Annotated in this window: 54 protein-coding genes and 1 pseudogene (1 of these 55 only partly in view); 39 read left to right on the forward strand and 16 right to left on the reverse strand. The window is 71.7% G+C overall.

The annotated features are described in order from the left end of the window. Positions 1-355 (forward strand): chorismate-binding protein (locus G472_RS34795; protein WP_035693362.1); only part of this gene is annotated, 355 nt, incomplete at its 5' end. Here the strand turns inward: G472_RS34795 and modC are convergent. From modC to modA, 3 genes are read right to left on the reverse strand one after another with little or no spacing between them, the layout of a single operon-like run. Next, positions 312-1,457: a molybdenum ABC transporter ATP-binding protein gene (modC, locus tag G472_RS0121575; RefSeq protein ID WP_029010037.1), complete on the reverse strand. Its 1,146-nt coding sequence runs from the start codon at positions 1,455-1,457 to the stop codon at positions 312-314. The genes G472_RS34795 and modC overlap by 44 nt on opposite strands. Positions 1,458-1,469: 12 nt before the next feature. After that, positions 1,470-2,162: a molybdate ABC transporter permease subunit gene (modB, locus tag G472_RS0121580; protein ID WP_029010038.1), complete on the reverse strand. Its 693-nt coding sequence runs from the start codon at positions 2,160-2,162 to the stop codon at positions 1,470-1,472. 34 nt (positions 2,163-2,196) lie between these two features. Beyond that, positions 2,197-2,994, reverse strand: coding sequence for a molybdate ABC transporter substrate-binding protein (modA, locus tag G472_RS0121585; protein WP_029010039.1), 798 nt, complete (start codon positions 2,992-2,994; stop codon positions 2,197-2,199). 150 nt (positions 2,995-3,144) lie between these two features. Between modA and G472_RS0121590 the strand changes: the two genes are divergently transcribed. Beyond that, a complete protein-coding gene (locus G472_RS0121590; protein ID WP_029010040.1) occupies positions 3,145-3,936 on the forward strand; it encodes a TOBE domain-containing protein in 792 nt (263 codons plus the stop codon). Positions 3,937-4,031: 95 nt separating this feature from the next. On the opposite strand, the gene G472_RS0121595 is transcribed toward G472_RS0121590, so the two are convergent. Further along, positions 4,032-5,261: an ABC transporter substrate-binding protein gene (locus tag G472_RS0121595; protein ID WP_211100226.1), complete on the reverse strand. Its 1,230-nt coding sequence runs from the start codon at positions 5,259-5,261 to the stop codon at positions 4,032-4,034. Positions 5,262-5,391: 130 nt separating this feature from the next. On the opposite strand from G472_RS0121595, the gene G472_RS37475 reads away from it, so the two are divergent. Next, the gene (locus G472_RS37475) at positions 5,392-6,051 is read left to right on the forward strand and encodes a phosphoenolpyruvate hydrolase family protein (protein WP_051341123.1); all 660 of its coding nucleotides are present in this window, start codon (positions 5,392-5,394) and stop codon (positions 6,049-6,051) included. Between the two features lie 10 nt (positions 6,052-6,061). Here the strand turns inward: G472_RS37475 and G472_RS34805 are convergent, their stop codons facing one another. After that, positions 6,062-7,846, reverse strand: a complete 1,785-nt coding sequence (locus G472_RS34805; protein WP_051341124.1) for a sigma-54-dependent Fis family transcriptional regulator — start codon at positions 7,844-7,846, stop codon at positions 6,062-6,064. A 104-nt stretch (positions 7,847-7,950) separates the two neighbouring features. Between G472_RS34805 and G472_RS0121610 the strand changes: the two genes are divergently transcribed. From G472_RS0121610 to G472_RS0121620, 3 genes are read left to right on the forward strand one after another with little or no spacing between them, the layout of a single operon-like run. Continuing rightward, positions 7,951-9,207, forward strand: a complete 1,257-nt coding sequence (locus tag G472_RS0121610; protein ID WP_029010042.1) for a Tm-1-like ATP-binding domain-containing protein — start codon at positions 7,951-7,953, stop codon at positions 9,205-9,207. A 1-nt stretch (position 9,208) separates the two neighbouring features. After that, the gene (locus G472_RS0121615) at positions 9,209-10,045 is read left to right on the forward strand and encodes a phosphoenolpyruvate hydrolase family protein (protein ID WP_029010043.1); all 837 of its coding nucleotides are present in this window, start codon (positions 9,209-9,211) and stop codon (positions 10,043-10,045) included. Positions 10,046-10,056: 11 nt separating this feature from the next. After that, positions 10,057-10,488 carry an SRPBCC family protein gene (locus tag G472_RS0121620; protein WP_029010044.1) on the forward strand — a complete coding sequence of 144 codons (432 nt, stop codon included), beginning with the start codon at positions 10,057-10,059 and terminating at the stop codon, positions 10,486-10,488. Between the two features lie 139 nt (positions 10,489-10,627). Here G472_RS0121620 and G472_RS34810 read toward each other — a convergent pair whose 3' ends face one another. Then, on the reverse strand, positions 10,628-11,374 hold the full coding sequence (locus G472_RS34810) for an FCD domain-containing protein (protein WP_035693365.1): 747 nt from the start codon (positions 11,372-11,374) through the stop codon (positions 10,628-10,630). A 204-nt stretch (positions 11,375-11,578) separates the two neighbouring features. On the opposite strand from G472_RS34810, the gene G472_RS0121630 reads away from it, so the two are divergent. Continuing rightward, positions 11,579-12,406: an alpha/beta fold hydrolase gene (locus G472_RS0121630; protein WP_029010045.1), complete on the forward strand. Its 828-nt coding sequence runs from the start codon at positions 11,579-11,581 to the stop codon at positions 12,404-12,406. Positions 12,407-12,563: 157 nt separating this feature from the next. Here the strand turns inward: G472_RS0121630 and G472_RS0121635 are convergent, their stop codons facing one another. Beyond that, entirely contained in the window at positions 12,564-14,426 is a 1,863-nt protein-coding gene (locus G472_RS0121635) for a sigma-54-dependent Fis family transcriptional regulator (protein ID WP_211100227.1), read from the reverse strand. A 369-nt stretch (positions 14,427-14,795) separates the two neighbouring features. Between G472_RS0121635 and G472_RS37480 the strand changes: the two genes are divergently transcribed. The 16 genes from G472_RS37480 to hutU all read left to right on the forward strand — a co-directional run bounded on the left by G472_RS37480 (position 14,796) and on the right by hutU (position 28,497). After that, entirely contained in the window at positions 14,796-15,065 is a 270-nt protein-coding gene (locus G472_RS37480; protein WP_156927205.1) for a phenol hydroxylase subunit, read from the forward strand. 69 nt (positions 15,066-15,134) lie between these two features. Continuing rightward, positions 15,135-16,136 carry an aromatic/alkene monooxygenase hydroxylase subunit beta gene (locus G472_RS0121645; protein ID WP_029010047.1) on the forward strand — a complete coding sequence of 334 codons (1,002 nt, stop codon included), beginning with the start codon at positions 15,135-15,137 and terminating at the stop codon, positions 16,134-16,136. A 23-nt stretch (positions 16,137-16,159) separates the two neighbouring features. Beyond that, positions 16,160-16,432, forward strand: a complete 273-nt coding sequence (locus G472_RS0121650) for an MmoB/DmpM family protein (RefSeq protein WP_029010048.1) — start codon at positions 16,160-16,162, stop codon at positions 16,430-16,432. Positions 16,433-16,451: 19 nt separating this feature from the next. Next, entirely contained in the window at positions 16,452-17,969 is a 1,518-nt protein-coding gene (locus G472_RS0121655) for an aromatic/alkene/methane monooxygenase hydroxylase/oxygenase subunit alpha (RefSeq protein WP_029010049.1), read from the forward strand. 34 nt (positions 17,970-18,003) lie between these two features. Next, positions 18,004-18,372 carry a phenol hydroxylase subunit P4 gene (locus G472_RS0121660; RefSeq protein WP_029010050.1) on the forward strand — a complete coding sequence of 123 codons (369 nt, stop codon included), beginning with the start codon at positions 18,004-18,006 and terminating at the stop codon, positions 18,370-18,372. A 149-nt stretch (positions 18,373-18,521) separates the two neighbouring features. Then, positions 18,522-19,586: an NADH:ubiquinone reductase (Na(+)-transporting) subunit F gene (locus G472_RS0121665; RefSeq protein ID WP_029010051.1), complete on the forward strand. Its 1,065-nt coding sequence runs from the start codon at positions 18,522-18,524 to the stop codon at positions 19,584-19,586. A gap of 4 nt (positions 19,587-19,590) precedes the next feature. Next, a complete protein-coding gene (locus G472_RS0121670) occupies positions 19,591-19,941 on the forward strand; it encodes a 2Fe-2S iron-sulfur cluster-binding protein (RefSeq protein WP_029010052.1) in 351 nt (116 codons plus the stop codon). Between the two features lie 17 nt (positions 19,942-19,958). After that, positions 19,959-20,882 carry a catechol 2,3-dioxygenase gene (locus tag G472_RS0121675; protein ID WP_029010053.1) on the forward strand — a complete coding sequence of 308 codons (924 nt, stop codon included), beginning with the start codon at positions 19,959-19,961 and terminating at the stop codon, positions 20,880-20,882. A gap of 10 nt (positions 20,883-20,892) precedes the next feature. Continuing rightward, the gene (locus G472_RS0121680; protein ID WP_029010054.1) at positions 20,893-21,324 is read left to right on the forward strand and encodes a GlcG/HbpS family heme-binding protein; all 432 of its coding nucleotides are present in this window, start codon (positions 20,893-20,895) and stop codon (positions 21,322-21,324) included. Between the two features lie 19 nt (positions 21,325-21,343). Then, positions 21,344-22,864: a 2-hydroxymuconic semialdehyde dehydrogenase gene (locus G472_RS0121685; RefSeq protein ID WP_084536828.1), complete on the forward strand. Its 1,521-nt coding sequence runs from the start codon at positions 21,344-21,346 to the stop codon at positions 22,862-22,864. Positions 22,865-22,875: 11 nt separating this feature from the next. Continuing rightward, positions 22,876-23,670, forward strand: coding sequence for a 2-keto-4-pentenoate hydratase (locus G472_RS0121690; protein ID WP_029010056.1), 795 nt, complete (start codon positions 22,876-22,878; stop codon positions 23,668-23,670). An 8-nt stretch (positions 23,671-23,678) separates the two neighbouring features. Continuing rightward, positions 23,679-24,611, forward strand: a complete 933-nt coding sequence (locus G472_RS0121695) for an acetaldehyde dehydrogenase (acetylating) (RefSeq protein WP_156927206.1) — start codon at positions 23,679-23,681, stop codon at positions 24,609-24,611. Positions 24,612-24,629: 18 nt separating this feature from the next. Continuing rightward, complete coding sequence (dmpG, locus tag G472_RS0121700; RefSeq protein WP_029010058.1) at positions 24,630-25,658, forward strand: 4-hydroxy-2-oxovalerate aldolase; 1,029 nt, start codon at positions 24,630-24,632, stop codon at positions 25,656-25,658. Continuing rightward, positions 25,651-26,421, forward strand: a complete 771-nt coding sequence (locus G472_RS0121705; protein WP_029010059.1) for a 2-keto-4-pentenoate hydratase — start codon at positions 25,651-25,653, stop codon at positions 26,419-26,421. The genes dmpG and G472_RS0121705 overlap by 8 nt, the downstream gene beginning before the upstream one ends. Before the next feature lie 4 nt (positions 26,422-26,425). After that, positions 26,426-26,620, forward strand: coding sequence for a tautomerase family protein (locus tag G472_RS0121710; RefSeq protein ID WP_029010060.1), 195 nt, complete (start codon positions 26,426-26,428; stop codon positions 26,618-26,620). Between the two features lie 191 nt (positions 26,621-26,811). Continuing rightward, entirely contained in the window at positions 26,812-28,497 is a 1,686-nt protein-coding gene (hutU, locus tag G472_RS0121715; RefSeq protein ID WP_029010061.1) for a urocanate hydratase, read from the forward strand. Here the strand turns inward: hutU and G472_RS0121720 are convergent. After that, positions 28,494-29,870 (reverse strand): formimidoylglutamate deiminase, encoded by a 1,377-nt coding sequence (locus G472_RS0121720; RefSeq protein WP_029010062.1) that lies wholly within the window; start codon positions 29,868-29,870, stop codon positions 28,494-28,496. The genes hutU and G472_RS0121720 overlap by 4 nt on opposite strands. A gap of 96 nt (positions 29,871-29,966) precedes the next feature. Here G472_RS0121720 and hutI point away from each other — a divergent pair, with 96 nt between their 5' ends. Both hutI and hutC read left to right on the forward strand, forming a co-directional pair. Next, positions 29,967-31,208 carry an imidazolonepropionase gene (hutI, locus tag G472_RS0121725; RefSeq protein WP_029010063.1) on the forward strand — a complete coding sequence of 414 codons (1,242 nt, stop codon included), beginning with the start codon at positions 29,967-29,969 and terminating at the stop codon, positions 31,206-31,208. Next, the gene (hutC, locus tag G472_RS0121730) at positions 31,205-31,948 is read left to right on the forward strand and encodes a histidine utilization transcriptional repressor HutC (RefSeq protein WP_035693367.1); all 744 of its coding nucleotides are present in this window, start codon (positions 31,205-31,207) and stop codon (positions 31,946-31,948) included. The genes hutI and hutC overlap by 4 nt, the downstream gene beginning before the upstream one ends. Before the next feature lie 135 nt (positions 31,949-32,083). On the opposite strand, the gene G472_RS0121735 is transcribed toward hutC, so the two are convergent. Continuing rightward, on the reverse strand, positions 32,084-33,031 hold the full coding sequence (locus tag G472_RS0121735; protein ID WP_245593553.1) for a LysR family transcriptional regulator: 948 nt from the start codon (positions 33,029-33,031) through the stop codon (positions 32,084-32,086). 68 nt (positions 33,032-33,099) lie between these two features. Between G472_RS0121735 and G472_RS0121740 the strand changes: the two genes are divergently transcribed. Then, positions 33,100-34,032, forward strand: coding sequence for an MBL fold metallo-hydrolase (locus G472_RS0121740; protein WP_029010066.1), 933 nt, complete (start codon positions 33,100-33,102; stop codon positions 34,030-34,032). Between the two features lie 17 nt (positions 34,033-34,049). Continuing rightward, a complete protein-coding gene (locus G472_RS0121745; protein WP_029010067.1) occupies positions 34,050-35,045 on the forward strand; it encodes an alpha/beta hydrolase in 996 nt (331 codons plus the stop codon). Positions 35,046-35,186: 141 nt separating this feature from the next. On the opposite strand, the pseudogene G472_RS34820 reads toward G472_RS0121745, so the two are convergent. After that, a pseudogene (locus G472_RS34820) lies at positions 35,187-37,043 on the reverse strand (cache domain-containing protein); the annotation flags it as partial. Positions 37,044-37,558: 515 nt separating this feature from the next. On the opposite strand from G472_RS34820, the gene G472_RS0121755 reads away from it, so the two are divergent. From G472_RS0121755 to arsB, 4 genes are read left to right on the forward strand one after another with little or no spacing between them, the layout of a single operon-like run. Next, positions 37,559-37,930: an ArsR/SmtB family transcription factor gene (locus tag G472_RS0121755; protein WP_029010068.1), complete on the forward strand. Its 372-nt coding sequence runs from the start codon at positions 37,559-37,561 to the stop codon at positions 37,928-37,930. Beyond that, positions 37,927-38,937 (forward strand): ArsJ-associated glyceraldehyde-3-phosphate dehydrogenase, encoded by a 1,011-nt coding sequence (locus G472_RS0121760; RefSeq protein WP_029010069.1) that lies wholly within the window; start codon positions 37,927-37,929, stop codon positions 38,935-38,937. The genes G472_RS0121755 and G472_RS0121760 overlap by 4 nt, the downstream gene beginning before the upstream one ends. Next, positions 38,934-40,190 carry an organoarsenical effux MFS transporter ArsJ gene (gene arsJ, locus G472_RS34825; protein ID WP_051341127.1) on the forward strand — a complete coding sequence of 419 codons (1,257 nt, stop codon included), beginning with the start codon at positions 38,934-38,936 and terminating at the stop codon, positions 40,188-40,190. The genes G472_RS0121760 and arsJ overlap by 4 nt, the downstream gene beginning before the upstream one ends. Positions 40,191-40,214: 24 nt before the next feature. Continuing rightward, the gene (arsB, locus tag G472_RS0121770) at positions 40,215-41,297 is read left to right on the forward strand and encodes an ACR3 family arsenite efflux transporter (protein WP_029010070.1); all 1,083 of its coding nucleotides are present in this window, start codon (positions 40,215-40,217) and stop codon (positions 41,295-41,297) included. A gap of 181 nt (positions 41,298-41,478) precedes the next feature. Here the strand turns inward: arsB and G472_RS40675 are convergent, their stop codons facing one another. Together G472_RS40675 and G472_RS0121780 are read right to left on the reverse strand one after the other, a co-directional pair. Further along, entirely contained in the window at positions 41,479-41,709 is a 231-nt protein-coding gene (locus G472_RS40675) for an addiction module antidote protein (RefSeq protein WP_084536829.1), read from the reverse strand. Between the two features lie 38 nt (positions 41,710-41,747). Continuing rightward, complete coding sequence (locus G472_RS0121780; protein WP_029010071.1) at positions 41,748-42,731, reverse strand: NAD-dependent epimerase/dehydratase family protein; 984 nt, start codon at positions 42,729-42,731, stop codon at positions 41,748-41,750. Between the two features lie 98 nt (positions 42,732-42,829). On the opposite strand from G472_RS0121780, the gene G472_RS0121785 reads away from it, so the two are divergent. Further along, positions 42,830-43,441, forward strand: coding sequence for a TetR family transcriptional regulator (locus G472_RS0121785; RefSeq protein WP_051341128.1), 612 nt, complete (start codon positions 42,830-42,832; stop codon positions 43,439-43,441). 16 nt (positions 43,442-43,457) lie between these two features. Here the strand turns inward: G472_RS0121785 and G472_RS0121790 are convergent, their stop codons facing one another. The 3 genes from G472_RS0121790 to G472_RS34835 all read right to left on the reverse strand — a co-directional run bounded on the left by G472_RS0121790 (position 43,458) and on the right by G472_RS34835 (position 46,652). Beyond that, positions 43,458-44,735 carry an MFS transporter gene (locus tag G472_RS0121790; RefSeq protein ID WP_051341132.1) on the reverse strand — a complete coding sequence of 426 codons (1,278 nt, stop codon included), beginning with the start codon at positions 44,733-44,735 and terminating at the stop codon, positions 43,458-43,460. Beyond that, positions 44,732-46,180, reverse strand: a complete 1,449-nt coding sequence (locus G472_RS0121795; RefSeq protein WP_029010074.1) for an FAD-dependent oxidoreductase — start codon at positions 46,178-46,180, stop codon at positions 44,732-44,734. The genes G472_RS0121790 and G472_RS0121795 overlap by 4 nt, the downstream gene beginning before the upstream one ends. Before the next feature lie 64 nt (positions 46,181-46,244). Continuing rightward, positions 46,245-46,652: a PadR family transcriptional regulator gene (locus G472_RS34835; RefSeq protein ID WP_245593555.1), complete on the reverse strand. Its 408-nt coding sequence runs from the start codon at positions 46,650-46,652 to the stop codon at positions 46,245-46,247. Between the two features lie 146 nt (positions 46,653-46,798). Between G472_RS34835 and G472_RS34840 the strand changes: the two genes are divergently transcribed. The 7 genes from G472_RS34840 (at position 46,799) to G472_RS0121835 (ending at position 55,389) form a co-directional block, all read left to right on the forward strand. Beyond that, positions 46,799-47,656, forward strand: a complete 858-nt coding sequence (locus G472_RS34840) for a substrate-binding domain-containing protein (protein ID WP_035693370.1) — start codon at positions 46,799-46,801, stop codon at positions 47,654-47,656. Then, positions 47,653-49,125, forward strand: coding sequence for a sensor histidine kinase (locus G472_RS34845; RefSeq protein WP_051341129.1), 1,473 nt, complete (start codon positions 47,653-47,655; stop codon positions 49,123-49,125). The genes G472_RS34840 and G472_RS34845 overlap by 4 nt, the downstream gene beginning before the upstream one ends. After that, positions 49,106-50,488 (forward strand): sigma-54-dependent transcriptional regulator, encoded by a 1,383-nt coding sequence (locus tag G472_RS0121815; protein WP_029010075.1) that lies wholly within the window; start codon positions 49,106-49,108, stop codon positions 50,486-50,488. The genes G472_RS34845 and G472_RS0121815 overlap by 20 nt, the downstream gene beginning before the upstream one ends. Before the next feature lie 520 nt (positions 50,489-51,008). After that, positions 51,009-51,536 (forward strand): arsenate reductase (azurin) small subunit, encoded by a 528-nt coding sequence (locus G472_RS0121820; protein WP_029010076.1) that lies wholly within the window; start codon positions 51,009-51,011, stop codon positions 51,534-51,536. A 17-nt stretch (positions 51,537-51,553) separates the two neighbouring features. Further along, entirely contained in the window at positions 51,554-54,022 is a 2,469-nt protein-coding gene (locus tag G472_RS0121825) for an arsenate reductase (azurin) large subunit (protein WP_029010077.1), read from the forward strand. A gap of 71 nt (positions 54,023-54,093) precedes the next feature. Continuing rightward, positions 54,094-54,615 (forward strand): arsenate reductase ArsC, encoded by a 522-nt coding sequence (locus G472_RS0121830; RefSeq protein WP_029010078.1) that lies wholly within the window; start codon positions 54,094-54,096, stop codon positions 54,613-54,615. Between the two features lie 144 nt (positions 54,616-54,759). Beyond that, positions 54,760-55,389, forward strand: a complete 630-nt coding sequence (locus G472_RS0121835; RefSeq protein ID WP_156927207.1) for a hypothetical protein — start codon at positions 54,760-54,762, stop codon at positions 55,387-55,389. Between the two features lie 19 nt (positions 55,390-55,408). Here the strand turns inward: G472_RS0121835 and G472_RS0121840 are convergent, their stop codons facing one another. After that, positions 55,409-55,602 carry the 3' portion of a DUF6064 family protein gene (locus G472_RS0121840; protein WP_029010080.1) on the reverse strand. It continues 466 nt past the right edge of the window, so 194 of the gene's 660 nt are visible here — the last part of the coding sequence; its start codon lies off the right edge, out of view — the gene reads right to left on this strand; its stop codon occupies positions 55,409-55,411.

Here is a 55,602-nt window from a genome sequence, read left to right on the forward strand (position 1 = left end):
CCATCTGGTGTCGGTGGTGACGGCGACCCTGCGCCCCGGACTGGGGCCGGTCGATCTGCTGCGCGCCGCCTGCCCCGGCGGCTCCATCACCGGCGCGCCGAAGATCCGCGCCATGGAGATCATCGACGAGCTGGAGGCGGCGCGGCGCGGTGCCTATTGCGGATCGGTCGCGTGGATCGGGGTGGACGGCGCCATGGACAGCTCCATCGTCATCCGCACCCTGTCGCTCACCCCCGACGCCGTGGTGGCCCAGGCCGGCGGCGGCATCGTCGCCGATTCCGACCCCGACGCCGAGCACGACGAGATGATGGTCAAGGTCCGGCCCCTGCTGCGCTCCCTGGACGAGGGGGCGTGACGGCACCGGCGGTGAAGGCCAGGCTGGCGCGGTCGAAGGCCACGCTCTTGACCAGGGCGGCGGCCTCCTGGCCCACCGTCAGCTCCAGGCGCCGGGCGGCGTGGCGGGTGATGTGGGCGACGATGTCGGCGCTGCCGACGCGGATGCGCACCTCCGAAAAGCCGTCGGCGGTCTCGGCGATCTCGGTGATGCGGCCGCGCAGCCGGTTGTGGACGCTGATGCGTTCGGGCAGCGGCTCCAGCGCCACCACCACGTCGCGGGCGGGGATGCGCACCCGCACCGCCGTGCCGATGGCCAGGTCCAGCCGGGGCACGGTCAGTTCGCCGCCGTCGAAGGCCAGCGCGGTGAGGCCGTCGGCGTCGTCGTGGGCGGCGACGCGCACGCCGACCACCGACCCCAGCGCGTGGGCGCCGAACATCGGCCCGAGGTCGAGGCGGCCCAGCACCTCTTCCATCGGCCCCGACGCCTGCACCCGCCCGTCCTTCACCAGCACCAGCGTGTCGGCCAGGCGGACCACCTCTTCGATGGCGTGGCTGACCAGGATGATGGGGATCGCCAGCTCGTCGCGCAGGCGCTCGATGTAGGGCAGGATCTCCGCCTTGCGCTGCGCGTCGAGGGAGGCCATGGGCTCGTCCAGCAGCAGCAGGCGCGGCTGGGCCAGCAGCGCCCGGCCCAGCGCCACCCGCTGCTTCTCGCCGCCCGACAGCGTCGCCGGCCGCCGGTCCACCAGATGGTCGAGGCCGAGCAGGGCCACCACCGGCTCCGGCGCGATGCGCCGCTCCGCCGCCGGCACGCGGCGCCAGCCGTACAGCAGGTTGTCGCGCACGGTCATGTGGGGGAACAGGCGGGCGTCCTGGAAGACGTAGCCGACCCGCCGCTTCTCCGGCTTCAGGAACACCCGGGCGGCGGCGTCGAAGAACGTCACCCCGTCCACCCGGATGTGCCCGCCCTCCGGCCGGGTCAGCCCGGCGATGGCGGCGACGATGGAGGTCTTGCCCGACCCGGACGGGCCGAACAGGGCGGTGACCCCCCGCGCCCCGGCGGTGAAGCGCGCGTCGAGCCGGAAGGCGCCCAGGCGCCGGGTGATGGCGACGTCCAGCATGCCCGTGCGTTCCTATTGTCCGATCATGCGCCGGACGCGGGTGGCGATGACCTCGGAGGCCATGAGCGCCACCAGCGACACGGTGAAGGAAATCGTTGCCAGCCGGGCCGCGATGGCGTCGCCGTCGGGCTGCTGGGTGGCGGAGTAGATGGCCAGCGGCAGGGTCTGCGTCTCGCCGGGGATGTTGGAGACGAAGGTGATGGTCGCCCCGAACTCCCCCATCGACGAGGCGAAGGCGATGATGGCGCCGGACACCACGCCCGGCAGCATCAGCGGCAGCGTGATGGTGAAGAAGCGGTCGAACGGCCCGGCGCCCAGGGTACGGGCCGCCTGCTCCAGCCCGCGGTCGATGGCCTCGATGGACAGGCGGATGGCGCGCACCATCAGCGGGAAGGACACCACGCCCGCCGCCACCGACGCGCCCTGCGACGTGAAGATCAGCCGGATGCCGAAGGTTTCGTACAGGAAGCCGCCGATCGGCCCCCTGGTGCCCAGCAGCAGCAGCAGCACGTAGCCGATCACCACCGGCGGCATCACCAGCGGCAGGTGGAACAGCCCGTCCAGCAGCACCTTGCCGGGGAAATCGAGGCGCGCCAGCAGCCAGGCGGCCAGGATGGCCGGCGGCAGGGTGCCCGCGATGGCCCAGCCCGCCACCTGCAAGCTGAGCATCACCGCGGTCCATTCCATGGGCGACAGGATGTCCATGATGGTCCTTCCGGGGACGGTCCTTCCGGCCGTATCAGCCCTGCGGGCGGGGCAGGGGGGTGAACCCGAAGGACCGGAAGACGGCCGCGGTCCCGTCGGACTTGAGGTGGCTGAAGAACAGGTCGGCGTTCGGGTTCGTCGTGGTGGCGGTCAGGGCGAAGGGGTAGACGATGGGGGGGTGGGAATCCGCCGGGAACGTGGCGGCGATGGTCACGCCGCGGTCGATCTGCGCGTCGGTCCGGTAGACGATGCCGAGCGGCGTCTCACCGCGGCTGACCAGCGCCAGGGCGGCGCGGACGTTGTCGGTGCGGGCGAGCTTCGGACCCACCGATTCCCAGATGCCGAAGCCGGTGAGGGCGGCCTGCGCGTACCGGCCCACCGGCACGTTGGTGGGATCGCCCACCGCCAGGCGGCCGGTGCCCAGCAGCCCCGCCAGGTCGACGCCGGGCTTCAGGTCGACGGCGACGGTCGAACCGGCCGGCGCGATCAGCACGAGGTCGTTGCCGAACAGGTTGACGCGGCTCTCCGGCTTGATGAGGTTGCGCGTTTCCAGATAGTCCATCCAGTCGAGATCAGCGGAGACGACAATGTCCGCCCGCGCGCCGTTCTCGATCTGCTTGGCCAGGGCGGAGGAGGCGGCGAAGGAGCCGATGACCCTGATCCCCGTCCCGGCGGTGAACTCCGCCGCCGCCTTCTCGATGGCGTTCTTCATGCTGGCGGCTGCCATCACGAGCACGTCCTGCGCCATGGCGGCGGGGGCCGCCACGACCATGGCGGCGCCGACCAGAACGGCGGCAAGCGTCTTCACAATCCCGAGCCTCACCGTCGTCATGACCCAGACCTCCCGTCGTGCGTGGCATGCCGGACCGATTTCGATGTACCCTTGCGTGCCGCGTCGGGCGGCCGTCTTTTCGTCCGCGAGGGGACGGATAGACGTTATATACCTTGACAACATAGCGTCAACCGTTTCGATCGGATGTCCATGACCTTGCGTGCACAGGTTTCGTTTTCCGGGGAGAATACGCCGGCGGTGGGGCGCGAGCGCATCCGGCTGCTGGAGGCGGTGGGGCGCGAGGGGTCGATCTCCGGCGCGGCGCGCGCCGTGGGCATCACCTACAAGGCGGCCTGGGACGCCATCGACGCCATGAACAACCTGTTCGGCCATCCGCTGGTGGAGGGGAAGGCCGGCGGCCGGCGCGGCGGCGGGGCGGCCCTGACGCCCGCCGGGCTCGGCGTGATCGAGACCTTCCACCGCCTGGAGGGCGCGTTGTCGCGCACCTTCGCCGACCTGGCCCCCGGGCTGGCCGGGACGGGCATCACCACCAGCGATCTGCTCCAGGGGTTTCTCATGCGGACGAGCGCGCGCAACGCGCTGCGCGGCACGGTGGCGGCCGTGACCGAGGGCGGGGTGAACGCCGAGGTGACGCTGGCGCTGGGCGACCGGACCACGCTGGTGGCGACGGTGACGCGCGACAGCGTGCGCCAGTTGGGGCTGGTGCCGGGTCGGCCGGCGCTGGCGCTGATCAAGGCGTCGTTCGTGGTGCTGGTGGCCGACGACCCCGGCCTGCAGACCACGGTGCGCAACCGCATCCCCGGCACCGTCATCCGCCGCGAGGACGGCGAGGTGCATGCGGAGGTGACGCTGGACATCGCGGAGGGCAAGACGCTGACCGCCGTGGTCACCCGCATCGGCGCCGACGACCTGTCCATCGCCCCCGGCCGCCGCGTGGCGGCCCTGGTCGACGCTTCCCACGTCATCCTGGCCGTGGCCTGACGGCGGGGGGCCCGGCGGGGGGCCCAAGGAACGCGGAGTCGGGAAAGCGAGGGGACGGGCCGCCGGGCGCGCCCCCGTCGCCGCGCCCGTGCGGGCTACTTCTTCACCAGCGGGCAGTCGCTTTCCGACAGGGGGCGGAACGCCTCTTCGGCGGGGATGGTCGCGCGCAGGTGATAATAGTCCCAGGGGTACCTGGACTCGGACGGCTTCTTCACCTGCATCAGGTACATGTCCCGCATGAAGCGCCCGTCCTCGCGGACCCAGCCGTCCTTCACGAACACATCGTTGACGCGCATGCTCTTCAAGCGTTCCATGACCGGCCCGGCTTCGTCGGTGCCGGCCGCCTCGACTGCCTTGAGGTAGGCGAGCGTGGAGGAATAGACGCCGGCTTGCCCCATGTTCGGCATGATGTTCACCTTGTCGAAGAAGCGCTTCGAGAACGCCCGCGTCTCCTCGTCCCGGTCCCAGTAGAAGGCCGTCGTCAGGTACATCCCCTGCGTCACCTCCAGGCCCAGGGCGTGGATGTCGGTGTCGAAGAGGAGGAGTCCGGCCAGTTCCTGCCCGCTTTGGGTCAGGCCGAACTCGCTGGCCGCCTTGATGGCGTTGCGGGCGTCCGTGCCGGTGGTCGCCAGGCCGACGATCCGGGCGCCGGACGCCTGCGCCTGGTTGACGTAGGATGCGAAGTCCATGCTGTTCAGCGGGAAGCGGACGGCGCCGAGCACCTGGCCGCCACTGTCCCTGACGATCCGGGCGGTGTTCTCCTCCAGTCCGTGGCCGAAGGCGAAATCGACCGTGAGGAAGAACCAGGTGTCGCCGCCCTGGCGGACCGTCTGCGTCCCCGTGCCCTTGGCCAGCGCATAGGCGTCGTAGGCATAGTGAATGGTGTTGGGCGTGCATTTGTCGCCGGTGAGCCGCGTGACCGACGGACCGTTGAAGATGGCGATGCGGTTCTTGTCGCGCACCAGGTCCGCCACCGCCAGGGCGAGGCCGGAGTTCGCGACGTCCTGCACCAGGTCGACGCCGCGGGAATCGATCCATTCCCGCACGATGGACGAACCGACATCGACCTTGTTCTGGTGGTCGGCCGACAGGACCTCGATGGGCTTGCCCAGCACCGTGCCGCCGAAATCCTCCACCGCCATCTGTGCGGCCGTGACCGATCCCCTGCCGCTCTGGTCGGAGAAGACGCCGGACAGGTCGGTGATGACGCCGATGCGCACGACATCGTCCGAGATGGTGCCCGCCGGCTGCGCCGCCGCCGGCAGCGACGCCGCCAGCAGCATCGCGGCGCCCGCCATCAGCGCGGTGCGCAAGTGACGCTTCATGTCTCCCTCCCGATTGTTCGTGGCGTTCCGGCCCGTTCGCCGAAACCGGTTGCCGTACCGTCCCGCCCCGTGATCGACTTCACAACGGCCTCGCTTCCCGGCAATGGGTAAAATCGGGCAATTTGTTCAGATGGACGCGCAAATCATTCCGATCCTGCGCACCGTGGCCGAACTGGGCGCTACGGCCGGCGACCGGCTGTTCTGCCCGGCGCTGGGCGGTCACCCGGAGGATCGTGCCGAGTATCTGGCCCTGTTGCCGGTTCAGGACAGCAACGGGCGCCTGCTCGACGCGCTGGCCGGCATGCCGGACGGCCACATGGACGGCGTGTGCGCGGGGGTCTTCGCCGTTGATCCGTTCCGCCCCGCGGGGCCGTTCCTGGCAACGTTGCGCCGGGCGGGCGTGCGCGCCGTGGCCAACTTCCCGACCACCGCCGTCTTTGACGGGGAAACCGGGGAGACGCTGCGCGCCGTTGGTCTGGGCCCCGAGCGGGAGGCGGCGTTCCTGGAGCAGGCGGCGCGGGCGGGGTTCGCCGTCACCGGCTTCGCCGCGGATCGGGAGGTCGGGCGACGGCTGCGGGCAGCCGGCGCGGCACGGATCGTCGTGCACCCCGGCGCGGCCACCGGTGACGCTGCCCGGGACGCCGAGGCGGCCGCGCAGGCCGCGGCGGAGGTGGCGGCCCTGCGGCGCGACGGGCCCGGCCCGGTGTTCGTCCATCTCGCCACCGGCTTCGCGGCGCACCGGGCGGTTCTGGAATCGGAGGCCGACGGGCTGGTGCTCCTGCCCGCCTGATCCGACCGCATCAGTCCAGCAGGCCGTGGAGCCGCATCCTGTTGTAAAGGGTCTTGCGCGACAAGCCGAGGAAGCGCGCCGTTTCCCCGCGGCGGAAGCGGTGCCGCCGCAGCCCGTCCAGGAGCCATTCCCGCTCCGCCTCCCGCTCCGCACGCCCGTCGTCGGGCCCGGATCGGGCCGGCGACGGCCGCGCTCCGTCGAGCGGTGGCAGCGCCCCTGCGTCGATGACGTCGCCGGCGCCGTGCAGGGCCTGCTCGACGACGGCGCGCAGTTCGCGCAGGTTGCCCGGCCAGTCGTAGGTGATCAGCCGGCGGAAGGCGGCCGGCGTCAGCCGGACCGGCCCGGCCCCGGGGCGCAGGGCGGCGGCAAACCGCTCCACCAGCAGCGGAATGTCGTCGAGCCGTTCGCGCAAGGGGACGAGCTGGATGTCCCGGTGGGCGAGGCGGTGGGCCAGTTCCGGGATGAGCGCGCCGTCACGCGCCGCATCGCCGAGCGCTGCCGTGCCGACCAGCACCATCTTGGCGGAGGAACGCAGGCTGTCATGGCCGCCGCGGCGCCGGAACACGCCGTTGTCGACGAAGGCCGCCAGCTCGGCCTGGACGTCCGCCGCCAGATGCTCGGCGTGGGTGACGATCAGCGTGGTGCCGTTTGCCACTTCCACCCAGCCCTGGCGTCGTCGCCCGCCGGCCTCCCCCGGCTCCGCCCCGAACAGCCAGTCGGCCTCAAGACGCCGGGCGTCCACCGTCACCGGCTGTCGCTGGCGCCGCGGGCCGCGGGCATGCAGCAGGGAGGCCACCAGCGACCGGCCGCTGCCCTCCGGTCCGGCGACCCACACCGGACCGCCGTCGGCGGCCAGATGCTCCAGGCGGGTCCGCGCCTCCACCATCGCTTCGGTGCGGCCGATCAGGCCCGCCGCCCGTCCGTCCCGGTCGAGCCGGCGTTCCAGCCGGTCGATGCGCCGCTGCAGCGAGGAGACCAGTTTGAAGGCGGACGTCATCTCCTCGATGGAGCTTTCGGAGGGCAGCCGGTCGATGGTCGATCCGCCGATGTATCCATCGGCCCGCGCCTCACGGCAGGCCTCGTGCATGTCCTGCGGGGTGGTGATCGGCCCGCCCTCGATCACGCACAGGGCCCCGGGGTGGGCGGTGCGGATGGCCTTGATCACGCCGCGGGCGCGGTTGCCGGCCTGGAGGACCGATTCCCGGCTCGGCACGCCCAGTGCGCCGCCGGCGTTCCAGCCGATGTTGAAGCAATAGATGTCGATGCCCGCGTCCGCCAGCATCAGCGCCTCCGCCTTGCGGCGGAAGTAGCCGACGGTGGCGAGCCCGGCGGCGCGCGCCGCCGCGAGCATGCGTGCCTCGCCCGCGAAGCCGAGCCCGCAGCCTTCCAGCGCCTCCCGGAAGCGGCCGTCGACATGGGCGACGGTGGGGAAGTTCACCACCCCGGCGAAACCCCGGTCCCGCAGCCGTTCCATGAACGGAGCAAGATCCGCCGGCGCGATGCCCCAGGCGCCGGCGCCGAAGAAGACCGGTGTATCGGTCGCGCCGACGATCTCGGAGCAGGCGAAATCGGCCACGAAGGCGTTGGTGTCCTTCAGGGCCAGCATGGTGGCGATGGACGAGGTGCCCATGGTGCGCAGGCGCCCCGCCGCCAGCGCCAGCAGGAAGTCGGCCCCGCCGCGAGCCGCCGCGCGGGCCGCCATTCCGGTCCCGATGGCCGCCCCCACCAGCAGCGTGTGGCGGCCCGAGCAGGCGCGCCGGAGATTCTCCAGCAGATGGCGGCGGTCGCGGGACATGATCCGATCATACCCAACTTTACCCGATCCGCTGCAAGCACCCCGTTGCCGCCCGGCGCGGTGTCCCTAAGCTTCCCGGGACGAGGGCAGGGGAGGGCTCGACCATGGCGAGGTCACCGCAGGGCGCCGCGGCGGTTTACGTCGTCGGCTGCCACGACACCAAGGGCGCCGAACTGGACTATGTGCGCGATCTGATCGCGGCGGCAGGGCTGCGGGTGGTCGCCGTGGACGTCGGCACCGGCCCGCCCGCATCCGCTCCGGCGCCCGATGTGTCGGCCCGCGACGTGGCCGCCCGCCACCCCGACGGCGCGGACGCCGTGCTGGGATGCGGCGATCGGGGGCTCGCCGTCTCCCGCATGGCCGATGCCTTCACCCGATTTGTCGGCGAGCGCCGGGACGTGGCCGGCATGATCGGACTGGGCGGGTCCGGCGGCACGGCGATCGTGGCGCCGGGCATGCGGTCCCTGCCGGTGGGGGTGCCCAAGGTGCTGGTGTCGACGATCGCGTCCGGCAACGTGGCACCCTATGTGGGCGAGACGGACATCTGCATGATGCCTTCGGTCACCGACGTCGCCGGGCTCAACCGCATTTCCCGGCGGGTCCTGGGCAACGCGGCCCATGCGGTCGTCGGCATGGTGGCGCGCGGCATCCCGCCGGCGGACGCCCGGCCCGCGCTGGGGCTGACCATGTTCGGCGTTACCACGCCCTGCGTCACCCGCGCCGCACGGGCGCTGGAGGCGGACTATGATTGCCTGGTCTTCCACGCCACCGGCACCGGAGGGCGGGCGATGGAGAAGCTGGTCGCCTCGCACCTGCTTGTCGGCGTGCTGGACGTGACGACCACCGAGGTCTGCGACCTGATGATGGGCGGCATCTTCAGCGCCGGCGAGGAGCGGTTCGACGCCATCGCCCGGACGGGGCTCCCCTACGTCGGGTCCTGCGGCGCGCTGGACATGGTCAACTTCGGTGCGGCCGACACCGTGCCCGAGCGGTACCGGCAGCGCACCCTTCACGCCCACAACCCGCAGATCACGCTCATGCGCACCACGGTGCAGGAGAACCGGGCCATGGGCGAGTGGATCGGGCGCAAGCTGAACGCCATGACCGGCCCCGTCCGCTTCCTTCTGCCCGAAGGCGGCGTGTCGGCGCTCGACGCGCCGGGCCAACCGTTCCACGATCCGGCGGCGGACGCCGCACTGTTCGATGCGCTGGAACGCACGGTGGAGCCGACCGGCCGGCGCCGGCTGATCCGCCTTCCCCACCACATCAACGACCCCGCCTTTTCCGACGCGCTCGTCCGGGCGTTCCGGGAGATCGCCGGCGAGGGCCACCACACGCCCGCCCATCAGGGAGCACGCTGACATGCCGCGGATCGCCCGCCACCAGATACTCGACCGGTTCCGCGGCATGATCGCCCGCGGCGAGCCCATCGTCGGCGGCGGCGCCGGCACCGGCCTGTCCGCCAAATGCGAGGAGGCCGGCGGCATCGATCTGATCGTCATCTACAACTCCGGGCGCTACCGGATGGCCGGGCGCGGCTCGCTGGCCGGGTTGCTGGCCTACGGCAACGCCAACGACATCGTCTTGGAGATGGCGCACGAGGTGCTGCCCGTGGTCCGGCACACCCCGGTGCTGGCGGGCGTCAACGGCACCGATCCGTTTCTGCTGGCGGACCCCTTCCTGCGGCGGCTGGCGGAACTGGGCTTTTCCGGCGTGCAGAACTTCCCGACCGTGGGGCTGATCGACGGCACCTTCCGTGCCAACCTTGAGGAGACGGGGATGGGCTATGGCCTGGAGGTGGACATGATCGCCGCGGCCCGGGCGCTCGACCTGCTGACCACGCCCTATGTGTTCAATCCCGACGAGGCCGCCGCCATGACGCGGGCCGGGGCCGACATCATCGTCTGCCACATGGGCCTCACCACCGGCGGCAGCATCGGCGCCCGGACCGCCCTGTCCCTGCCGGCCTGCGCACCCCTGATCGACGCCATGGCGGAGGCGGCGTTGCGGGTGCGCAAGGACGTGATCGTGCTGTGCCACGGCGGCCCCATCGCCACGCCGGAGGACGCCGCCTACATCCTGGACGCCTGCACCGTCTGCCACGGCTTCTACGGCGCGTCGAGCATGGAGCGTCTGCCGACGGAAACCGCGCTCATCGAACGGACGCGGCACTTCAAGTCCATGGGCAAGAACCACTGAGGGAGGAAACCATGCCGCGAGTCTACGTCAGCGCCGTTATCGACGCGCCCATCGAACGGGTCTGGGCCAGGGCGCGCGATTTCAACGGTCATCACGAGTGGCACCCCATCATCACCGACAGCGCCATCGAGGGCGGTTTGCGCAGTGACACCGTGGGCTGCGTGCGCGCCTTCGGCATCGCGGGCGGCGGCCGTCTGCGCGAACAGCTCGTCTCCTTCAGCGACCGCGACCACACCTATACCTACACGATCCTGGAATCGCCGTTGCCGCTCACCGACTACGTCGCAACCTTCCGGCTGTTGCCGGTTACGGAGGGGAATCGCACCTTCGGCGAGTGGTGGGCCGATTTCGACTGCCGCCCCGGGGATCTGCCCGCGTTGCGCGAGCAGGTGGGCCGCAACACATTCGCTGCCGGATTCGCGGCGCTCGCCGGGCGCGTCTGATCCCGGGACCGCCGGGCTCTGCCGCGTCGAGTCCTCCCGGTCTTCCGGTCCGGCACGGGGCGTCGCGCCGGCCGGTTTCCGGGTGGCCCGTTTCAGCGGGGCGTCGCGCCGGCAGGCGGGCGAACAGGACTTCCGTCCCCTATCCCTTTGCCGGCGTTCCGAAGCGGTCGCCGGCGATCGTCACCATGGCGGCGTAGGTGCGGTCCACGTGGTCCTCGCTGAGGCGGGCGGCGCGGTCGGCGTCGCGGGCCAGGGCGGCTTCCATGATCGCCTTGTGCTCCGCGTGGACGTCGCGGGGGATGGAGCGGGCGATCAGCGACAGGCGGCGGTAACGCTCGGACTGGTGATAAAGGATGCTGCGGAAATGGCGCAGCCACTTGGACGGGCAGGCGGCGATCAGCGCCTCGTGGAAGGCGCGGTTGCGCTCCTCCCACTCGTCGGCCAGCGGCTCCGGCGTTTCGCCCAGACGCTCCTCGACGCGGCTGAGACGGTGGTAGGCGGCGACCACCCCGGCCTCCCAGTCGTCGTCGCCCTGCGCGATGGCCTCGCGCAGGGCGCGGGTTTCCAGGAACTTGCGCATCTCCGTGACGTCGCGCAGATCTTCCAGCGAGATCGGCGCCACCCGGAACCCCTTCTGGCCCTCGCTGGTGACCAGCGCGTCGGCGACCAGCAGGGACAGCGCCTCGCGCAGGGTGCTGGAGCCCACCTGGTACTCGCTCTTGAGCTGTTCCACCCGCAGGCGGCTGCCCGGCTCCAGCCGGCCGCACAGGATGTCGCGGCGCAGCTTGCGGTACGCGAACTCCACCAGCGTGCGGGCGCCGCGCCGCTCGTCGCCGCCGGGTGCCGAAACGCCGTCGGCGGTGCCGCCACTTGCCAAATCGTCCATGTCCTTCGGCGTCCCCGGCGCCCCGTCCGCCCGCCGTCCGGGCCAACGCGATCATAGCGCATTTTCGAAGACACGCCAGAATCGCGGAGGTTTGCGGATTTGTCCGGACCAACGGCCGACGCTCTTGGCAGAACCGGCCCGGTCGGGCATAATCTCGATAAATCAGAAAATCACCGATATTGTCAGGCGAGGAGGACGGGCACCATGGGCGCGGACAACCCCGAGATCGGCACCACCGTCACCGCCGCCGGCATCGCCACCAACCTGCACGAGGCCGGTGGCGGCCCGCCGGTCCTGCTGATCCACGGCTCGGGCCCCGGTGTCAGCGCGTGGGCCAACTGGCGCCTCACCATCCCCCATCTGGCGCAGCGGTTCCGGGTGGTGGCGCCGGACATGGTGGGCTTCGGCTTCACCGAGCGCCCGGCCGGCGTCGCCTACGGGCTGGACACCTGGGTCGGGCACGCGCTCGGCGTGCTCGACGCCCTGGGGCTGGACCGCGCCGACGTCGTCGGCAACTCCTTCGGCGGCGCGCTGGCCCTGGCGCTCACCATCCGCCATCCCGAACGGGTGCGCCGGCTGGTGCTGATGGGCAGCGTCGGCGTGCCCTTTCCCATCACGCCGGGGCTGGACGCGGTGTGGGGTTACGAACCCTCGCGCGAGGCCATGCGCGGGCTGCTCGACCTCTTCGCCCATGACCGCTCGCTGGTCAGTGACGAGCTGGCGGAGATGCGCTACCGCGCCAGCATCCGGCCGGGATTTCAGGAATCCTTCGCGGCGATGTTCCCGGCGCCGCGCCAGCGCTGGGTCGACGCCATGGCCAGCGCCGAGGCGGACATCCGCGCCATCGCGCAGCCGACCCTGATCGTCCACGGCCGGGAGGACCGGGTGATCCCGCCGGCCAACGCCCGGCGCCTGTTCGAGCTGATCCCCGACGCGCAGCTCCATATGTTCGGCCGCTGCGGCCACTGGACCCAGATCGAGCACGCCGCGCGCTTCAACGCCCTGGTGTCGGCGTTCCTGGGCGAAGGGTGACGGGGCGCCGCCCGGTTCAGGACGTCGGTTCGCCGATCCCGGGTCAGCGTGACCGTGCCCTTGCCCGGCAGGGACACGCGCGGTTCGCGCTGACCGCCCGCTTCTCCGCTCCTGTCCGCATGGACGCCCCGATCCGGCGACCCGATAACGGTCCGCGTCACCCCCGCCCCTTGCGGTAGCGGTAGGCGAGCTGCGGGCGGGTCAGGCCGAGCATCCGGGCGGCCTCGGCCAGGTTGCCGCCGGCGCGCGCCACGGCGGCGTCGATGATCATGGTCTCCAGATCCTCCAGCGGCATCTCGCGCGACAGGATCTCGTCGATCACGCCGGCACCGGCACCGCCGGGCACCGCCGCCGCAGGCGGCCGGGTGGGATCCACCAGGGCGCCGTCGCGGTCCAGGCCGAGGAAGGGGGCGTGCACCTCCTCCCCGTGGGCGAAGAGGTGGCCGATGTCGATGGGGCCGCCGTCGTCGGGGGCCAGGATCACCGCGCGCTCCACCAGGTTCTCCAGCTCGCGCACGTTGCCGGGAAAGGCGTAGTCCACCAGCCGGTCCATGGCCCGGCCGGTCAGCCCCGCCGCCGGCCGGCCGTGGCGCTCGGCGAACTTGCGCAGGAAATGGTGGACCAGCAGCGGGATGTCCTCGCGCCGCTCGCGCAGCGGCGGGATGCGGATGGGGAAGACGTTCAGGCGGAAGTACAGGTCCTCGCGGAAGCGGCCGCGCTGCGCCTCGGTGCGCAGATCGGCGTTGGTGGCAGCGACGACCCGCACGTCGATGCGCCGCGTTTCGGTGCCGCCGACCCGCTCCACCTCCCGCTCCTGAAGGACGCGCAGGAGCTTGCCCTGGGCGGCCAGGTTGAGGGTGCCGATCTCGTCCAGGAAGATGGTGCCGCCCTGCGCCCGCTCGAACCGGCCGGGGCGCGCCTGCACCGCGCCGGTGAAGGCGCCGCGCTCCACCCCGAACAGTTCGGATTCGATCAGGCTCTCCGGGATGGCGGCGCAGTTCACCGCCACGAACGGCGCCTCGGCGCGGCTGCTCAGCCCGTGCAGGGTGCGCGCGAACATCTCCTTGCCCACCCCGGTCTCGCCCAGGAACAGGACGGTGGCGCTGGTGCGCGCCACCCTGGCCAGGAGCTGGTAGGCCGCCAGGAACCCCGCCGACCCGCCGACCAGACCCGCCGGCGGGCGGTCGCCGGCCGCCGGCGCGGCCACCGCGGTCACCGGCACCGGCGTGTCCTTCAACAGGGCGGCGAACTCCCCCGACCGCAGATAGTGCAGGTCGGGCGCCGGATCGTCCCACGCCTCCACCGGCTTGCCGACGATGCGGCAGCGCCGGCCGCCGGTGCCGCGGCACTCCACCTCGCGGTAGAGGATCGGGCGTTGCAGGAAGGTGCCGGTGTAGCCGCAGGCGTAGCCGATCTGCATCCAGCACACGGGCTCGGCGCTCAGGCCGAAGGCCGCCATGTGGGCGTCCACCTCGGAACTGCCGTGCCAGATGAACTCCCCGTAGTAATGGCCGCTGCCCGGCTCGAACTCCACCCGCACCGGCTCGACGTAGACGTTGCCCTCCAGGGCGTGGAGCTGCGGCCCCACGTAGAAGGCGAGGCGGTCGTCGTCGGGGCGCAGGCGGCGCGCCAGCGTGGCGTCCCTGACGCCGGATTCGTAGCCCATGCGGGTCAGCAGCGCCCGCGCCGCCGGCGTGCCCAGCGCCCCCACCAGCTCGCGCCGCAGGTTGGCCAGCGCCGCCACGTGGATCAGCAGCATGCGCTGGTCGTCCAGCCAGATGCGCCCGTCCCCGGGGCAGAAGCGCAGGCGGGCCGCCAGATCGGCGATGTCGGGCGCCTGCGTCGCCGCCACCTCCGGCGGGACCAGGGGAACCGTATCGCGGTCACCGGGGCCGGTGCCGGTGATCCGCCACCCGCGCACGCCGGGCGCCGGAGCTTCGCCCGATCGCTCGTCGCCCGATCGCTCGTCGCGCGGTCGTTCCTCGCCCGATCGGCGGTCGCTCGATCGCTGGTCGCTCACTGGGCCGTTTCTCCCTGGCCGGGCCGCCGATCTTGCGCCGGCGTGCCGCGCCCCCGTCCCGGACCGGGGCGGGCGCATTCGAATGGATGGTACGCAGGCCCGCCCGGCCGGCGCAACGGGGCGCCCGCGGCGGCCGGTGATGATTTCGTCATGTGTGCGCCGCCGCATCGGCCGCGACCCGACGATTTGATCAACACCGCGTCGCCATCCTAACTCCGGTAATCAAAGAAATCCCGACATTTCCGCCGAAAAGCGGTGTTTGCACCGTTTGGCACACGGATTGCTGATAAGGAAGCAACCGGCAGGGAAACGGCGACCCCGACCGGATGAAGGCAAAGCCGGCGGAGAGAAACGTTCACAGAGGCGCCCATGCTCGCGCAAATGAAGGCGTATGCCCGTGTCCTCGGCCTGCGCCACGGCCGTTTCGTCGAGTTCGAGTTTTCGCTGAACGACGACGACCTCATGGTCGAACTGATCATGCCGCTCCCGGCGTTCGAGGAGTTCTGCCGGCGCTACGACGCGGTGGTCCGCGACGACGGCATTCTCCGCGACCCCGCCGGCACCCCCGGCCGCAGCGCCGGACTCCACCGTCCGCCGGCCCCGGCCCCGGCCCCGATCCCGGCCGGCAATCCCCGCTGACGCCCTGCCGCCCGGCGGCCGTCTCCCCCCGTCCGGGCCCGTCGCTGAACAAGGGAGAAGGAGGAACGCGTGACCATCGACATCAAGACCCTCAAGGTCGAACCGCGCCGGCAGACCTACGCCAACATCGCGCGCCGCTTCGGGGTGGACAAGCCGGCCTCGCGCTATGAGGAGGCGACGCTCGACATCCAGGCCACCGCCAACTTCCACTACAAGCCCCTGTGGGGTGCCGACCACTGGCACTTCGACGAGGGCCGCACCGCCGTGGTGATGCGGGACTGGTACGCGCTGCGCGACCCCCGCCAGTACTACTACGCCACCTACAACATCGCCCGCGCCAACCAGTACCAGACGACCGAGCGCAACTTCGAGTTCGTCGAGAAGCGCGCCCTGCTGGCGCTGATGGAGCCGGCGTGGCGCGACACGGTGGAGTTCTACCTGCTGCCGCTGCGCCATGCGGAGTGGGCGGCCAATATGAACGGCGCCGACATGTGCGACCGCGGCTACGGCACCGCGGTGACGGCGCCCTGCCTGTTCGCCGGCGTCGACCATCTCGCCATGGCGCAGATCATCGGCCGCATCGGCCTGGCGCTGGACGGCAACACCGGAACCTCGCTGGAGCGGGCGCGGGAGCGCTGGATGACCGCGCCGGAGTGGCAGGAGATCCGCCGTCTGGCCGAGGACACGCTGGTGATCGGCGACTGGTTCGAGCAGTTCGTGGCGCAGAACCTGTGCATCGACGGCGTGCTCTATCCGCTGGTCTACGGCCGCTTCGACGCCGAGGGGCAGCGGGCGGGCGGTGCCGGCGTCTCCATGCTGACCGAGTTCATGAGCGACTGGTCGGCGGAGAACGCCCGCTGGGCCGACGCCGTGATCAAGGGGGCGGCCGCGGAATCCCCGGAGAACCGGGCGCTGATCTCCGGCTGGTTCGCCACCTGGAGCCGCCGCGCCGCCGACGCCTGGCGGCCGCTGGCCATGCGCGTGCTGGGCGAGGCTGCCGGAGCGGCGGCCGCCGACGAGGCGTCGGGCGCCCTCACCGCCCGCGCCAGAAAGCTCGGCCTCGACGTCTGAAACGCGGGAGAGAAGGAATCGTCATGCCGCGCATCGTCTCCATCACGCTGCAGAACACCGACACCGCCCGCCCGATCATCGAGGCGATCACCACCGACAACCCCGGCGCCGTCGTCCACGACTATCCCGGCATCGTCAAGATCGACCGCGAAGGCAGCCTGATCATCCGGCGCGCCTCGGTCGAGGAGCGCATCGGCCGCGACTGGGACCCGCAGGAACTGCACCTGTCCGTCGTCTCCATGGCCGGCAACGTCGACGAGGACGACGACTACTTCAGCCTTGCCTGGTCGCACTGAGAAACAAGGGGAAACGTCCATGAACGCCATCGGCAAGCTCGGCCTGAAGCAGCGCTACGCGCTCCTCACCCGCGGCCTTGACTGGGAGCCGTCGTACCAGCCGCGCGACAAGGTCTTCCCCTACGCCGCGTTCGAGGGGATCAAGGTCCATGACTGGTCGAAGTGGGAGGACCCCTTCCGCCTGACCATGGACGCCTACTGGAAGTTCCAGGCGGAGAAGGAGCGCAAGCTCTACGCCGTGCTCGACAGCTTCGCGCAGAACAACGGCCAGCTCGGCCTGACCGACGCGCGCTACGTCAACGCCATCAAGCTGTTCCTCACCGGTGTGTCGCCGCTGGAATACCAGGCCCACCGCGGCTTCGCCCACACCGGCCGCCACCTGCCGGGCATCGGCCCGCGCATCGCCGCCCAGATGCAGTCCCTGGACGAGCTGCGCCATGTCCAGACCCAGGTCCACACCATCAGCCATTACAACAAGTTCTTCGACGGCTTCCACGACTGGCAGCACATGCACGACCGCGTGTGGTACCTGTCCGTGCCGAAGTCGTTCTTCGACGACGCGCGCACCGGCGGGCCGTTCGAGTTCATGATCGCCATCGGCTTCTCGTTCGAGTACGTGCTGACCAACCTGCTGTTCGTGCCCTTCATGTCGGGGGCGGCCTACAACGGCGACCTCGCCACGGTGACCTTCGGCTTCTCCGCCCAGTCGGACGAGAGCCGGCACATGACGCTGGGCATCGAGGTCATCAAGTTCCTGCTGGAGCAGGACCCCGACAACCTGCCCATCGTCCAGAAATGGGTGGACAAGTGGTTCTGGCGCGGCCACCGCGTGCTGGGGCTGGTGGCCATGATGATGGACTACATGCTGCCCAGGAAGATCATGTCCTGGCGCGAGGCGTGGGACATCTACTTCACCGAGGCCGGCGGCTCGCTGTTCGAGGATCTCGCCCGCTACGGCCTGCGCCCGCCGCGGTACGCCGACGTGGCGACGGCCGAGGCGGAGCACATCTCGCACCAGAACTGGGCCATCTTCTACCAGTACACCCACGCCGCCGCCTTCCACACCTGGCTGCCCTCGGACGAGGAGATGGACTGGCTGTCGGAGAAGTACCCGAACACCTTCGACAAATACTACCGCCCGCGCCTGGAGATGTGGCGGGAGATGGAGAAGGAGGGCAAGCGTTTCTACAACAACGGGCTGCCGCAGCTCTGCACCACGTGCCAGATCCCCATGGGCTACACCGAGCCCGGCGATCCCGGCACGATCTGCTTCCGCACCTCCGAGTTCCGGGGCGAGACGTACCACTTCTGTTCCGACGGCTGTAAGGACATCTTCGACGACGAGCCGGAGAAGTTCGCGCAGTCCTGGCTGCCGGTGCACCAGATCTTCCAGGGCAACTGCGGCGGCGCGTCGGTGGAGGACGTGCTGCGGTGGTACCGGATGAACCTCGGCGCCGACAACATGGACCAGGCCGGCTCCCCCGATCAGCGGCAGTGGGACGCCTGGATGGAAGCCCGCCGGCGCGTCGCCGGCTGAGCCCGCCGACCCCTCATCCCTTCGGAGGAATCCCATGCCCATCGTCGCCCTGGACCCCGGCTACGCCGAGAAGATCGACGTCCGCGACCGCGAGGAGAACTTCCACGGCAACATCGTCGTCTACATCCACTGGGAAGATCATCTGAGCTTCTGCGCCGCCATGGCCTTCCCCCTGCCGCCGGACATGCCCTTCGGGGCCCTGCTGCAGGAGATCATTCCGACCTATTACGGCATGCACCCCGACTTCCCCCGCATCGACTGGCCGGCCGTGCGCTGGACCATCGACGGCCGGGAGGTCACCCCCGACCCCGCGGCCTCCCTGCGCGACCACGGCGTCCACCACAAATCCCTGATCCGCTTCCGGACGCCGGGGCTCACCGGCTTCCGGGGGTCGGGGAGTTAGGGCGGGCGCGGGGCGCCGTCACGGCGCCCCGCTCCGCACCGCAGCAAGATTTCCGCAGAATATCGCGGTACAGTAAAAATATCGAGATTTCGGTTGACCCCGGAGATTGCCCCGGGGCACCCTGATCCGGCGATGTTTGGAGGAATGCGGTGAGTCACACGCTGACCATCGAGCCCACCGGTGACACCGTCACCGTCGAGGACGGCCAGACCATCCTGGACGCCTGCCTGCGCCGGGGGATCTGGCTTCCCCACGCCTGCGGCCACGGCCTGTGCGGCACCTGCAAGGTCGAGGTGGTCGACGGCACCATCGACCACGGCGACGCCTCGGGCTTCGCGCTGATGGATTTCGAGCGGGAGGAGGGGCGCACGCTGGCCTGCACCGCCACCCTGTGCTCCGACGCCACCATCGAGGCCGACGTGGAGGACGAGCCGGACGCCCGCCGCGTCCCCGTGCGTGACACGGTCGGGACCGTCGTCCGCCTCGACGACCTGACCCACGACGTCAAGGGCGTGGTCCTGGAGTTGCCGGGCGATGGCCTGGACTTCCAGGCGGGCCAGTACGTCAACCTGACGGTGCCCGGCGTCGACGGCCCGCGCGCCTTTTCCCTGGCCAACCCGCCGTCGCAGCGCAACCGGCTGGAACTCCACGTGCGCCGCGTCCCCGGCGGGCAGGCCACGGGGTACATCCACGACACGCTGCGGGTCGGCGACCGGCTCACCGTGACCGGGCCCTACGGGCGGTTCTTCGTGCGCACCGCCGACCCCGTACCGTCCATCTTCCTGGCCGGCGGCACCGGCCTGTCGAGCCCCAAGGCGATGATCCTCGACCTGCTGGAGCGGGGGTGGGAGCAGCCGATGGTGCTGATCCACGGCGTGCGGGCGGAGCGCGACCTGTACGACCGGCCGGTCTTCGCGGCGCTGGCGGCGCGCCACCCCGGGCTGACCTACATCCCCGTCCTGTCCGAGCCGCAGGCCGGCGACGATCCGGACCTGGCGACGGGGTTCGTCCACGAGGTCTTGCAGCGCCACTTCGGCGGCATGTTCGCCGGCCGGCGCGCCTATCTCTGCGGCCCGCCGCCCATGGTGGAGGCGTGCATCCGCACCCTGATGCAGGGCCGCCTGTTCGAGCGCGACATCTTCACCGAACGCTTCCTGACCAAGGGCGACGGTGGGGAGGGGCGCGTGCGCAGCCCGCTCTTCAAGAGGATCTGAGGCGATGGCCGCGCAGCGCTTCACCATCCGGCTGGCGCAAGGCGACGCCCGTTTCCCCTGCCGGGGCGACGAGACGGTCGTCACCGCCATGGAGCGGGCGGAGGGCTTCGGCCTGCTGCCCCGCGACGGGCGCGCGGTGCCCGTCGGCTGCCGCCGCGGCGGCTGCGGCGTGTGCCGCGTGCGGGTGCTCGACGGCGCCTACCGGCTGGAGCCGATGAGCCGGGCCCACGTCACCGAGGCGGAACAGGCGGACGGGTACGCGCTCGCCTGCCGCATCGTCCCGCTGGGCGACCTCACGCTGCACCCCGCGCCGCGGCCGCGGTCCCCGGAACCGGACACCCCCAACAACGGATAAACCAGGAGGAAATCCCCATGGCACTCACCGGCGTCCTGCGCCCCGGCTTCATCCAGCTCCGCGTCCTCGACATGGCGGCGGCCGAGACCCACTATGTCGACCGCATGGGCCTGAACAAGGTGTGCACCGGCGACGACGGCCGCGTCTACCTCAAGGGCTGGGACGAGTTCGACCACCATTCCGTCATCCTGCGCCCGGCCGACGCCGCCGGCATCGACGTCATGGCGTTCAAGGTCGCCTCCGACGCCGACCTCGACGCCTTCGAGACGCGCATCACCGACTGGGGGCTGGCCGTCGACCACGTGGCCGAGGGCGAGCAGCCCGGCCTCGGCCGGCGCATCGGCTTCACCATCCCGACCGGCCACCGCATCGAGCTGTACGCCGCCATCGCCCTGTCGGAGAACCACCCGCCGATCCACAACCCGCACGTCTGGCCGGAAGAGCCGCGCGGCATGAAGGCCACGCGCTTCGACCACGCCCTGCTGTACGGGCCGAACGTCGACCGGGTGCTGGCCTTCTTCACCGAGGTGCTGGACTTCTCGCTGGCCGAGAAGGTGGACACCCCCGAGGGCGCCCCCATGGCGATCTGGCTGACCTGCTCCAACAAGGCCCACGACATCGCCTTCGTGAATTATCCGGAACCGGGCAAGCTGCACCACGCCGCCTTCTTCCTCGACACCTGGATGGACATCGGCCACGCCGCCGACATCATGACGCGCTACGACATCTCCATCGACGTCGGGCCGACCCGCCACGGCATCACCCGCGGCCAGACCATCTATTTCTTCGACCCCTCGGGCAACCGCAACGAGGTGTTCGCCGGCGGCTACACCTACTACCCCGACAACCCCACCCGCTCCTGGAGCCCGGACGAGCTGGGCCGCGGCATCTTCTATTACGAGCGGCGCCTGAACGACGCCTTCCTCTCGGTCGTGACCTGAGGGCGGCGCCATGGAGCTGACCGTCCGTCGGGACAGCATCACCGCGGAGGCCGCCCTGGCGGCGGTCGCCGCGGCGGTGCGCAAGGGGCAGGAGATGGGGGTCGCGGTCAACGCGGCGGTGGTGGACGCCGGCGGCAACCTCGCCGGCTTCCTGCGCGCCCCCGACGCCTTCCTGCCCTCCATCACCATCGCCATCGACAAGGCCTGGACGGCGGTGGGGTTCCGCATGCCGTCCGGCCGGCTCTACGCGCTGCTGAGCGACAACCCGGCGCTGCTCGACGGCATCACCGGGCGCGACCGGGTGGCCGCCTTCGCGGGCGGGTTCCCCATCGTGGTCGACGGCCGGATCGTCGGGGCCATCGGGGTGTCCGGCGCCTCGGAGGAGCAGGACTGCGCGTGCGCCGGGGCGGGGCTTGCGGCGCTTGGCCTCACCCACGAATAAGAACAGGAACGACACGGACATGATCGCGACCACGCTTCCCGCCCCCGACGCACCCGCCGATTCACCGACCGGTGCCGCGCCGGCGCGGGTGCTGCACTTCATCGACGGGACCTACACGGCCGGCACGGGCGGGCGGGTGTTCGAGAACCGCTCCCCCGTCGACGGCCGGCTGGTCTCGCTGGTGCACGAAGCCTCCCGCGCCGACGTGGACGACGCCGTCCGGGCCGCCCGCGCCGCCCTGAAAGGGCCGTGGAGCCGCATGACGGTGGAGCAGCGCACCGCCATCCTGCACGCGGTCGCCGACGGCATCACCCGGCGCTTCGACGACTTCCTCGCCGCCGAATGCGCCGACACGGGCAAGCCGCGCTCGCTGGCCTCCCACATCGACATCCCGCGCGGCGCCGCCAACTTCAAGATCTTCGCCGATCTGGTGAAGAACGTGGCGACCGAGTGCTTCGAGATGGCGACCCCCGACGGCCGGGGGGCGATCAACTACGCCCGCCGGGCGCCGCGCGGCGTCATCGCCGTGATCAGCCCGTGGAACCTGCCGCTGCTGCTGATGACGTGGAAGGTCGGGCCGGCGCTGGCCTGCGGCAACACCGTGGTGGTCAAGCCGTCGGAGGAGACGCCGACCACCACCGCGCTGCTGGGCGAGGTGATGAACGAGGCCGGCGTGCCCCCCGGCGTCTTCAACGTGGTGCACGGCTTCGGCCCGGATTCCGCCGGCGCCTTCCTGACCGCGCACCCGGAGGTGGACGGCATCACCTTCACCGGCGAGACGCGCACCGGCGAGGCGATCATGAAGGCCGCCGCCGCCGGCGTGCGTCCCGTGTCGTTCGAACTGGGCGGCAAGAATCCGGCGCTGGTGTTCGCCGACTGCGACATGGACGCGGCGATCGAGGGCACCATGCGCTCGGTCTTCGCCAACTGCGGCCAGGTGTGCCTGGGCACCGAGCGCGTCTACGTGGAACGCCCGATCTTCGAGGAGTTCGTGAGCCGCCTGAAGGCGGGGGCGGAGGCCCTGCGGCTCGGCCGGCCGGAGGACCCGGAGACCAACCTGGGCCCCCTCATCAGCGCGGAGCACCGCGACAAGGTGCTGTCCTACTACCGCAAGGCGGTGGCGGACGGGGCCACCGTGGTGACCGGCGGCGGCGTGCCCGACCTCGGGCCCGAGCTGGCCGGGGGGTCGTGGATCCAGCCGACCATCTGGACCGGCCTGGCCGACGACAGCGCGGTGATGCGCGAGGAGATCTTCGGGCCGTGCTGCCACGTCCGCCCCTTCGACACGGAGGAGGAGGCGGTGGCGCTCGCCAACGACACGCCCTACGGGCTGGCGGCGGCGGTGTGGACGGAGAACGTGTCGCGCGCCCACCGCGTGTCGGCGCGCATCGACGCCGGCATCGTCTGGGTGAACTCCTGGTTCCTGCGCGACCTGCGCACGCCCTTCGGCGGCTCCAAAGCGTCGGGCATCGGGCGCGAGGGCGGCGTCCACGGGCTGGAGTTCTACACCGAGCTGAAGAACGTCTGCATCAAGCTGTGATCGGAATCCCCATGGAAACGAGCCAAGCCGACATCCGGGCCGCCGCCGACCGCCTCTACGAGGCGAACCGCAGCATGAGTGCCTGCGACCCCGTGCGCGACCTGCTGGCCGAGGGCGACCTCGCCGCCGCCTACGCGGTGCAGGAGATCAACACCACGCGCTTCCTCGACGCGGGCCGCGTCCTCGCCGGGCGCAAGATCGGCCTGACGTCGAAGTCGGTGCAGCGCCAGCTCGGCGTCGACCAGCCCGACTACGGCATGCTGTTCGCCGACATGGCGATCCCCGACGGCTGGGAGATCCCCTGCGGCCGCCTGATCCAGCCCAAGGCGGAGGCCGAGGTGGCCTTCGTGCTGGGCCGCGACCTGACGAGCGAGCACATCACCGCGGCCGACGTCATCCGCGCGGTGGACTGCGTGCTGCCCGCCATCGAGGTGGTGGACAGCCGCGTCGCCGGCTGGAACATCCGCATCCTCGACACCATCGCCGACAACGCCTCCTCCGGCCTCTACGTCCTGGGCAACGAGCCGAAGGCGCTGGCCGGCCTCGACCTGCGGATGTGCGGCATGGTCATGGAGGTGCGCGGCGAGCCGGTGAGCACCGGCGCCGGCGTCGCCTGCCTCGGCCACCCGCTGAACGCCGTGTGGTGGCTGGCGCAGGTGATGGCGCGGGCGGGACGGCCGCTGAAGGCCGGCGACACCGTGCTGTCCGGCGCGCTCGGCCCGATGGTTCCCGCCGCCCGGGGCGACACCGTGGAAGCCCGCATCAACGGCCTGGGCTCGGTCCGCGCCGTCTTCGCAAAGGAATGAGGTCACCGATGGCCAGGACAAAGATTGCGATCATCGGGTCGGGGAACATCGGCACCGACCTGATGATCAAGGTGATGCGCAACTCCCGACACCTGGAGATGGGCGTCATGGTCGGCATCGACCCGGCCTCCGACGGGCTGGCGCGGGCCCGGCGCATGGGCGTGGCCACCTGCGACGGCGGCATGGAGGGGCTGGTGGCGATGCCGGAGTGGACCGACATCCGCATCGTCTTCGACGCCACCTCCGCCTATGCCCACCGCCGGCATTCGGAGATGGCGGTGGCCGCGGGCAAGCAGGTGATCGACCTCACCCCCGCCGCCATCGGCCCCTACACGGTGCCGCCGGTCAACCTGGACAGCCACCTCGACCAGCCCAACGTCAACATGGTGACGTGCGGCGGGCAGGCGACCATCCCCATGGTGCACGCGGTCCGGCGCGTCGCCGCCTCGCTGCCCTATGCCGAGATCGTGGCGTCCATTTCGTCCCGCTCCGCCGGCCCCGGCACCCGCGCCAACATCGACGAGTTCACGCAGACCACCTCGCGCGCCATCGAGCTGGTCGGCGGCGCCGACCGCGGCAAGGCGATCATCGTCCTGAACCCGGCGGAGCCGCCGCTGATCATGCGCGACACCGTCTACACCCTGAGCCGGGGTGCCGAGCCCGAGGCCATCGCGGAATCGGTGGAGGCCATGGTCCGCGAGGTCCGCAGCTACGTGCCCGGCTACCGCCTGAAGCAGAAGGTGCAGTTCGAGCGCATCGGCGACAACGACCCGCTGCGCATCCCCGGCTACGGCACCTTCACGGGGCTGAAGTCGTCGATCTTCCTGGAGGTGGAAGGGGCGGCCCACTACCTGCCGGCCTACGCCGGCAATCTGGACATCATGACCTCGGCCGCCATGGCCACCGCCGACCGCTGGGTCGAGCGGATGCTGCGCGCCTGAGCCGGGGAGGGGAGCGTCATGAGCAAACTCTACATCCAGGACGTCACGCTGCGCGACGGCATGCACGCCCTGCGTCACCAGTATTCCATCGACACGGCGGTGGCCATCGCCAAAGCGCTGGACGCCGCGAAGGTGGATTCCATCGAGATCACCCACGGCGACGGCCTGGCCGGCGGGTCCTTCAACTACGGCTTCGGCCGCCACACCGACCACGAGTGGATCGCCGCCGTCGCCGACGCGGTGACGCACGCCCGCGTCGCCGTGCTGCTGCTGCCCGGCATCGGCACCAAGGAGGACCTGCGCGAGGCGTGGAGCAGCGGCGCGCGCAGCGTGCGCATCGCCACCCACTGCACCGAAGCCGACGTGTCGAAGCAGCACATGGCCTACGCGCGCGAGCTGGGCTACGACACCGTGGGCTTCCTGATGATGGCCCACATGATCCCGACCGACCGGCTGGTCGAGCAGGCGAAGCTGATGGAGAGCTACGGCGCGCAGTGCGTCTATGTGGTGGACTCCTCCGGCGCCCTGCTGATGGACCAGGTGGCGGAGCGGGTGACGGCGTTCCGGCAGGAGCTGCGGCCGGAGACGCAGGTGGGCATCCACACCCACCACAACCTGACGCTGGGCGTCGCCAACGCGGTGGTCGCCGTGCAGAACGGCGCGGTGCGCGTCGACAGCTCCCTGGCGGGCATGGGGGCCGGGGCCGGCAACGCGCCGCTGGAGGCGCTGATCGCCGTGCTGGACCGCATGGGCTACGCCCACGGCTGCGACCTCTTCCGGCTGATGGACGCCGCCGACGACCTGGTGCGCCCGCTCCAGGACCGGCCGGTGCGGGTCGACCGGGAGAGCCTGTCGCTGGGCTACGCCGGCGTCTATTCCAGCTTCCTGCGCCACGCGGAGCGCGCCGCCGCGACCTACGGCCTGGACGCCCGCGAGATCCTGATCGAGCTGGGCCGCCGCAAGATGGTCGGCGGGCAGGAGGATATGATCGTCGACGTGGCGCTCGATCTCGTCAAGGCGAAGGAAACGGAGGCCGCCCATGTCTGACCTGGCCAAGCTGGCGGAGGTGGTCGACGAGGCCGCCCGCACCGCCACCGAGATCGCGCAGTTGTCCATCGCCCACCCGGACCTGACGGTCGACGACGCCTACGCCATCCAGGCCCTGTCGCTGGCCCGGCGCTACGCCCGCGGCGAGCGGCGCGTCGGCATGAAGATGGGCCTGACCAGCCGGGCCAAGATGGCCCAGGTCGGCGTCGACGAGATGATCTGGGGCCGCCTGACCGACGCCATGCAGGTGGAGGAGGGTGCGGTGGTCGACATCGCCCGCTACGTCCACCCGCGCGTCGAGCCGGAGGTGGCGTTCCTCCTGAAGGCGCCGCTGGCCGGCCGGGTGACCGCGGCGCAGGCCATGGCGGCGGTGGCGGCGGTGGCCCCGGCGCTGGAGATCATCGACAGCCGTTACAAGGACTTCCGCTTCGCGCTGCCCGACGTGGTGGCCGACAACTCCTCGTCGTCGGGCTTCGTGATCGGCGGCTGGCGGTCGCCCGACGTGGACGTCGCCAACCTGGGCATCGCCATGGAACTGGACGGGCAGGTGCGCCAGGTCGGTTCCAGCGCCGCGATCCTCGGCGACCCCGTGCGGTCGCTGGTGGCGGCGGCGCGGCTGGTGGCGCAGTGGGGCGAGCGGCTGGAAGCGGGCTGGATCGTGCTGGCCGGCGGTGCCACCGCGGCCGAGCCTCTGGCCCCCGGCGTGAGCGTGCGCCTGACCATGCAGCATCTGGGTCCGGTGTCCTTCAGCGTGGCGGGGTGAGACCATGCCCATCATCACCGCCGTCCTGCTGCCCGGCCGCCCGCAGGCGGTGAAGGCCGCCTTCATGAAGGCGGTGGCCGAGGCGGCGGCGTCCTCGCTGGGCGCCCCCCTCGAAACCGTCCGGGTCATCATCCAGGAGGTGCCGCACGAGCACTTCTCCGTCGGCGGCGTCGCCAAGGCACCGCCCGGCTCCGGCTGACGCCGGTCCTCTCGCGACCGCACGGGTGTCCTGCGCGACCTCCGGCCCTTCTCCCCGGCGACGGGGGGAGGGGCCGTTTCTTTTTCCCGAACGCCGCGCCGCATCCGGCACGCCGGCCGCTGCGGGCTGGATTCGGCCGGGTGGCGGGTGTATGAAACAACTTGTCTAGACAGGCATGGGGAGGGTGCGCGATGGGTGAGTCGGCCGCCAACCGCAGGATCATCCGCGCCCCGCGCGGCAGCGCGCTGAGCGCCAAATCGTGGCTTACCGAAGCGCCGTTGCGCATGCTGATGAACAACCTCGATCCCGAGGTGGCGGAGAACCCGGACGAGCTGGTGGTCTACGGCGGCATCGGCCGGGCGGCGCGCAACTGGGCCTGCTTCGACGCCATCGTCGAGGCCCTGCGGGCGCTGGAGGAGGACGAGACCCTGCTGGTGCAGTCGGGCAAGCCGGTGGGCGTCCTGCGCACCCACCCCGACGCGCCGCGGGTGCTGATCGCCAACTCCAACCTCGTGCCGGCCTGGGCGACGTGGGAGCATTTCCGCGACCTCGACGCCCGCGGCCTGATGATGTACGGCCAGATGACGGCGGGGTCGTGGATCTACATCGGTTCCCAGGGCATCGTGCAGGGCACCTACGAGACGTTCGCGGAGATGGGGCGCCGGCATTACGGCGGCGACCTCGCGGGCCGGTGGATCCTCACCGGTGGCCTCGGCGGCATGGGCGGGGCGCAGCCGCTGGCGGCGACCATGGCCGGCGCCTCGATGCTGGCGGTGGAATGCTCGGCCCGCCGGATCGAGCGGCGGCTGGAGACCCGCTACCTCGACCACCGCGCCGACGACCCGGACCAGGCCATGGCCATGCTGTGGGAGGCACGGGCGCAGGGGCGGGCGGTGTCCGTCGGCCTGTTGGGCAACGCCGCCGAACTGTTCCCCGAGCTGGCGCGCCGCGCCGCCGCCGACCCGCGCTACCGCCCCGACGCGGTCACCGACCAGACCAGCGCCCACGACCCGCTGAACGGCTATCTGCCGGCCGGCTGGACCCTGGAGGAGCACGAGGAGCGCCGGCGGACCGAGCCGGACCGGGTGATCGCCGCCGCCAAGCAGTCGATGGCGGAGCAGGTGCGGGCCATGCTGGCGTTCCACCGCATGGGCGTGCCGACCTTCGACTATGGCAACAACATCCGCCAGATGGCCGGCGACGCCGGCGTCGAGGACGCCTTCGCCTTCCCCGGCTTCGTGCCGGCCTACATCCGCCCGCTGTTCTGCCGCGGCGTCGGGCCGTTCCGCTGGGCCGCCCTGTCGGGCGACCCGGAGGACATCCGGCGCACCGACGCCCGGGTGAAGGAGCTGATCCCCGACGACCGCCACCTGCACACCTGGCTGGACATGGCCGGGGAGCGCATCGCCTTTCAGGGGCTGCCGGCGCGCATCTGCTGGGTCGGCCTGGGCGACCGCGCCCGCCTCGGCCTCGCCTTCAACGAGATGGTGGCGCGCGGCGAGCTGAAGGCGCCCCTCGTCATCGGCCGCGACCATCTGGACTCCGGGTCCGTGGCCAGCCCCAACCGCGAGACGGAGGGCATGAAGGACGGTTCCGACGCCGTGTCGGACTGGCCGCTGCTGAACGCCCTGGTGAACTGCGCGTCGGGGGCGACCTGGGTGTCTCTGCACCACGGCGGCGGCGTCGGCATGGGCTATTCCCAGCACGCGGGCATGGTGATCGTCGCCGACGGCACCGCCGCCGCGGCGCGCCGGCTGGAACGGGTGCTGACCAACGACCCCGCCACCGGCGTCATCCGCCACGCCGACGCCGGCTACGACATCGCGCGGGAATGCGCGCGCGAGCACGGGCTGACGCTGCCCATGGCCGAGGGCTAAGCCGTCAGCCGGCGCATCGCCTCGGTGAAGCGGTGGCGGATGGGGTCCTCCGCGTCGTGCCGGCCGTCGCGCACCACCCACCGGCCGCCGACGGCGACGTCGCGCACCGCCGGGACGTTGCCGCAGAACACCAGGGCGTCGAACAGCCCGTCGCCCCGTGCGGCGGCCAGCACCGGGCTGTCGGGGTCGAGCACCAGGAAATCCGCCTGCCGGCCGGCCGCCAGCTCCCCCGCGGCGATGCCGAGCGCCTGCGCGCCGCCGGCGGCGGCGGTGCGCCACAGGTGCGCGGCCACCGTCCCGTCGTCGGGCGACGCCAGCAGGGTGCGGGCGCGGTGGACCAGGCGCTGGCCGTACTCCAGCCAGCGCAGCTCCTCCACCGGGCTGACGGAGACGTGGCTGTCCGACCCGATGCCCAGCCGGCCGCCCCGCTGCCCATAGGCGACCGCCGGGAACAGGCCGTCGCCCAGGTTGGCCTCGGTCGTCGGGCACAGGCCGGCCACGGCGCCGCTGCCGGCCAGCCGGCCGACCTCCGCGTCGGTCATGTGGGTGGCGTGGACGAGACACCAGTTCGGCGACACCGGCGCGTGGTCGAGCAGCCAGTCCACCGGGCGCCGGCCGCTCCAGGCCAGGCAGTCGTCCACTTCCCGGACCTGTTCGGCGATGTGGATGTGGATCGGCGCGTCGGGCGCCGACACCGCCAGCGCGTTCAGCGCCTGCGTCAGTTCATCCGGCGTGACCGCGCGCAGCGAGTGGGGCGCCAGCCCGACGCGCACCCGCGGATCGCCCGCCGCCACCGCCGCCACCCGCTCGCGGATGGCCAGGAGCCGGTCGAGCGTGGTGACGAAGCGCCGCTGCCCCTCGCCCGGCGCGGTGCCGCCGAAGCCGGCGTGGGCATACAGGACGGGCAGGTGGGTGAGGCGGATGCCGGCCCGCTGCGCCGCGGCCACCACCCGCAGCGACAGCTCCGCCGGGTCGGCGTAGGGCCGGCCGGCCGGATCGTTGTGGACGTAGTGGAACTCCCCGACCGCGGTGTAGCCGGCCTTCAGCATCTCCACATAGAGCTGGGCGGCCACCGCCTCCAGATCGTCGGGGTCCAGCCGGTCGAGGAAGCGGTACATCGCCTGCCGCCAGGTCCAGAAACTGTCCCGCCCCGTGCCGCCGGCGCGCTCCCCCAGCCCGGCCATGGCGCGCTGGAAGGCGTGGCTGTGCAGGTTGGGCATGCCGGGGATCACCGGGCCGCGCAGGCGCTCCGCCCCGTCGGGTGCGGCGTCGGGCGTGACGGCGCTCAGCGTGCCGGCACTGTCCACCTCCAGGCGCACGTTGCGCGCCCAGCCCCCGGCGAGCCGGGCCGTGTCGGCAAAGAATGCGGCCATGGGGAACCCCCGCCTCCCTTTCCCCCCTTCCGGGGCACCCGAAGACAGGATAACACATAGACAACCCCGGACAACCGCCGGGCCGGAGGAACGAGCATGTGGGACGGGATCTGGACGAACGCGCGCATCGCGACCATGGTCCCCGGCGGCGCCCCCTATGGCGCCGTGGAGGGGGCGGCGCTGGCGACGCAGGGCGGGCGCATCGCCGCGGTGATGCCGATGGCCGATCTGCCGGCACCGCCGGCGGCGCTGGCCACGACCGTGACGGACGCCGGGGGGCGGTGGATCACCCCCGGCCTGATCGACTGCCACACCCATCTGGTCCACGCCGGCGACCGCGCCGGGGAGTTCGAACAGCGCCTGCTCGGCGCGACCTACGAGGAGATCGCCCGGGCCGGCGGGGGCATCCGCTCGACCGTCGCGGCGACGCGGGCGGCCGATGAGGAGACGCTGATCGCGCAGGCGGACCGTCGCCTCGCCGCCCTGTGCGCCGAAGGGGTGACGGTGGTGGAGGTGAAGTCCGGCTACGGTCTCGACCCTGAGACGGAGCGCAGGATGCTGCGGGCGGCCCGCGCCCTGGAGCGGCGGCGGCCGGTGACGGTGCGGACCACCTTCCTCGGTGCCCACGCCCTGCCGGCGGAGTACGAAGGGCGCCCCGATGCCTACATCGACGCGGTGTGCACGCAGATGCTGCCGGCCATCGCCGCCGAGGGGCTGGCCGACGCCGTGGATGCCTTCTGCGAAGGGATCGGCTTCACCGTCGCCCAGACCGAACGGGTGTTCCTGGCCGCCCGCCGCCACGGGCTGCCCGTCAAGCTGCACGCCGAACAGCTCAGCGATCTCGGCGGGGCGGCGCTGGCGGCGCGCTACGGCGCCCTGTCCGCCGACCATCTGGAGCATCTGTCGCCGGAGGGGGCGGCGGCGATGGCCGCCGCGGGAACCGTGGCCGTGCTGCTGCCCGGTGCCTACTACACCCTGCGCGACACCACGCCGCCGCCCGTCGCCACGCTGCGCCGGCTGGGCGTGCCGATGGCGGTCGCCACCGACTGCAACCCCGGCACCTCGCCCATTGCTTCGCTGCTGACCGTGCTCAACATGGCCTGCATCCTGTTCCGTCTGACGCCGGAGGAGGCGCTGGCCGGGGCCACCCGGCACGCCGCGCGCGCCCTCGGCATGGCCGACAGCCACGGCACGCTGGAGGCCGGGAAGGCCGCCGACTTCGTCCTGTGGGACATCGGGCGCCCGGCCGAACTCGTCTGTCGGATCGGTCCCAACCCCTGCGCCGGGGTGGTCCGGGCCGGGGTGCCCGTATCCCGGGGGTGTGCGGTGACGCCATGACGCTCGACACGGACGCGCCGGCGCCGCTGTATCGCAAGATCAAGCGGCTGATCGCCCGGCGCGTCCTGGGCGGCGACTGGCCGCGCGAGAAGCGCATTCCCTCGGAGAACGAACTGGTCCGCGAACTGGGCGTGTCGCGCATGACCGTCCACCGTGCCCTGCGCGAGCTGACGGACGAGGGCATCCTGGTCCGCCTTCAGGGGGTGGGCACCTTCGTGGCGCCGGCCAAGCCGCAGTCGGCGCTGCTGGAACTGCGGAACATCGCCGACGAGATCCGCGGGCGCGGCCACGGCCACCGCTGCGACGTCCACCGCCTGGGCGCCGAGCCGGCCGACGTGCGCACCGCCGCCGTCTTCGGCCTGGACCCCGGTGACCCGGTCTACCGCTCCCTGTGCGTCCATCGCGAGGACGGCACGCCGGTGCAGGTGGAGGATCGCTGGGTCAACCCGCTGGCCGCACCCGCCTATCCGGAGCAGGACTTCACCCGGGTGACGCCGAACGAGTACCTCAGCGTCGTCGTGCCGGCAACGGAGGTCGAGCACGTCATCGAGGCCGTGGTGCCCGACGCGCAGGCGCAGCGCCTCCTCGGCATCGGTGCGGACGAGCCGTGCCTGCGGCTCATCCGCACCACATGGTCCGGCACCCTGCCGGTGACCCGCGCCCACCTCCTGCATCCGGGCACGCGCTACCGCCTGGCCGGGCGATTCTCCACGGCGCGGCGCGGGGCGGAGCGGGTCTGATACCGGCGGCATCTGAAGGATGCCGCCGGTATCACCCTCTCGATCAATGCCAAGGCATTGATCTGCCGGGTTTTACGGTCGGCAATTGATGGAAGTGATCAATTGCCGACCGTATGACGGGGCAGGGCGCCGCCGTCAGGGGATGTCCGTTTCGGTGGCCAGAAGAATGCCGGCGACCTGCTTGCGGATCCACGATGAGGCGGCGTCCTGATCCAGTTGCGCGGACCAGACCATCGACACCGCCGGCACCCGCAGCGTCAGCGGGGGCGGGCTGAGCGTCAGGCCGAAGCGGGGGCCGTAGAGGCGCGCCATGCGGGTGGGGATCGTGGTGATCACCGGCGAGCAGGCCACGGTCGCGAGCACGCTCAGGAACTCCGCACCCGCGGCCACCACGTTCGGCGTCTCCCCGATGTCCGCGAAGGCCGCCTCCAGGCAGCCCTGCAAACTGTCGGTGCGCGTCACCATGGCGTGCGGCGCGGCCAGATAGTCGGCGAGGCTGATCGGGGTCGTCAGGGGCAGCCGGTCGGCGTTGAAGACGCAGCTCAACGACTGTTCGAACAGAAGCCGCGAACGGTGGCGCTGCGCCGCGGCGTCGAAGCACCCCACGGCGAGGTCGAGGGTGCCGTCGTCCAGCATGCGATGGATCTCCGCCCGCTCCGCCGTGCGGCACAGCAGCCGCATTCCCGGCGCCGATTGCCGCAGCGCCGCGGTCAGCCGGGGCAGCAGCAGGAGTTCCACCTCGCTGGAAAAGCCGAGGCGGAGGGTCCGGTCCTCGACGGCCGGGTCGAACCGGGGGCGCGCGTGCAGCGCCGCCTGCATCTGCGCGAGCGCGGCCCGGACCGGGTGCCACAGGGCGCCGGCGCGCGCCGTCGGCTGCATCACGGGGCCGACGCGCACGAACAGCTCGTCCTGCAGGAGGACGCGCAGGGTCGACAGGCTGTGGCTCATCGCCGGCTGCCCGACCTTCAGGCGGGCGGCCGCCCGGGTGACGCTGCGCTCCTGCATCAGCGCGTCGAAGGCGACGAGCAGATTGAGGTCGAAGGACCGCAGATCGAAATGGTCGATGGAGGTCATGATTTGCATCGATTTGCCGCATCCACGATGTGGTGCCAGATATCGGCGTGAGCAAGCCCCCCTCACAGGACCGGGACATGGATCACGACAGCGCCGTTCACCGAATCGGTGACGCCACCATCACCAGAATTTCCGAACTGGCACTCGATGCCGTCGCCATCGGCGATCTCTATCCCGGCTGCGACACCGCCGCCGCGCAGGAGGCGTGCCGCTTCGGGCCGGGCTCCGTCGATCCGCGGACGGGCCTGCTGCGCCAGAGCATTCACACCTGGCTGGTGCGAACGCCGGACCGGGTGGTCCTGATCGACACGGCCACCGGAAACGGCAAGGAGCGGCCCGCCGTGCCGATCCTGCACCGCCTCGACGAACCGTACCTCGACCGGCTGAAAGCGGCGGGGGTCGGTCCGGAGGATGTGGACCTGGTGCTGCACACCCACCTGCACGTGGACCATGTCGGGTGGAACACGCGCGCGGTCGACGGGCGGTGGGTGCCGACCTTCCCCAACGCGCGCTACGTCTTCTCGGCCCGGGAGCACGCCTACGGCGCCGCCCTGGCCGCCGCCGACGGAACGGACGGCGCGATCCGGGAGGAGGCCGGGTTGGGCCGCATGTCGCGCACGCCCCTTGCCGGGGTCTACGAGGACAGCGTGCTGCCGGTCGTCGAGGCCGGGCTGGCACGGACGATCGTGGTGGACGGCACGGAGGCGGTGGATGGCTTCGCGTTCCTGCCGAGCCCCGGCCACAGCATCGACCATGCCTGCATCCGCTTCACCTCCCGCGGCGAACACGCCCTGTTCTGGGGCGATGTGCTGCACCACCCCCTTCAGGTCGCGCGGCCGGACCTCAACTCGGTCTACTGCGAATTCCCCGATGCCGCGCGGGCGTCGCGGCGCCGGGCGATGGTCCATGCGGCCGAAACCGGGGCGCTGGTCTTCACCACCCATTTCCCCGAATCCTCCGCCGGCCGCATCCGCTTCGACGGCAGCCGGTTCACCTGGCACTTCGCCTGAGCCCGGAGCCCCTCGTCATGCGAACCGACTCTCCCTCCGCCCGCCGTGTCCTGTCCGATACCCGGCTGATCCCCGGCGACACGGACGGCGTGCACCTGCAGCTCATCAACCGGCGCCCGGCTGATGCGGCGGCGTTCTCCGCCGAACGCACGCTGGTGATGATGCACGGCGCGACCTTCCCCTCCGCCAGTCTGTTCGACGTGCCGGTCGCCGGCGGGTCGTTCATGGATGCGCTGGCGCGCGCCGGTTACGACGTCTGGGCCGTGGACGCCCGTGGCTACGGCGGGTCGACGCGCCCGCCGGAGATGGCGCGCCCGCCGGATGGCGGCGTGCCCCTGACGCCTGCCCGGGTCGCGGTGCGCGACCTTGCAACGGCGGTCGCCTTCGTGCGCCGGCACCGCGCCGTCGACCGGGTCAACCTGCTGGGCATGTCCTGGGGCGCCACGGTGGCCGGGGCCCTGGCCGCCGAGGCCGGGGACGCGATCGCCGGGCTGATCCTGGTCACGCCCCTCTGGCTCTCCGCGACGCCGCTGCGCGTCGATTCCGGCGGGCCGCTCGGCGCCTACCGCGTGGTCAGCCCGAAAGCCTTCGAAGCGGCCTGGAGGGCGGCCGCACCGGAACCGGAGCGCCAGGCGCTGATTCCCGACGGCTGGTTCGACGCCTGGGAGACGGTCACCCTCGCCACCGATCCCGGATCGCCCGACGCGGGAACCATCCGCGCGCCGTCGGGCGCCGTGCTGGACGTGCGCGAGCACTGGACCGCCGGCAACCCGCTGTATGATCCGTCGGCGATCACCTGTCCCGTGCTTGTGGTCTGTGCGGAATGGGACGTCGATGTGCGGCTGGACATGGCGCAGGACCTCTTCGTCCGTCTCTCCGGCGCACGCGCCAAGCGCCTCGTCGCGATCGGCGGGGGAACCCACATGGTGCTCATGGAGAGGAACCGGCAGCAGGCGTTCGATGCCGTGATCGGGTTCCTGGACGAGCGTGCGGAGCCCGGACCCCGATTCTAACCTCCGGGGGCCGCCGCCCCGGAGGCCGGATGGTCGAACGACCGGCCCCGGTTCGGTGCCGGCTGCGGGCCGGCCGGTTGCGCATACGCAATCCCATGACGCCTGTCCGGCCCGCCGGCGCGGGAACGGGAAGGCGGTGCATCAAGCCGCCGCGCTGCTCTGCTGGACCCGGTCGACCAGGCTGCGCATGCGGGCCTGCGTCGCCCCGTCCAGGTGGAACTGGAGGCGGGTGCGGCGGTCCACGGTGCCGGCGACCCGGCCGGTGACCGTGGTGGTTCCGTCGATGATCATCTCGAAGACGCTGCCTTCCGGGATCGGCAGGGTCTGGTCGACCGACGCCCCGCCGAGCGACAGGTCGAGGATGCGGCAGCCGATGTCCCGCCCGGCGGCCCTGATGCTGGCCGGAAGGTTGGTGCGGTGGCGGACGTAGGCCCGCCGGTCGCCGGCGCGGGTGACCGCCGACAGGAAGTTCTCCACCTCGCTGCGCAGCCCCTCCGCCTGCTGCGACAGGTCATGGGCGGCGGCCAGCACCTGCTCGGCCGCGGCGCCGGTGACCGTGGCGGTCTCGTTCACCTCGGCGATGTTGGAGGTGACCTCGATGGTTCCGGTGTGGGCCCGGCTGACGTTCTCGGCGATCTCGCCGGTGGCGGCGCCCTGCTGGTGGACCGCCTCGGCCATGGCGCCGGCGGCGGCGTGGACGTCGGCGATGATGCCGGCGATCCCCGCGACGATCCGCGCCGCCTCGCGCGAGGCCGACTGGACGGAGGTCACCTGGGCCACCACCTGCTCCGTCGCCCTGGCGGTCTGGTTGGCGAGGTTCTTGACCTCCCCGGCGACGACGGCGAAGCCCTTGCCGGCCTCGCCGGCGCGGGCCGCCTCGATGGTGGCGTTCAGCGCCAGCAGGTTGGTCTGCGACGCGATGTCGTTGATCAGGCTCACCACCTCCCCGATGCGCTCGGCCGCGTCCGACAGGCTGCCGACGATGACGCCGGCGCGGCCGGCCTCCGCCACCGCCTTCTGCGCCGTCGCGGAGGACAGGTCGATGTGGCGGGAAATCTCGGCGCTGGTGGCGGCAAGTTCCTCGGCCGCGGCGGCGACGCTCTGGACGTTGGCGGACGCCTGTTCGGCCGCGGCTGCCACTGTCGTGGAGCGCTGGTTGGTCTCCCCCGCCGCCGCCGACATGGACTGGGCGGTGGCGTGGAGTTCGGTCGACGCGGTGGCCAGTGCCCGCAGCATGCCGCTGACGCTGCGGTTGAAGTCCTCGGTCAACTGCTCCATGGCCGTCTGCCGGCGCTCCCTGGCGGCGGCTTCGGCCCGCTCGCGCGCTGCCAGGGTGCGGCGCTCCACCGCGTGCTCCCTGAAGACCTGCAGGGCGGTGGCCATGGCGCCGATCTCGTCGCGCCGGCCGGTGAAGGGGATGTCGTGGTCCAGGTCGCCCTCGGCCAGGCGGCCCATGGCCGCGGTCATATCCCCCAACGGCCGCACGATGGCCCGGCTGATGGCCAGCGCGACGGCGCCGCCGACGACGAGGATGAGCAGGCTGATGCCGCCCATCCACGCGACCTCCCGGCGGAAGGCGGTGTCCACGTCGTCCAGGTAGATGCCCGTGCCGATCACCCAGCCCCACGGCGCAAAGCCCTTGACGAAGGAGACCTTGCGCACCGGCTCCGTCATGCCGCCCTTGGGCCACAGGTAATCGACGAAGCCCTCGCCGCCGGTCCGCACGGTGGTCGCGAACTCCACGAACAGCCGCTTGCCGTCGGGGTCTTTGGCGTCGGACAGGTCCTTCCCCTCCAGCTCCGGCCGGAAGGGGTGCATGATCATGGCGGGGGAAAGATCGGTGATGAAGAAATACTCGTTGGCGTCGTAGCGCAGGGCCCGCAGCGCGTCCCTTGCGCCCTCCCGTGCGGCGGCGTCCGTCAGCGCGCCGCTGCGGGCCTGCTCCTCGAAATGGGACACCAGGGTGACGGCGCTTTCCACGAGGCTGCGCGTCTTGGCGCGGCGGTCTTCCAGCATGTGGCCGCGCAGGCTGACCAGCCCGAACGCGATGATCAGGATCAGGCCGGCCATGCAGACGGCGAGGATGACGGCGATCTTGGACCGGATGCTGGCGTTCGTGAACATGCTCGTCCTCAATGAAGGCAACGGTCGACCGGTGCCGGCACCGTCGGTCCATGCCGGCCGCGCCGACGGATCGGGCCGGCGGGGGGAACGGGCGACGGGACGCAGTGGTCGAACGGACGCAACGGGTGATGCCGCAGCGGGCTTGCGTGGTCCGGCCGGGGGCCGTCACTGCTCGCTTCTGGTGCGGATTATCGTGAACGAGGATTAACGCGTGTACTGATTGCGGTCAAGCACGCCCGGGTGCGGCAACTGGGCGCGGGTTGCGGAATCCCCCGTCATGGCTGCCATGCTCATGACTTTCGTCATTGCCGCTGCGCCGGCATGAACGCAGCAACGGTTGTCGTGCAGCATTCTTGACCACTGTTCCATATTTTGATAAATCACAAAATATGGAACAGAAACACGCCATCGCCGCGCTGGCGGCGCTCGCCCAGGATTCGCGGCTCGCGGTCTTCCGCCTGCTGGTGCGCTCCGGGCCGGCCGGGCTGCCGGCGGGGGAGATCGCGCAGGCGCTGGGCGTCCAGCCCGCCACCCTGTCCTTCCACCTGTCGCAGCTTGCCAACGCCGGGCTGGTGGAGTCGCGCCGCGACGGGCGGTCGATCATCTACAGCGCCGAGGTCGCGGTCATGAAGGAGTTGATGGGGTTTCTGCTGCATGACTGCTGCGACGGCCATCCGGAGCTGTGCGGCATCCTGGAGACGGCACCGGCTCCGGCCGCCTGCTGCCCTCCGTCCACTTCGAAGGGGAACCGGACGTCATGACCGTGCGCGTCGGCATCAACGGGTTCGGCCGCATGGGGCGCCTTGCCCTCCGGGCCGCCCACGGCAATCCCGATATCACGATCGTCCACATCAATGAGGTGAAGGGCGGCCCCGCGGCGGCCGCGCACCTGCTGGAGTTCGACAGCGTGCACGGCCGCTGGCCGGTGCCGGTGGCGGCCGGAGCCGACCACATCACGGTGGAGGGGCGCCGCGTCGGCTTCACCGACCACGCCCGGCCGGCCGACATCCCGTGGGGCGACCTCGGCGTGGACGTGGTGATCGAAAGCTCCGGCAAGTTCGTCACGACCGACGCCAACCGCCCGCATTTCGGGAACGGCGCGCGCAAGGTGGTGGTCGCCGCTCCGGTGAAGACGCCGGGCGCGCTCAACATCGTCATGGGCATCAACGACCACCTCTACGACCCGGCGCAGCACGATCTGGTGACCGCCGCATCGTGCACCACCAACTGCCTCGCCCCGGTGGTGAAGGTGGTGCACGAGGCTCTGGGCATCCGCCACGGCGTCATCACCACCATCCATGACGTCACCAACACCCAGGTGATCGTCGATGCCCCCCACAAGGACCTGCGGCGCGCCCGTTCGGCGCTGAACTCGCTGGTGCCCACGTCGACCGGTTCGGCCACCGCCATCGCCCTGATCTATCCGGAGCTGAAGGGCAAGCTGAACGGCATGGCCGTGCGCGTGCCGCTGCTGAACGCGTCCATCACCGACGCGGTGTTCGAGGTGGCGCGGCCGACCACCGCCGAGGCGGTGAACGCCCTGTTCCGCGACGCGGCCGGTGGCGCGCTGGCCGGCATCCTGGGCTATGAGGAGCGGCCGCTGGTGTCGGTGGACTTCCGCTCCGACCCCCGTTCGGCCATCGTCGACGCCCTGTCCACCATGGTGGTGGACGGCACGCAGGTGAAGGTGATCGCCTGGTACGACAACGAGATGGGCTACGCCCACCGGCTGGCGGAGCTGACGGCGACGGTGGCGCGGGCGCTATGACGGGGGTGCGCGACTACGCCATCGTCACGGCGGCCTACTGGGGCTTCACGCTGACCGACGGCGCCCTGCGCATGCTGGTGCTGCTGCACTTTCACACGCTGGGCTTCACGCCGTTCCAGCTCGCCTTCCTGTTCGTGCTGTACGAGTTCTTCGGGATGGTCACCAACCTGGTGGGTGGCTGGATCGGCGCGCGCTTCGGCCTGCGCCCGACGCTGTTCGCCGGGCTTGCCCTGCAGATCGCGGCGCTGGTCATGCTGTCGCTGGTGGATCCCGGGTGGACCATGGCCCTGTCGGTGACCTACGTGGTGGCGGCGCAGGGCCTGGCGGGGATCGCCAAGGACCTGACCAAGATGTCGTCCAAGAGCGCCATCAAGGTGGTGGTGCCGGAAGGGCGGCCGGGCGCCCTGTTCCGCTGGGTGGCGCTGCTGACGGGGTCGAAGAACGCGCTGAAGGGGGTGGGGTTCTTCCTGGGCGGCGTGCTGCTCGCCGCGCTGGGCTTCGCGGCGGCCCTGTGGGCCATGGCGGCGGGGCTGGCGGTGGTGCTGGCGGCGGCGGTGACGCTGCTGCGCGGCGACCTCGGCCGGTCGAAGGCCAAGGTGAAATTCACGCAGGTCCTGTCCGGCAGCCGCGCCGTCAACGTGCTGTCGGCGGCGCGCTTCTTCCTGTTCGGGGCGCGCGACGTGTGGTTCGTGGTGGGCGTGCCGATCTTCCTCCACGCGCAGCTCGGCTGGGGATTCGCCGAGGTCGGCGGCTTCCTGGCCGCCTGGGTCATCGGCTATGGCGCCGTCCAGGCGGCGGCCCCGGCGCTGGTCCGCCGCTCCGCCGACGGGCTGTCGGGGGAGGTGCGGGCGGCGCGCCTGTGGGCGCTGGCCCTGGCGCTGCTGCCGGCCGGGCTGGCCGGAGCGCTGGCCGCGGGCGTCGATCCGGGGCCGGCGGTGGTCGCGGGGCTGGGGCTGTTCGGCGTGGTGTTCGCCGTCAATTCCGCGGTCCACTCCTACCTGATCCTGGCCTACGCCGATGCCGACACGGTGGCGCTCAACGTCGGGTTCTATTACATGGCCAACGCCGGCGGGCGGCTGGCGGGCTCGCTGCTGTCGGGCCTGTCGTACCAGATGGCGGGGGTGCAGGGCTGCCTGCTGGTCGCCTCCGCCCTGGTCGGCGCCTCATTCCTCCTCTCCCTGCTGCTGCCGTCGCGGCGCACGGGCGGTCCGCTGCCCGCGGCCGCGGCCGCCCTGCCGGATCGCGCACTCTGAACGGATGCTTCTGAAGGAGACATCATGTCCGCGCACTGCGACATCACCGCCCGCCGGGCGGCCGGCTCGCCGATGGGTGCGTTCGAACGCTTCCTCAGCCTGTGGGTGGCGCTGTGCATCGCCGCCGGCATCCTGCTGGGGATGGCGGTGCCGGGCCTGTTCGAGGCGCTGGCGGGGCTGGAGGTGGCCAACGTCAACCTGGTCGTCGCCGTGCTGATCTGGGTGATGATCTACCCGATGATGGTCAACGTCGATTTCGCCTCGCTGGCGCACGCCGGCGACCGGCCCAAGGGGCTGGCGATCACGCTGGTCGTCAACTGGCTGATCAAGCCCTTCACCATGGCGGGCCTCGGCGTCCTGTTCTTCGAGGGCGTGTTCCGCGGCCTGGTCGATCCGGCCGACGCCAGGGAGTACATCGCCGGCCTGATCCTGCTGGGCGCCGCCCCCTGCACCGCCATGGTGTTCGTGTGGAGCCAGCTCACCCGCGGCGACGCCACCTACACGCTGGTCCAGGTGTCGGTGAACGACATCATCATGATCTTCGCCTTCGCCCCCCTGGTGGCGCTGCTGCTGGGGATGACGGACGTGATCGTGCCGTGGCAGACCCTGCTGTGGTCGGTCGTGCTCTACATCGTCATCCCGCTGGCGGCGGGCGTGCTGACCCGCCGGACTCTGGAGGCGGGCGGGGCGGCGGGCGGGCCGGCGGCGGTGGAGCGCTTCACGGCGCGGCTCAAGCCCTACACCGTGGCGGGGCTGCTGGCCACCGTCGTGCTGCTGTTCGGATTCCAGGGCGAGACCATCATCGCCCGGCCCCTGCTGATCGCGCTGATCGCCGTGCCCCTGGTGATCCAGAGCTACGGCATCTTCGCCATCGCGTACCTGTGGGCGCGCGCCTGGCGCGTGCCGTTCCCCATCGCCGCGCCGGCCGCGCTGATCGGCACGTCCAACTTCTTCGAACTGGCGGTGGCCGTCGCCATCAGCCTGTTCGGCCTGCAATCCGGCGCGGCGCTGGCCACCGTGGTCGGCGTGCTGGTGGAGGTGCCGGTGATGCTGTCCCTGGTGGCCCTGTGCAACCGCACCCGCGGCTGGTTCCCGGCGACGGCGTGATACCGACGGCACCTGAAGGGTGCCGTTGGTATCATCCTCTCGATCAATACCAAGGCATTGATCTGCCGGGTTTCACGGCCGGGAAATGATGGAAGTGATCAATTTTCCGGCCGTATGAGCGCGGGGCCGGAATCGCGGCATGCGGTTCCCGGCGCCACCGCATCTGCGGACGGTTGCGCGCTCACGCCTTGCGGGCTTCGAGACGAAGCCCTGCCGCGGATATCACCTTCAGCACCGTGGCAAACTCGGGATTGCCGTCGGCACCGAGGGAACGATACAGGCTTTCCCGCGCCGGGCCGGTTTCCTTCGCAACGTGCGTCATGCCGCGCGCCCGCGCCATGTTGCCAAGGGCATCGACGACGAGAGCCCGGGGGGAGAGCCCGGGGGGAGAGCCCGGGGCTCTCCCCGCCATTCTACCCAATTGTCAGGTTTAGTCTAAACGTCTACAAATCATGGGCGGGCAACTGCCCGCATTTCTTCGACGCCTTGCTCCCATGTGACGATTGGCGCATAGCCCAGTTCGTCCCGGGCACGACGGTCGGACATGGTGAAGTCGTAGCCGACCAGTCGCAGCATCTGGCGCGTCAGCGGGGGTTCACCCTTGAGGCGGAAGGTGCGCCATGCCGCTTCCATGACGGTCGCCAGGAACCAGGCAACGCCCAGGGGGGCAGACCGGTTGCCCGGATCAACACCCTGCGTAGCAAGCAAGGTGCCCATGACTTCGCGCAGACTTCGGTCCTTCCCGTCCGTCACGAAATAGGCGCGACCGCCGATCGAACGCTCGGCCGCGAGCACGGCGGCATGGCAGATGTTGTCGACGTGCGCGGTGGACATCAGGCTTTTGCCGCCTCCCGGCCACCTGAACCTCCCGGCTCTCACATTGTGGATCGTCTCCCGGATCATCGGCATGCCTGCCCCCCAGATCATCGGGGGAAGTATGATCGCGGTGCGCATACCGGCGGGATCGTCGGCTTCGATCAGAATCTGCTGCGCGCGCCCTTTGCTGGCGATGTAAGGCGCCCAGCGGGGAAAAGAGAGCGGCGCGTCTTCGGTAACGCCGCGCATTGGTTTGCCCGGCCCCATGACGACAGCACCGGCGCCGATCTGAACGAAGCGCTTGACGCCCCGCGTCTTCGCCGCTGCCAGGACATTGCGGGTGCCGCCAACGTTCGCCCGTTCGAACGCCTCGGCCGACCCCCACAGCTTGAACATGGCTGCGGCATGGAAGACCACTTCGGCGTCTCCGATCCCGCGTGACAGCGCCTCGACATTCTCAAGGTCGCCCGGCATCGGCACGGCACCCAGAGCGGTCAGCTTCGCCGCATCATCGGGCGATCGGTACAGGGCGCGGACCTGCCAGCCCCGGTTCACCAGCATCTTAATCAAGCGGCCACCGAGAAAGCCGGTGCCACCTGTAACGAAGGCCGTCGCCATTTGGTCACCCCTTGCATGTCGCAATCGATCTTACAGATTACAATATACCGATCTTGTAAGCTGTTGACAAGGTGGGTCGGTGCGGTTATTTTTTCGCCATGGCAGAAAAGCAGATCGTCCTGTCGCCTGCGGCAATCCTCAAGGCCGCGACGGCGCTCGTCCGTCGGCTCGGCGAAGGCAAGACGAACATGGTGGATATCGGCAAAGCGCTGGGTGTCAGCCACGCGGCGCTTTATCGGTTCTTCCCCTCCAAGGCCGCAGTCATGGACGCCATCGTTCAAGAGGCCATGGACGACGAGGAGGAACTGGCCGCCAGATGGCTGGACGCGGAGGGCCCTGCTGCGGACCGGCTGCTGCGTATGGTTCTTGACATTCACCATCGCAAACGTGCGCGGTTCACAGGCGACCGGGAGATCCATGATCTGTATCGGCGTATTCTGGTCGAGCGGCAGGACATGATCATTGCTTACGCGCAGCGCATGACTCTGCTGATCCGGAAGCTGATCGCTCAGGGTGTTGAACGCGGAGAGTGGAAGGTCAGCGACCTGTCCCGGGCGGCGGGCGTGGTGCGCGACGCCGTCACGGTATTTGTTCATCCCCAAATGGTTGCGCAGGCAATCGAGGCAAACGCGCCTGTCGAGGATCAAATCCGCGCCACGGTGGCGACCCTCACCCGGGCCTTTGAGGCCGGTGTCGACTACAGCCGCTGACCATGCTCCCCTCCCGCTACCCGCTGCGCACCGCCGCGTACCGGAAGCCGGCCACCACCACCAGGGATCCCGCCAGAGCGGCCAGCAGCACGGCGTCGTAGGAACCGGCGGCCGCCCACAGGGCGGCGGCGCCCAGCGGGGCCAGCGCCTTGGCGGCGAGGGTGGGGACGGCCAGGGCGCCGTTCAGGGCGCCGTACGCATCGCGCGACACCATCTCCGGCACCGCCAGGCCGCGCACGATGGTCATGATGCCGTTGGCGGCGCCGTACAGCACGGCGAAGGCCACCAGGGCGGTCACCGCGCCCGGCGCCGCCAGGAGCAGCGCCAGCGCCACGGGGAAGACGGCGACCGTGACGGAGCCGACGCGGCGGATCGGCTGACTGCCGGCGAACACCCACACGGCGATGCGCCCCGCCACCTGGGCGGGGCCGATGACCGCAATGGCCGCCACCGCGGTGACCGCGTCGAATCCCCGTTCCAGCAGCAGGGGATAGAGGTGGAAGGTGAGGGCGGAGAAGATGCCGTAGAACACCGTGAAGGCGACCGCCAGTCCGAGGAAGACCGGCTGGCGCGCCGCCCGGGCGACCGCCGCCCGTCCCCCGTCCGGCCCCGGCGACGCCGGCCTGTCCGCCGCGGCCGGCAGAGCCGGCCTGTCCGCCTCGGCCGGCAGAGCCGGCCCGTCCGCCGGAATCGGACGGGGGGCGTCCGCCGCCGGGTCGATGACCGCCAGATGCAGGGCCACGCACAGCAGCAGGTTGACCAGCCCCAGCACCAGCAGGGCGTCGCGCCACCCGACCTGATCCAGCAGCGCCTGGACCACCGGCACGAACACGGTGCTGGCGAAGCCGCCCCACAGGGTGAGCGCGGTGATGCCGCCGCGCGCCTGCGCGCCGTAGCGGCGGGCCACCACCGCGAACGCGGGCTCGTACAGGGTCATCGCCTGCACGAGGCCGAGGCCGGCGAACACCGCGTACAGCGACCACGGCCCCGCCACCCGCGCCCACGCCAGCAGCAGCAGCCCGCCGGCCAGGGAACCCAGGGCCATCACCGCCCGCCCGCGGCCGCGGTCGATCGCCGCGCCCACGGGGTACGCGGCCAGCCCGGCGACCAGCAGCCCGATGGTGGCGGCGGCGTACACCGCCGGCTTGTCCATGCCGAGGTCGGCCGCCATGGGCCCGGCGATCAGGGGAAAGCTGTAGTAGAAGGTCCCCCACGACACGATCTGCCCGACGCCCAGCCCGGCGATGAAGCCGCGCCGGCGGATGGGGTCCGCCGCCGGCAGCGCCGCGCTCACGCCGCCCCCGCGCAGCAGCCGGTAGCGGTCTTCGCGGGTGCCGGCACCGCGGCGGGTGCGGGATCGCCGCAGCCGCAGCCGGCCTCCCCGGCCGCCTTGGCGTCGGCGTCGCGCACGCAGCAGGCGTCGACGCCCGCCGGTGCCGGTCCGCCGCAGCAGCCGGCGGCGGCGGGCGCCTCCTCCGTACCGCTCAGCGCGGCCGTGCTGCACACGCCGGTTTCCGGCAGCACCAGGTGCACGGCGCGGGCCGCCTCCCGGTCGCCCGCCAGTTCGGCGGCGATGGAGCGCACCTGCTCGTACCCCGTCGCCATCAGGAAGGTGGGTGCCCGCCCGTAGCTCTTCATGCCCACGATGTAGACGCCGGGTTCGGGGTGGGACAGCTCGACCACCCCGTGAGGCCGCACGGTGCCGCAGGAGTGCAGGTTGGGGTCGATCAGCGGCGCCAGGGCCGGCGGCGCCTCCACCACCGGGTCGAGGGCGATGCGCAGCTCCCGCAGGAAGCCGAGATCCGGACGGAATCCGGTGGCGACGACGATGCGATCGACCGACACGTCCCCCGGGGTGCCCCGGCTGCGGGCGTGGACGCGCAGCCCGGCGCCCTCGCGCTCCACCCGCTCCGCGGCGAAGCCGGTCAGCAGGTCCAGCCGCCCCTCGTCGATCGCGCGGCGGGCGGCGAGCCCGAGGGCGCCGCGCGCCGGCAGCGCGTCGTTCAGGCCGCCGCCCGCCAGCGTCGCCACGCCGTCGCGGCGCAGCGCCCACAGCACGCGGGTTTCCGGTGCCTCCTGCTGCAAGGCCAGGAGGTCGAGCACCACGTTGATGGCTGAGTGGCCGGAGCCGACCACCAGCACGCGCGCACCGGCGTAGTCGTTCCGCGCCGCGCCGCGCACGTCCGGGATGCCGTACGCGATGCGGTCGGCCGCCGCCCGTTCCCCGGGCACCGGCAGCCCGTCGGCGCCCATGGGGTTGGGTGCGAACCAGGTGCCCGAAGCGTCGATGACCGCGCGGACGCGGGCCGCGTGCTCCGTTCCCTCGGCGTCGCGCCAGCGTACGCGCAACGGCGCGGCGTCGCGGCCGGCGGTGGTCAGCTTGTCCAGGCCGTCGCGGGCGATGGCCGTCACCTCAGCGCCATAGCGGATGCGGGGGGCGAGCGCGGGGTGGGCGGCCAGCGGTTCCAGGTAGCGGTCCACGATCTCGCCGCCGGTGGGGATCGCGTCGTCGTCGGGTGCCGTCCAGTCCGTCGTACCCAACAGCCGCCGTGCCGCGGCGTCGATGTTGTACGTCCAGGGGGAGAAGACTCGTACGTGTCCCCAGGCGCGTACGGCGTGGCCGGCCGCGGGGCCGCGCTCCAGCACCAGCGGCGTCAGGCCGCGCTCCACCAGATGGGCCGCCGCCGCCAGACCCACCGGGCCGGCACCCACCACCGCGATCGGAAGCTCCTCCACCATGCCCGAATCCTCCCCTTCCCATAAGGTTCTATGCATCGATCATCGATGCATATGGACAAATGTTTCAGCCGCAGCAGCCGGTGTCCCGGCAGACCTCGGGCGTCACCACCCGCTCGCTGTCGACCAGGACCCGCGTCACCTCCATCCACGCCTCCACCGCCACCCTGAAGGCCGCGCGGCCACGGTCGGTGAGGGTGTAGACCTTGCGCTCCCGCCCCGACACGACTTCCGCCTCGGAGGTGACGTAGCCGCCCTCCTCGAACTCCCGCAGCACGGGGTAGATCGTCCCCTCCGCCGGCGAGCAGCAGCCGTTGGTCGTGCGCTCCACCGCGCGGGCGATGTCGTAGCCGTGCATCGGCCTCTGGTGCAGGACGCAGAGGATGAAGAACTTCGACAGGCTCATCTTGATTGTGCCGTTCCAGTAGGAGCGGCTCGTCAGGTCGGGGGCGGTCCGGGTGGTCGTGCGTGCCATGCCCTTTCTGTACACCTTGATGTTCGATGCGTCAAGGGCCGATGCGTCAGAATCGTGGCTATGCCGGACGATCCGTTGCACAAGCGGATCGGCGTCGCTTAGACTGTCGTCGAATCATCGAATCGACCCGACCGGGGGAGGAGCGCATGGGCGTGCGCCGCCGCACCGTCCTGGCCGGCCTTGCGGCCGGCGCCGCGGCGATGACCGCCCGGCCGGGGCGGGGGGCGGACCCGCTGCGCTTCGGGCTGACGCCGGTCTTTCTCGATTCCGACGCGGAGCTTCTCGGCGCCCTGGAAGCCTACCTGGGGGAACGGGTGGGCCGCTCCGTCGCCTTGGTGCAGCGGCGCACCTATCAGGAGATCACCACGCTGCTGCTGACGGGCCATCTGGACGCCGCGTGGATCTGCGGCTTCCCCTTCGTGCAGTACCGCAGCCGGCTGGCCCTGGTGGCGGTGCCGGTCTACCGCGGCCGCCCGCTCTACCGGTCCTACCTGATCGTCGGGGCCGGCAGCGGGGCGGCGACGGTGGAGGATCTGCGCGGCACGGTGCACGCCTTCTCGGATCCCGACAGCAATTCCGGCTTCCTGGTCACCCAGCACCTGCTGGCGACCCGCGAGGAGACGCCGGCCCGCTTCTTCCGCCGCAGCTTCTTCACCTACGGGCACCGCAACGTGGTGCGCGCGGTCGCCACCGGCCTGGCCGGCAGCGGCAGCGTCGACGGCTACGTCCACGACGTGATGGGGCAGGCGGAGCCGGCGCTGGTCGCCGGCACGCGGGTGCTGCACCGCTCCCCCTGGCTGGGCTTTCCGCCGGTGGCCTGCCACGCCGCCCGGCAGGACGCGCCGGAGATCCGGGCGTTGCGCGGGGCGCTGCTGTCCATGCCCGACCACCCGGCCGGCCGGGCGGTGCTGGATCTGCTGCGCCTGGACGGCTTCGCGGTCGAACCGCCGTCCCTGTTCGACCCGATCGCCGCCATGCACGACGTCGTGCGGGCCCATTCATGACCGCCCGCCCCCCGTCCCGGTTGCCGCCCCGCTCCCGGCCCCGGTCCTGGCCGCTGGCCGTCACGGTGCCGCTGCTGGTGGCCGCCCTGATGGCGGCGGTGGGGGCGGCGGTCTCCTACTCCGTGCTCACCCGGCTGGCGGCGGACCAGGAGGCGCACCTGCGCGACCTCGCCGCCGCCCGGCTGGACGGGCTGGCGGTGGCCCTCCAGCCCCACGTGGCGCGCCAGGACGTGTGGGAGGCGTTCGACATGCTGGACCGCGTGCGCCGGCGCGGCGGCGGCATCGACGTCCGGGTGCTGATGGTGATGCTGCCCGACGGCTCGGTCCTCGCCGCCACCGACCCCGTGGGCTTCCCCGTCGGGTCCGACCTGCCGGCGGACCTGCGCGCCCATCTGGACGCCCCCGCCGGCCTGGTCATCGACGCCGAGCGGCGGCGGGCCTGGTCGCACCGCGCGCTGGGCGGGGCCGGCCACGTCCTGGCGGAGATGGACATCGCCCCGCTGGTCGCCGTCCGGCGCGAGGTGCTGACGACGCTGCTGCTGCTGAACGGCGGGCTGACGCTGCTGTTCGCCGCGGTGGGCTACGCCCTGGTGGGCCGGCTGCTGCGCCCGCTGCGGGTGCTCGATCATCATGTGGAGCGGGTGCGCACCGGCCGGGTCACGCCGATTCCCGCCCGCTTCATCGCCGGGGCGGGGGGTGAGTTCGGGCGGCTGTTCGACCGCTTCAACGCCATGGCCGAGGCGGTGGCCGAGCGCGAGGCCCTGGCCCGGCGCCTGGCCGACGAGGAGAAGCTGGCCCTGCTCGGCCGGCTGGCCTCGGGCATGGCGCACGAGGTGAACAATCCCCTGGGCGGCCTGCTGACCGCCGTCGACACGCTGAAGCGCCACGGCGACGACGCGGCGGTGCGGCTGCGCACCGCCGCCCTGTTGGAGCGCGGCCTGTGCGGCATCGGCAACGTGGTGCGCGCCGCCCTCGTCACCTACAAGGAGCCGCCCGGCGGCGGCGCCATGGCCCCCGACGACCTGGACGACCTGCGCTTCCTGATCGGTCACGAGGCGCAGCGCCGCCGCGTCGCGCTGGACTGGCGCAACCGCCTGCCGCCCGGGCCGCTGCCGGTGGACGGCGCGGCGGTGCGCCAGATGGCGCTGAACCTGCTGCTGAACGCCTGCCGGGCGGTGCCGCCCGGCGGCCGGGTGGCGCTGGACGCGGCCGCCGCCGACGGCGTGCTCATCCTGACCGTCGCCGACGGCGGGCCCGGCCTGCCGCCGGCCATGGCCGAGCTGCTGCGCAGCCGCGGCACCGCACCGTTGCCCCGCGGCGGCGGCCTTGGCCTGTGGACCGTGGCCCGCCTGCTGGAGCGCACCGGCGGCACCGTGGCGGTGGACGCCGGCCCCGGCCGCGGCACCGCCGTCACCCTGACCATCCCCTTCCCCGACGCGAGGCCGAGCCATGCCGACGCCGCCGAATGACGCCCCCGCCGTCGCCATCATCGAGGACGACCCCATCATGGGGGAGTCCCTGGCGGAACGCCTGGCGCTGGAGGGGTACCGGCCGCTGTGGTGGACCAGCGGCGGCGAGGCGCTGGCAGCGTTGCCGGCGGCGGCCCCCGACCTGCTGGTCTGCGACATCCGCCTGCCGGACATGAGCGGGGAGGAGCTGTTCCACGCCCTGGCGCCGCGGCCGGGCGGGCCGCCGGTCATCTTCATGACCGGCTTCGGCGACATCGGGCAGGCGGTGCGGCTGGTCCGCGCCGGGGCCGAGGACTATCTGACCAAGCCTTTCGCGGTGGACGCCTTCCTCGCCCGCGTCGGCGACCTGCTGCGCGCCCGCGGTGCGGCCGGCCGGGAGGCGCCGGGGGCGCTCGGCGCCTCGCCCGCCATGCGCAGGGTGGAGGGGCTGCTGCGCCGGGTCGCCGACGTGGACAGCACGCTGCTGCTGACCGGCGAGAGCGGGGCGGGCAAGGAGGTGGCGGCGCGCTTCGTCCACCGGGAATCGGCGCGGGCCGCCGCCCCCTTCATGGCGGTGAACTGCGCCGCCATCCCGGCGGAGCTGATGGACAGCGAACTGTTCGGCCACGAGCGCGGCGCCTTCACCGGCGCCCACGCGCTGCACCGCGGCTATGCCGAGCGGGCCGGGGCCGGCGTCCTCTTCCTGGACGAGATCGCCGAGCTGCCGCCGGCGGTGCAGGCCAAGCTGCTGCGCCTGGTGCAGGAGCGCGTGTTCCACCGCGTCGGCGGCGAACGGCCGCTGGCCTTCGCCGCTCGGCTGGTGTGCGCCACCAACGCCGATCTGGAACGCGCCGTGCGCGACGGCGCCTTCCGCCGCGACCTCTACTACCGCATCAACGTCATCCCCGTGACGGTCCCGCCCCTGCGCGAGCGGCGCGAGGACGTGCCGGCCCTGCTGCGCGGCTATCTCGACCACTACGCCGCCGCCTTCGGCCGCCCGGCCCGCGGCCTGACGCCGGAGGCCGAGGCGGCGGCGCTGGCCCACGACTGGCCCGGCAACGTGCGCGAGCTGCGCAACCGGGTGGAGCGGGCGGTGGCCCTGTCGGCCGGCCCCTGGCTGACGCCGGCCGCCCTGTTCCCGGAGCACGCACCGGACGGCGATCTCCCGGCGGACAACCTGCCGGCGGACGCCGCCTGGCCGCCCCTGGCCGCGGTGCGCGACGCCAGCGAACGCGCCCACATCCGCGCCACGCTCGACCACGCCGACGGCCGGCTCGCCCGCGCCGCCGACCTGCTGGGCGTCGGCCGCACCACCCTGTGGGAGAAGATGCGCCGCCTGGGCATCGCCGACGATAGCGGCCCGCCCGGTGCCGGCGCGCGGTGACGGCGGGATCGGGCGGGGCTTTCCTGCCCCGGCCGCGGGCCACCGCGCGGCCGGTGCCGGGTTCAGGATTCCGGACGTCGTGAATCCGGCGTGATCCCGCCCTTCGGCGGGGAAAGGACCGGAACATGGAGAGGGGCAGGCATATCCGGCCGCGCCCCATGATCTGTGTCGCAACGCGTCACCACCCCGGCGGCAAGATGCCGATCGAGCACCGTTTCCATGTCCCCGCCGGGTGACGGACCGGAAAAACCACTATTGGATAGGTGGAAAAATCCCTATCAGATAGTGAAAAAAACCATCGGATTGATCGTGCGTGCGCCATGCGCCGCCGGTCCGGGGCCGCGTCCGGAGATCCGAACGCCCCCGGCCGGCGGGGGCGGGCTGCGTTCGGATGTCCGAACGCCCCGCGGCCTCCGCACGGCCGCCGGGCCGGCCCTGCCGCGGCGTTTGCAGCGCTGGCATGGCCCTTGCTCCTCCCCCGGTGCACCGGACACACCAAAAAAGAGGGAGGAGACCACCCATGAAAGGATGCGCGAAGCTCGCCGAGCTGGGGCGCCGGCAATTCCTGCGCGGCGGCGCGGTTGCCGCCGCCGGGGCGGCCGTCACCGCCGCCGTGCCCGCACCGGCACAGGCCGCCCTTCCCGGCGCCCGCGTCGACTACCCCGCGGAGCGGCTGGCCAACCTGAAGGACCTGACGGTGGGCGAGCCCCTGCCCATCGCCTACCCCGACGCGGACTCGCCGGGCGTGCTGATCCGGCTGGGCACGCGGGTGCCCGGCGGGGCGGGGCCGGAGGGCGACGTGGTCGCCTACTCCACGCTCTGTCCCCACAAGGGTTATCCGCTGGTCTACAGCGCCGCCGACCGCACGCTCAACTGCCCCGGGCACTTCTCGCGCTTCGACTGCGAGGCGGCGGGGCAGCAGGTGTGGGGCCACGCCACCCAGAACCTGCCGATGCTGCGCCTTGCCGTCGACGCCGGCGGTGACATCACCGCGGTGGGCATGGACGAGCTGATCTACGGGCGCACCCGCAACGTGCTGCAGGGCTGAAGGGGGAGGACCGGACCATGACCTACAAGCGCGGAGTCGACCAGCTCCCCATCCCGCCCGCCGACGCGGCGGTGCACAACGTCACCTGCGATTTCTGCATCGTCGGTTGCGGCTACAAAGCCTACACCTGGCCCATCGACGCGCAGGGCGGCCCCGAGCCCGGCCGCAACGCGCTGGGCGAGGACCTGTCGCGCCAGCAGGGCGCCGAGAGCGGCGCCTGGTACGCGCCGTCCATGTACAATGTGGTCAAGCGGGACGGCAAGCTCGTCCACCTCGTCATCAAGCCGGACAAGGACTGCGAGGTGAACGCCGGCCTCACCTCGGTGCGCGGCGGCCGCATGGCGGAAACCCGCGTGTCGGAGCAGACCGGCACCATGACCGCCCGCCTGACCAGCCCCATGGTCTGGCGCTATTCCCAGATGATGCCGACCTCGTGGGAGGACTCCCTGTCCCTGGTCGCCGACGTCACCCGCCGCGTCATCGAGGAGATGGGGGAGGACGGGGTGATCGTCTCGGCCTTCGACCACGGCGGGGCGGCCGGCGGCTACGAGAACACCTGGGGCACCGGCAAGCTCTATTTCGACGCCCTGCAGGTCAGGAACATCCGCATCCACAACCGCCCGGCCTACAACAGCGAGGTGCACGCCAGCCGCGACATGGGGGTGGGCGAGCTGAACAACTGCTATGAGGACGCCGAGCTGGCCGACACCATCTTCGTGGTCGGCGCCAACCCGCTGGAGAACCAGACCAACTACTTCCTCGCCCACTGGGTGCCCAACCTGCGCGGCGAGTCCCTGGGCCGCAAGCGCGAGCTGCTGCCGGACGAAGCCCACGCCGCCGGGCGCATCATCATCGTCGACCCGCGCCGCACCGTGTCGGTCGGCGCCTGCGAGACGGTGGCCGGCCGGGAGAACGTGCTGCACCTTCCCATCGAGCCCGGCACCGACCTGGTGCTGCTGAACGCGCTGCTGACCGAGATCGTGGCGCAGGGCTGGCACGCCCGCGACTTCATCGCCGCCCACACCGCCGGCTTCGAGGAGGCCGCGGCGGCCAACCGCACCACGGTGGAGGAGGCGGCGGCGCTGACCGGCCTCGACCCCGACGCCATCCGCACCGCCGCCCGCTGGATCGCCGAGCCCAAGGCCGACGGCAAGCCGCGGCGCACCATGATGGCCTACGAGAAGGGGCTGATCTGGGGCAACGACAACTACCGCACCAACGCCGCCATGGTGAATCTGGCGCTGGCCACCCACAGCGTCGGCCGCGAAGGGACCGGCTGCGTGCGCCTGGGCGGCCACCAGGAAGGGTATGTGCGCCCCTCCGACGCCCACGTCGGTCGGCCGGCCGCCTATGTCGACGAGATGCTGATCGCCGGCCGCGGCGGTGTCCACCACGTGTGGGCGGTCGACCACTTCAAATCGACGCTGAACGCCGAGGAGTTCCGCCGCGCCTACCGCCGCCGCACCAACCTGGTGAAGGAGGCGATGGACAGCGTGCCCTACGGTGACCGCGAGGCGCAGCTCGCGCAGATCGTCGGCGCCATCCGGCGGGGCGGCCTGTTCAGCGTGGTCGTCGACATCCTGCCCACCCAGATCGGTGAAGCCGCGCACGTCTGGCTGCCCGCCGCCACGGCCGGCGAGATGAACCTGACCTCGATGAACGGCGAGCGCCGCCTGCGCCTCAGCGAGCGCTACATGGACCCGCCGGGAGCGGCCCTGCCCGATTGCCTGATCGCGGCCCGCCTCGGCAACGCCCTGGAGGAGTCGTTCCGGCGCGCCGGCAACGAGGCGTACGCCGCGAAGTTCAAGGGCAAGTTCGACTGGCACAGCGAGGAGGACGCCTTCATGGACGGCTTCCACCGCCACGCCGAGGGCGGGGAGCACGTCACCTACGAGCGCCTGCGCGCCATGGGCACCAACGGCGTGCACGAACCGGTGACCGGCTTCGCCGACGGCCGGCTGGTGGGCACCCGGCGCCTCTACACCGACGGGCGCTTCGGCACGCAGGACGGGCGCGCCCGCTTCCTGAAGACCGAATGGCGGGGGCTGCAGGCGGCCGGCCGGGCGGCGCAGAAGGCGAAGTATCCCTTCCTCATCAACAACGGCCGCAACAACCTGGTCTGGCAGAACGCCTTCTACGACGTGCACACGCCCTTCGTGCGCGAGCGCATGCCCGTCGCCCCCATCGAGATGAACCCCGATGACATGAAGGCGCTGGGCGTTGCCGCCGGCGACCTGGTGGAGGTGTACAACGACGTCGGCTCCACCCAGGCCATGGTCTACCCGACGCCGACCGCCCGCCGGGGCCACGCCTTCATGCTGTTCATCGCGCCCACCGGCCAGGTTGGCAACGTCATCGGCAAGGGCACCAACGAGCTGATGATCCCCAACTACAAGAACGTCTGGGCCGACATCCGCCGCATCGGCCGCGCCCCCGGTGCCGACGGCATGAGCTTCAAGGCCATCGAGTACCCGCAGGGGATCTGAGGACGCTTGACGGGGCGCTAACGATTCGATATTTGGACAATCATCGAATCGTTAGCGCCCGGAGGGCCGTCATGTCGCCGCAGAAGGTCTACAACGTGCTGTTCCTGTGCACCGGCAATTCGGCGCGCAGCATCATGGCGGAGTGCATCCTGCGCCGCTGGTCGAACGGGCGGTTCGCCGCCTTCAGCGCCGGCAGCCGCCCGCGCGGCCTGGTCGACCCCACGGCGCTGGAGCTGCTGCGCCGCTTCAACCACGCCACCGACGGGCTGCGCAGCAAGGACTGGAACGAGTTCGCCGCGGCCGACAGCCCGGTGCTCGACTTCGTGTTCACCGTCTGCGATCAGGCGGCCGGGGAGCCCTGCCCGGTGTGGCCCGGCCAGCCGATGACCGCCCATTGGGGGGTGGAGGACCCGGTCGCCTTCGAAGGGCCGGAGGAAAAGCGCCTGAACGCCTTCAAGCGCGTCTATCTGGAGCTGGACAACCGCATCAAGATCTTCGCCAGCCTGCGCCTGGAGGGGCTCGACCGGCTCGCCCTCAAGCGGCGCCTGGACGAGATCGGCCGCACCCGCCTCGCCGAGACCGGCGCGGCCTGAGCACTGCCGCCTCGGTCCAAGGTAGCCTTTGCAACGCACCGCCGGCGGGGGCACAATGCCGGGATCGGCGGCCGCGGCGGGGGATCGATCCCGCGGCCGCCGCGTTGAAACGGGCGGACGGTCCGACGGACGGGGAGGGCGTGCGTGGCGAAACGGCGTGGCTCGTGGGCGGGTGTCGGCGCGATGGCGGTGTTCGCCGCCCTGGTCCTGGGGGTGGCCGACGTGGACGGCGCGGTGCCGGACACCGCCGGCTTCCACGGCGACAACTGCATCGAGCGGGAGATCGGCGTCGAGGGCGGGCGGGATACCGTCGTCTTCACCAATCGCTGCGGCACGGCCATGGCGGTGGTCGGCTGCGTGCTCGGCCGGCCGGAACACCGGGCCGCCGGCGCGGCCCCCACCTGGACCTGCGCCTCCAACATCGCCGCCGCCGGCCGTGCGGCGCCGGCACTGTTCCGCGGTGACCGGGTGCGGGCGGAGCGGCACCCGGAAGCCCTGGCGCGCGCCCCCATCGACACGGTCACCGGCCGCCCCTACAACACCTTCGCCGTCGCCTGCGAGGTGGACCGCATCTATCCCGCCGCCAACGCCTCCGCCGCGGCTGTCGAGCCCGTCAGCTTCCGCGTCGCCCGCACCGACGTCTGCCTGCGCCTGCACGATGCCCTGCTCGGCGTCGTCGACGCCCCCGCGGAGACCGCCGACCCGGTGAAGGCGTTCCGCCGGCTGGGCTTCCGCATGGCGCGCAACGCCAACCCGCTGGCCGGGGTGGAGTAGGACCGGCGCGGCGCAAAGGCTACGCCCGGTTCTCCCGCGCGCACGCCACGGCCACCGCCACGGCGACCCCCGCCGCGGCCGGCGCCAGCCACGCCTGCGGCGCCCCCATGGCCCACAGGGTGGCGCCGGTGGCCAGACACCACAGCACGGGGACGGGGAACAGCAGGGCCCGCAGCCATCCGCCGCGCGCCGCCAGCAGCAGGCCCAGGGTGC

Origin of the sequence: Azospirillum halopraeferens DSM 3675, from assembly GCF_000429625.1 — a bacterium.
GTDB lineage: Bacteria > Pseudomonadota > Alphaproteobacteria > Azospirillales > Azospirillaceae > Azospirillum > Azospirillum halopraeferens.

Coding starts and splice junctions, on each gene's coding strand:
- G472_RS0121590 (WP_029010040.1), top strand. CDS start 3,145: ATGACCTTGCGTGCACAGGTTTCGTTTTCCGGGGAGAATACGCCGGCG.
- G472_RS0121815 (WP_029010075.1), top strand. CDS start 49,106: ATGCCGACGCCGCCGAATGACGCCCCCGCCGTCGCCATCATCGAGGAC.
- G472_RS34835 (WP_245593555.1), bottom strand. CDS start 46,652: ATGGCACGCACGACCACCCGGACCGCCCCCGACCTGACGAGCCGCTCC.
- G472_RS0121735 (WP_245593553.1), bottom strand. CDS start 33,031: ATGCAAATCATGACCTCCATCGACCATTTCGATCTGCGGTCCTTCGAC.
- G472_RS37480 (WP_156927205.1), top strand. CDS start 14,796: ATGCTCGCGCAAATGAAGGCGTATGCCCGTGTCCTCGGCCTGCGCCAC.
- G472_RS0121745 (WP_029010067.1), top strand. CDS start 34,050: ATGCGAACCGACTCTCCCTCCGCCCGCCGTGTCCTGTCCGATACCCGG.
- G472_RS0121760 (WP_029010069.1), top strand. CDS start 37,927: ATGACCGTGCGCGTCGGCATCAACGGGTTCGGCCGCATGGGGCGCCTT.
- G472_RS0121630 (WP_029010045.1), top strand. CDS start 11,579: ATGGGCGCGGACAACCCCGAGATCGGCACCACCGTCACCGCCGCCGGC.
- G472_RS34845 (WP_051341129.1), top strand. CDS start 47,653: ATGACCGCCCGCCCCCCGTCCCGGTTGCCGCCCCGCTCCCGGCCCCGG.
- dmpG (WP_029010058.1), top strand. CDS start 24,630: ATGAGCAAACTCTACATCCAGGACGTCACGCTGCGCGACGGCATGCAC.
- hutC (WP_035693367.1), top strand. CDS start 31,205: ATGACGCTCGACACGGACGCGCCGGCGCCGCTGTATCGCAAGATCAAG.
- G472_RS0121755 (WP_029010068.1), top strand. CDS start 37,559: ATGGAACAGAAACACGCCATCGCCGCGCTGGCGGCGCTCGCCCAGGAT.
- G472_RS0121685 (WP_084536828.1), top strand. CDS start 21,344: ATGATCGCGACCACGCTTCCCGCCCCCGACGCACCCGCCGATTCACCG.
- G472_RS34840 (WP_035693370.1), top strand. CDS start 46,799: ATGGGCGTGCGCCGCCGCACCGTCCTGGCCGGCCTTGCGGCCGGCGCC.
- G472_RS0121705 (WP_029010059.1), top strand. CDS start 25,651: ATGTCTGACCTGGCCAAGCTGGCGGAGGTGGTCGACGAGGCCGCCCGC.
- G472_RS0121620 (WP_029010044.1), top strand. CDS start 10,057: ATGCCGCGAGTCTACGTCAGCGCCGTTATCGACGCGCCCATCGAACGG.
- G472_RS0121615 (WP_029010043.1), top strand. CDS start 9,209: ATGCCGCGGATCGCCCGCCACCAGATACTCGACCGGTTCCGCGGCATG.
- G472_RS0121675 (WP_029010053.1), top strand. CDS start 19,959: ATGGCACTCACCGGCGTCCTGCGCCCCGGCTTCATCCAGCTCCGCGTC.
- G472_RS0121785 (WP_051341128.1), top strand. CDS start 42,830: ATGGCAGAAAAGCAGATCGTCCTGTCGCCTGCGGCAATCCTCAAGGCC.
- modC (WP_029010037.1), bottom strand. CDS start 1,457: ATGCTGGACGTCGCCATCACCCGGCGCCTGGGCGCCTTCCGGCTCGAC.
- G472_RS0121650 (WP_029010048.1), top strand. CDS start 16,160: ATGCCGCGCATCGTCTCCATCACGCTGCAGAACACCGACACCGCCCGC.
- G472_RS0121680 (WP_029010054.1), top strand. CDS start 20,893: ATGGAGCTGACCGTCCGTCGGGACAGCATCACCGCGGAGGCCGCCCTG.
- hutU (WP_029010061.1), top strand. CDS start 26,812: ATGGGTGAGTCGGCCGCCAACCGCAGGATCATCCGCGCCCCGCGCGGC.
- hutI (WP_029010063.1), top strand. CDS start 29,967: ATGTGGGACGGGATCTGGACGAACGCGCGCATCGCGACCATGGTCCCC.
- G472_RS0121610 (WP_029010042.1), top strand. CDS start 7,951: ATGGCGAGGTCACCGCAGGGCGCCGCGGCGGTTTACGTCGTCGGCTGC.
- G472_RS37475 (WP_051341123.1), top strand. CDS start 5,392: ATGGACGCGCAAATCATTCCGATCCTGCGCACCGTGGCCGAACTGGGC.
- G472_RS0121655 (WP_029010049.1), top strand. CDS start 16,452: ATGAACGCCATCGGCAAGCTCGGCCTGAAGCAGCGCTACGCGCTCCTC.
- G472_RS0121690 (WP_029010056.1), top strand. CDS start 22,876: ATGGAAACGAGCCAAGCCGACATCCGGGCCGCCGCCGACCGCCTCTAC.
- G472_RS0121780 (WP_029010071.1), bottom strand. CDS start 42,731: ATGGCGACGGCCTTCGTTACAGGTGGCACCGGCTTTCTCGGTGGCCGC.
- G472_RS34805 (WP_051341124.1), bottom strand. CDS start 7,846: ATGTCCCGCGACCGCCGCCATCTGCTGGAGAATCTCCGGCGCGCCTGC.
- G472_RS40675 (WP_084536829.1), bottom strand. CDS start 41,709: ATGGCGGGGAGAGCCCCGGGCTCTCCCCCCGGGCTCTCCCCCCGGGCT.
- G472_RS0121710 (WP_029010060.1), top strand. CDS start 26,426: ATGCCCATCATCACCGCCGTCCTGCTGCCCGGCCGCCCGCAGGCGGTG.
- G472_RS0121740 (WP_029010066.1), top strand. CDS start 33,100: ATGGATCACGACAGCGCCGTTCACCGAATCGGTGACGCCACCATCACC.
- modB (WP_029010038.1), bottom strand. CDS start 2,162: ATGGACATCCTGTCGCCCATGGAATGGACCGCGGTGATGCTCAGCTTG.
- arsB (WP_029010070.1), top strand. CDS start 40,215: ATGTCCGCGCACTGCGACATCACCGCCCGCCGGGCGGCCGGCTCGCCG.
- arsJ (WP_051341127.1), top strand. CDS start 38,934: ATGACGGGGGTGCGCGACTACGCCATCGTCACGGCGGCCTACTGGGGC.
- G472_RS0121720 (WP_029010062.1), bottom strand. CDS start 29,870: ATGGCCGCATTCTTTGCCGACACGGCCCGGCTCGCCGGGGGCTGGGCG.
- G472_RS0121795 (WP_029010074.1), bottom strand. CDS start 46,180: ATGGTGGAGGAGCTTCCGATCGCGGTGGTGGGTGCCGGCCCGGTGGGT.
- G472_RS0121695 (WP_156927206.1), top strand. CDS start 23,679: ATGGCCAGGACAAAGATTGCGATCATCGGGTCGGGGAACATCGGCACC.
- G472_RS0121660 (WP_029010050.1), top strand. CDS start 18,004: ATGCCCATCGTCGCCCTGGACCCCGGCTACGCCGAGAAGATCGACGTC.
- modA (WP_029010039.1), bottom strand. CDS start 2,994: ATGACGACGGTGAGGCTCGGGATTGTGAAGACGCTTGCCGCCGTTCTG.
- G472_RS0121825 (WP_029010077.1), top strand. CDS start 51,554: ATGACCTACAAGCGCGGAGTCGACCAGCTCCCCATCCCGCCCGCCGAC.
- G472_RS0121595 (WP_211100226.1), bottom strand. CDS start 5,261: ATGAAGCGTCACTTGCGCACCGCGCTGATGGCGGGCGCCGCGATGCTG.
- G472_RS0121830 (WP_029010078.1), top strand. CDS start 54,094: ATGTCGCCGCAGAAGGTCTACAACGTGCTGTTCCTGTGCACCGGCAAT.
- G472_RS34810 (WP_035693365.1), bottom strand. CDS start 11,374: ATGGACGATTTGGCAAGTGGCGGCACCGCCGACGGCGTTTCGGCACCC.
- G472_RS0121670 (WP_029010052.1), top strand. CDS start 19,591: ATGGCCGCGCAGCGCTTCACCATCCGGCTGGCGCAAGGCGACGCCCGT.
- G472_RS0121820 (WP_029010076.1), top strand. CDS start 51,009: ATGAAAGGATGCGCGAAGCTCGCCGAGCTGGGGCGCCGGCAATTCCTG.